50 protein-coding genes, 1 pseudogene and 1 riboswitch (1 of these 52 cut by a window edge) are annotated in these 56803 nt (G+C 62.1%); of the genes and pseudogenes, 32 read left to right on the top strand and 19 right to left on the bottom strand.

Translation table 11 applies throughout. From position 1 onward, the window contains the following. Positions 1-152 precede the first annotated feature (152 nt). Positions 153-965 (bottom strand): 3'(2'),5'-bisphosphate nucleotidase CysQ, encoded by an 813-nt coding sequence (gene cysQ / locus OKC40_RS02015; RefSeq protein ID WP_042053272.1) that lies wholly within the window; start codon positions 963-965, stop codon positions 153-155. 37 nt (positions 966-1002) lie between these two features. After that, complete coding sequence (nudE, locus tag OKC40_RS02010) at positions 1003-1611, bottom strand: ADP compounds hydrolase NudE (protein WP_270793961.1); 609 nt, start codon at positions 1609-1611, stop codon at positions 1003-1005. A 144-nt stretch (positions 1612-1755) separates the two neighbouring features. Here nudE and yrfG point away from each other — a divergent pair, with 144 nt between their 5' ends. Beyond that, entirely contained in the window at positions 1756-2436 is a 681-nt protein-coding gene (gene yrfG / locus OKC40_RS02005; protein ID WP_270793960.1) for a GMP/IMP nucleotidase, read from the top strand. 67 nt (positions 2437-2503) lie between these two features. On the opposite strand, the gene OKC40_RS02000 is transcribed toward yrfG, so the two are convergent. The 4 genes from OKC40_RS02000 to OKC40_RS01985 form a co-directional block, all read right to left on the bottom strand. Then, positions 2504-2716, bottom strand: a complete 213-nt coding sequence (locus OKC40_RS02000; protein ID WP_005348798.1) for a hypothetical protein — start codon at positions 2714-2716, stop codon at positions 2504-2506. 114 nt (positions 2717-2830) lie between these two features. Then, complete coding sequence (locus OKC40_RS01995) at positions 2831-3169, bottom strand: DUF1294 domain-containing protein (RefSeq protein WP_270793959.1); 339 nt, start codon at positions 3167-3169, stop codon at positions 2831-2833. Continuing rightward, positions 3166-3756, bottom strand: a complete 591-nt coding sequence (locus OKC40_RS01990; RefSeq protein WP_058053895.1) for a sugar O-acetyltransferase — start codon at positions 3754-3756, stop codon at positions 3166-3168. Before OKC40_RS01990 ends, OKC40_RS01995 begins: the two co-directional genes overlap by 4 nt. 86 nt (positions 3757-3842) lie before the next feature. Continuing rightward, on the bottom strand, positions 3843-5105 hold the full coding sequence (locus OKC40_RS01985; RefSeq protein ID WP_270793958.1) for an MgtC/SapB family protein: 1263 nt from the start codon (positions 5103-5105) through the stop codon (positions 3843-3845). A gap of 211 nt (positions 5106-5316) precedes the next feature. On the opposite strand from OKC40_RS01985, the gene OKC40_RS01980 reads away from it, so the two are divergent. The 11 genes from OKC40_RS01980 to OKC40_RS01930 all read left to right on the top strand — a co-directional run bounded on the left by OKC40_RS01980 (position 5317) and on the right by OKC40_RS01930 (position 15539). Continuing rightward, positions 5317-6318, top strand: coding sequence for a sulfate ABC transporter substrate-binding protein (locus tag OKC40_RS01980; RefSeq protein ID WP_270793957.1), 1002 nt, complete (start codon positions 5317-5319; stop codon positions 6316-6318). Between the two features lie 63 nt (positions 6319-6381). Next, positions 6382-6957 carry an RBBP9/YdeN family alpha/beta hydrolase gene (locus OKC40_RS01975; protein ID WP_075113856.1) on the top strand — a complete coding sequence of 192 codons (576 nt, stop codon included), beginning with the start codon at positions 6382-6384 and terminating at the stop codon, positions 6955-6957. Between the two features lie 272 nt (positions 6958-7229). Next, positions 7230-8069, top strand: coding sequence for a sulfate ABC transporter permease subunit CysT (cysT, locus tag OKC40_RS01970; protein ID WP_270793956.1), 840 nt, complete (start codon positions 7230-7232; stop codon positions 8067-8069). Then, positions 8066-8956, top strand: coding sequence for a sulfate ABC transporter permease subunit CysW (gene cysW, locus OKC40_RS01965; RefSeq protein WP_042059599.1), 891 nt, complete (start codon positions 8066-8068; stop codon positions 8954-8956). Before cysT ends, cysW begins: the two co-directional genes overlap by 4 nt. A 23-nt stretch (positions 8957-8979) precedes the next feature. Beyond that, positions 8980-10047: a sulfate/molybdate ABC transporter ATP-binding protein gene (locus OKC40_RS01960; protein WP_042024145.1), complete on the top strand. Its 1068-nt coding sequence runs from the start codon at positions 8980-8982 to the stop codon at positions 10045-10047. Positions 10048-10170: 123 nt separating this feature from the next. Next, on the top strand, positions 10171-11118 hold the full coding sequence (gene cbl / locus OKC40_RS01955; protein ID WP_182970322.1) for an HTH-type transcriptional regulator Cbl: 948 nt from the start codon (positions 10171-10173) through the stop codon (positions 11116-11118). Between the two features lie 201 nt (positions 11119-11319). After that, positions 11320-12531, top strand: coding sequence for a threonine synthase (locus tag OKC40_RS01950; protein WP_270793955.1), 1212 nt, complete (start codon positions 11320-11322; stop codon positions 12529-12531). Then, complete coding sequence (locus OKC40_RS01945; RefSeq protein ID WP_182933427.1) at positions 12528-13193, top strand: amino acid ABC transporter permease; 666 nt, start codon at positions 12528-12530, stop codon at positions 13191-13193. The genes OKC40_RS01950 and OKC40_RS01945 overlap by 4 nt, the downstream gene beginning before the upstream one ends. Before the next feature lie 92 nt (positions 13194-13285). After that, positions 13286-13948, top strand: a complete 663-nt coding sequence (locus OKC40_RS01940; RefSeq protein ID WP_270793954.1) for an amino acid ABC transporter permease — start codon at positions 13286-13288, stop codon at positions 13946-13948. Continuing rightward, complete coding sequence (locus tag OKC40_RS01935) at positions 13945-14706, top strand: amino acid ABC transporter ATP-binding protein (protein WP_270793953.1); 762 nt, start codon at positions 13945-13947, stop codon at positions 14704-14706. The genes OKC40_RS01940 and OKC40_RS01935 overlap by 4 nt, the downstream gene beginning before the upstream one ends. Next, positions 14703-15539 (top strand): transporter substrate-binding domain-containing protein, encoded by an 837-nt coding sequence (locus OKC40_RS01930; protein ID WP_270793952.1) that lies wholly within the window; start codon positions 14703-14705, stop codon positions 15537-15539. Before OKC40_RS01935 ends, OKC40_RS01930 begins: the two co-directional genes overlap by 4 nt. 152 nt (positions 15540-15691) lie before the next feature. Here OKC40_RS01930 and gbpA read toward each other — a convergent pair whose 3' ends face one another. Both gbpA and OKC40_RS01920 read right to left on the bottom strand, forming a co-directional pair. Beyond that, positions 15692-17116, bottom strand: coding sequence for an N-acetylglucosamine-binding protein GbpA (gene gbpA, locus OKC40_RS01925; protein WP_270793951.1), 1425 nt, complete (start codon positions 17114-17116; stop codon positions 15692-15694). A gap of 65 nt (positions 17117-17181) precedes the next feature. Then, a riboswitch (cyclic di-GMP riboswitch) is annotated at positions 17182-17267 on the bottom strand. A gap of 264 nt (positions 17268-17531) precedes the next feature. Beyond that, the gene (locus OKC40_RS01920; protein ID WP_139409304.1) at positions 17532-19214 is read right to left on the bottom strand and encodes a methyl-accepting chemotaxis protein; all 1683 of its coding nucleotides are present in this window, start codon (positions 19212-19214) and stop codon (positions 17532-17534) included. Positions 19215-19487: 273 nt separating this feature from the next. On the opposite strand from OKC40_RS01920, the gene OKC40_RS01915 reads away from it, so the two are divergent. The 5 genes from OKC40_RS01915 to OKC40_RS01895 all read left to right on the top strand — a co-directional run bounded on the left by OKC40_RS01915 (position 19488) and on the right by OKC40_RS01895 (position 27801). Then, complete coding sequence (locus OKC40_RS01915; RefSeq protein ID WP_270793950.1) at positions 19488-21332, top strand: M3 family metallopeptidase; 1845 nt, start codon at positions 19488-19490, stop codon at positions 21330-21332. Positions 21333-21904: 572 nt separating this feature from the next. Continuing rightward, a complete protein-coding gene (gene pgaA / locus OKC40_RS01910; protein WP_270793949.1) occupies positions 21905-24289 on the top strand; it encodes a poly-beta-1,6 N-acetyl-D-glucosamine export porin PgaA in 2385 nt (794 codons plus the stop codon). Continuing rightward, positions 24289-26247: a poly-beta-1,6-N-acetyl-D-glucosamine N-deacetylase PgaB gene (gene pgaB / locus OKC40_RS01905; RefSeq protein ID WP_270793948.1), complete on the top strand. Its 1959-nt coding sequence runs from the start codon at positions 24289-24291 to the stop codon at positions 26245-26247. The genes pgaA and pgaB overlap by 1 nt, the downstream gene beginning before the upstream one ends. Further along, positions 26244-27494 carry a poly-beta-1,6-N-acetyl-D-glucosamine synthase gene (gene pgaC, locus OKC40_RS01900; protein ID WP_270793947.1) on the top strand — a complete coding sequence of 417 codons (1251 nt, stop codon included), beginning with the start codon at positions 26244-26246 and terminating at the stop codon, positions 27492-27494. The genes pgaB and pgaC overlap by 4 nt, the downstream gene beginning before the upstream one ends. Then, complete coding sequence (locus OKC40_RS01895) at positions 27481-27801, top strand: hypothetical protein (protein ID WP_270793946.1); 321 nt, start codon at positions 27481-27483, stop codon at positions 27799-27801. The genes pgaC and OKC40_RS01895 overlap by 14 nt, the downstream gene beginning before the upstream one ends. Positions 27802-27891: 90 nt before the next feature. Here OKC40_RS01895 and OKC40_RS01890 read toward each other — a convergent pair whose 3' ends face one another. After that, the gene (locus tag OKC40_RS01890) at positions 27892-28320 is read right to left on the bottom strand and encodes a hypothetical protein (protein WP_270793945.1); all 429 of its coding nucleotides are present in this window, start codon (positions 28318-28320) and stop codon (positions 27892-27894) included. 112 nt (positions 28321-28432) lie between these two features. Here OKC40_RS01890 and OKC40_RS01885 point away from each other — a divergent pair, with 112 nt between their 5' ends. Beyond that, entirely contained in the window at positions 28433-29731 is a 1299-nt protein-coding gene (locus tag OKC40_RS01885) for a ferredoxin reductase family protein (RefSeq protein ID WP_270793944.1), read from the top strand. A gap of 15 nt (positions 29732-29746) precedes the next feature. Here the strand turns inward: OKC40_RS01885 and OKC40_RS01880 are convergent, their stop codons facing one another. Further along, positions 29747-32914 carry a S41 family peptidase gene (locus tag OKC40_RS01880; RefSeq protein WP_270793943.1) on the bottom strand — a complete coding sequence of 1056 codons (3168 nt, stop codon included), beginning with the start codon at positions 32912-32914 and terminating at the stop codon, positions 29747-29749. A gap of 279 nt (positions 32915-33193) precedes the next feature. Between OKC40_RS01880 and OKC40_RS01875 the strand changes: the two genes are divergently transcribed. The 4 genes from OKC40_RS01875 (at position 33194) to OKC40_RS01860 (ending at position 36739) form a co-directional block, all read left to right on the top strand. Then, positions 33194-33673 (top strand): L,D-transpeptidase family protein, encoded by a 480-nt coding sequence (locus OKC40_RS01875; RefSeq protein ID WP_270793942.1) that lies wholly within the window; start codon positions 33194-33196, stop codon positions 33671-33673. A gap of 164 nt (positions 33674-33837) precedes the next feature. Then, positions 33838-35364: a YjjI family glycine radical enzyme gene (locus OKC40_RS01870; protein WP_270793941.1), complete on the top strand. Its 1527-nt coding sequence runs from the start codon at positions 33838-33840 to the stop codon at positions 35362-35364. 10 nt (positions 35365-35374) lie between these two features. Next, positions 35375-36277, top strand: a complete 903-nt coding sequence (locus OKC40_RS01865) for a YjjW family glycine radical enzyme activase (RefSeq protein ID WP_270793940.1) — start codon at positions 35375-35377, stop codon at positions 36275-36277. A 138-nt stretch (positions 36278-36415) separates the two neighbouring features. Further along, positions 36416-36739 (top strand): DUF1820 family protein, encoded by a 324-nt coding sequence (locus tag OKC40_RS01860; RefSeq protein WP_042059647.1) that lies wholly within the window; start codon positions 36416-36418, stop codon positions 36737-36739. A 63-nt stretch (positions 36740-36802) separates the two neighbouring features. Here OKC40_RS01860 and OKC40_RS01855 read toward each other — a convergent pair whose 3' ends face one another. From OKC40_RS01855 to OKC40_RS01845, 3 genes are all read right to left on the bottom strand, one after another. Then, a complete protein-coding gene (locus OKC40_RS01855) occupies positions 36803-37735 on the bottom strand; it encodes a LysR family transcriptional regulator (protein WP_182938736.1) in 933 nt (310 codons plus the stop codon). A gap of 60 nt (positions 37736-37795) precedes the next feature. After that, positions 37796-38992, bottom strand: coding sequence for an amino acid aminotransferase (locus OKC40_RS01850; RefSeq protein WP_270793939.1), 1197 nt, complete (start codon positions 38990-38992; stop codon positions 37796-37798). A 140-nt stretch (positions 38993-39132) separates the two neighbouring features. Continuing rightward, on the bottom strand, positions 39133-39408 hold the full coding sequence (locus OKC40_RS01845) for a metal/formaldehyde-sensitive transcriptional repressor (RefSeq protein ID WP_042062999.1): 276 nt from the start codon (positions 39406-39408) through the stop codon (positions 39133-39135). A 71-nt stretch (positions 39409-39479) separates the two neighbouring features. Here OKC40_RS01845 and dmeF point away from each other — a divergent pair, with 71 nt between their 5' ends. Next, positions 39480-40454: a CDF family Co(II)/Ni(II) efflux transporter DmeF gene (gene dmeF / locus OKC40_RS01840; RefSeq protein ID WP_270793938.1), complete on the top strand. Its 975-nt coding sequence runs from the start codon at positions 39480-39482 to the stop codon at positions 40452-40454. 56 nt (positions 40455-40510) lie between these two features. Here the strand turns inward: dmeF and OKC40_RS01835 are convergent, their stop codons facing one another. Beyond that, a complete protein-coding gene (locus OKC40_RS01835) occupies positions 40511-40924 on the bottom strand; it encodes a hypothetical protein (RefSeq protein ID WP_075113885.1) in 414 nt (137 codons plus the stop codon). A 262-nt stretch (positions 40925-41186) separates the two neighbouring features. On the opposite strand from OKC40_RS01835, the pseudogene pulA reads away from it, so the two are divergent. Continuing rightward, a pseudogene (gene pulA, locus OKC40_RS01830) lies at positions 41187-44860 on the top strand (pullulanase-type alpha-1,6-glucosidase). Between the two features lie 211 nt (positions 44861-45071). Here pulA and OKC40_RS01825 read toward each other — a convergent pair. Then, the gene (locus OKC40_RS01825) at positions 45072-47531 is read right to left on the bottom strand and encodes a zinc/cadmium/mercury/lead-transporting ATPase (protein ID WP_270793937.1); all 2460 of its coding nucleotides are present in this window, start codon (positions 47529-47531) and stop codon (positions 45072-45074) included. Between the two features lie 186 nt (positions 47532-47717). Between OKC40_RS01825 and tpx the strand changes: the two genes are divergently transcribed. Next, positions 47718-48218, top strand: a complete 501-nt coding sequence (tpx, locus tag OKC40_RS01820; protein WP_058052310.1) for a thiol peroxidase — start codon at positions 47718-47720, stop codon at positions 48216-48218. Between the two features lie 59 nt (positions 48219-48277). Here the strand turns inward: tpx and OKC40_RS01815 are convergent, their stop codons facing one another. Then, on the bottom strand, positions 48278-49093 hold the full coding sequence (locus OKC40_RS01815) for a transporter substrate-binding domain-containing protein (protein ID WP_270793936.1): 816 nt from the start codon (positions 49091-49093) through the stop codon (positions 48278-48280). Positions 49094-49237: 144 nt separating this feature from the next. On the opposite strand from OKC40_RS01815, the gene OKC40_RS01810 reads away from it, so the two are divergent. After that, entirely contained in the window at positions 49238-50467 is a 1230-nt protein-coding gene (locus OKC40_RS01810; RefSeq protein WP_270793935.1) for a DEAD/DEAH box helicase, read from the top strand. 2 nt (positions 50468-50469) lie between these two features. On the opposite strand, the gene OKC40_RS01805 is transcribed toward OKC40_RS01810, so the two are convergent. Further along, positions 50470-51300 carry a CPBP family intramembrane glutamic endopeptidase gene (locus OKC40_RS01805; RefSeq protein ID WP_270793934.1) on the bottom strand — a complete coding sequence of 277 codons (831 nt, stop codon included), beginning with the start codon at positions 51298-51300 and terminating at the stop codon, positions 50470-50472. Between the two features lie 162 nt (positions 51301-51462). On the opposite strand from OKC40_RS01805, the gene OKC40_RS01800 reads away from it, so the two are divergent. Beyond that, positions 51463-52164, top strand: a complete 702-nt coding sequence (locus OKC40_RS01800) for a substrate-binding periplasmic protein (protein ID WP_270793933.1) — start codon at positions 51463-51465, stop codon at positions 52162-52164. A gap of 221 nt (positions 52165-52385) precedes the next feature. Beyond that, positions 52386-53135, top strand: a complete 750-nt coding sequence (locus OKC40_RS01795; RefSeq protein WP_270793932.1) for a substrate-binding periplasmic protein — start codon at positions 52386-52388, stop codon at positions 53133-53135. 41 nt (positions 53136-53176) lie between these two features. On the opposite strand, the gene OKC40_RS01790 is transcribed toward OKC40_RS01795, so the two are convergent. Together OKC40_RS01790 and OKC40_RS01785 are read right to left on the bottom strand one after the other, a co-directional pair. Beyond that, positions 53177-53473 carry a hypothetical protein gene (locus OKC40_RS01790; protein ID WP_033135544.1) on the bottom strand — a complete coding sequence of 99 codons (297 nt, stop codon included), beginning with the start codon at positions 53471-53473 and terminating at the stop codon, positions 53177-53179. 79 nt (positions 53474-53552) lie between these two features. Continuing rightward, positions 53553-53927: a YacL family protein gene (locus OKC40_RS01785; RefSeq protein ID WP_270793931.1), complete on the bottom strand. Its 375-nt coding sequence runs from the start codon at positions 53925-53927 to the stop codon at positions 53553-53555. A gap of 208 nt (positions 53928-54135) precedes the next feature. Here OKC40_RS01785 and OKC40_RS01780 point away from each other — a divergent pair, with 208 nt between their 5' ends. The 4 genes from OKC40_RS01780 to OKC40_RS01765 form a co-directional block, all read left to right on the top strand. Further along, positions 54136-54288, top strand: a complete 153-nt coding sequence (locus OKC40_RS01780; protein WP_410487623.1) for a sugar diacid recognition domain-containing protein — start codon at positions 54136-54138, stop codon at positions 54286-54288. Continuing rightward, on the top strand, positions 54275-55390 hold the full coding sequence (locus tag OKC40_RS01775; protein WP_270793930.1) for a sugar diacid recognition domain-containing protein: 1116 nt from the start codon (positions 54275-54277) through the stop codon (positions 55388-55390). The genes OKC40_RS01780 and OKC40_RS01775 overlap by 14 nt, the downstream gene beginning before the upstream one ends. A 117-nt stretch (positions 55391-55507) precedes the next feature. Beyond that, positions 55508-56770 carry a GntP family permease gene (locus OKC40_RS01770; RefSeq protein WP_042063189.1) on the top strand — a complete coding sequence of 421 codons (1263 nt, stop codon included), beginning with the start codon at positions 55508-55510 and terminating at the stop codon, positions 56768-56770. Positions 56771-56779: 9 nt separating this feature from the next. Next, positions 56780-56803, top strand: the 5' end (the start) of a protein-coding gene (locus OKC40_RS01765) for a glycerate kinase (RefSeq protein ID WP_270793929.1). 1110 nt of this gene lie beyond the right edge of the window; only the first 24 of its 1134 coding nucleotides appear in the window; the start codon lies at positions 56780-56782; the stop codon falls past the right edge of the window.

Raw genomic sequence — 56803 nt, 5'->3', positions numbered from 1 at the left:
CACTATCATTTTGCCGCTTTGCCAGCGTATCACGCTGTGCAAGCGCGCCTGGACCAGCGGATCACACCGGCCATCACCCCTGACAACGACTCTGAAAAAGCAGGCGGCCATCGGGCCGCCTGCATGTCTGGTGTGATGACATCGCTATCCGCCTAGTGGGCCAGAATGCTACCCCAGGCGAGATCCGGATCCCCCATCACGATAAAGTCCGGGTTCTCCAGCGACTCGGTTTCGTTGTAACTGAGCGGCTGCAACGCCAGGCTGAGGATGCGGCCACCGGCTGCCTCGACGATGCACTGGGCGGCGGCGGTGTCCCACTCGCCGGTGGGGCCGAGCCGCACGTAGCAATCGGCCGCACCTTCCGCCACCAGACAGGATTTGAGGGAGCTGGAACCAAGCGGGATCAGCTCGTAGTTGATGGCCGGGTTGAGGCGGCGGGTGAGGTTCTCCAGCTTCTGGCGGCGGCTGATGGCCACCACCAGTGAGTCGGGCTGGTCATGCTCGTGGTGCATGGCGCTGATGGGCAGTACCTCGCCGTTCACCTCCTTGAAGGCGCCGTAGCCGCGCACTGCCCAGTAGAGCACGTTGGACTCGGGAGCGTAGATGACTCCGAGCACCGGCACATTGTCCCGCACCAGGGCGATCAGGGTGGCGAAGTCGCCGCTGCCCGCGATAAATTCGCCAGTGCCGTCGAGGGGATCCACCAGCCAGTACTGCCGCCAGTTGGATCGCTGGCTGAAGGGGATGTCGGCCGCCTCTTCGGTCAGCACCGGCACATGGGGGGTGAGCGCCGACAGCGCCTGCTTGAGGTAGGCATCGGCAGCAAGATCGGCACTGGTGACCGGGGTCGCATCCTCCTTCAGCTGACGCTCGAACTGACCGCCGTGATAGATGTCGTGAAGGATCCTTCCGGCTTCGCGGGCAATCTCCTTGACCCCCGGCACCCAGGCCAACAACTCCTGCATCTCGTTATCCTCTGTCTGTTAACTGCCCGTCTGCGGGCTACTCTGCCTGTTCCGCCAGCCACTTCTGGGCCAAGAGCAGGGCACTGATGCTGCGCGACTCGGTGAAGTCGGGTCGCGCCAGCAATTCGTCGATACGGTTCAGCGGCCAGGGGATCACCTCCAGCGGTTCGGGTTCGTCACCCACCCGCTGCTCGGGGAAGAGATCCCGGGCCAGCAAAATATCCATCCGGCTGGAGAAGTAACCGGGCGCCAGCGACACCTGTTTGAGCAGGGTCAGGCTGCTGGCGCCAAAGCCCGCCTCCTCCATCAGCTCCCGGTTGCCCGCCTCGAAGGCATCTTCACCCGGGTCGATCAGCCCCTTGGGGAAGCCCAGCTCGTAGGAGTGGGTGCCGGCGGCATATTCGCGCACCAGCAGCAGGGTGTGGGCATCGAACAGCGGCACCACCATGACGGCGCCACGATTGCCGCCGCGCATCCGCTCGTAGACCCGCTCTTCGCCGTTGGAGAATTTGAGGTGGAGGGACTCCACTCTGAACAGCCGACTCTCGGCCACGATCTCGGCCTTGAGGATCTCCGGTTTGCTCTTGGGGTTATCCAGTTGGTCGGCTGAGATGTGCTCGGGTTTGCTCTTGTGGGGGTCGCTCATCGGACGCTGGCTGCTCGTTAAAAAATCGTGCTTCAAGAGTAAACGACTCTCACACCGAACACCACGGGTCAGGGATGGCAAAGGGGGAGGAAAAATCCGTTATACTGCCGCCCCGTTTTCCGAGATCCGCGATCAAGAGGCCCGATGCCACACTCCTGCTCCACCACCTTGCCATGGCGCCAGATAGATACCGTCTTGCTCGATATGGATGGCACCCTGATCGACCTGCATTTTGACAACCACCTCTGGCAGCAGCTGGTACCGGAGCGTTACGCCGAGCGGCTCGGGCTGCCGCTGGATGAAGCCAAAACGCAGATCGATGTCCACTATCACGCCGTCAACGGCACCCTCAACTGGTACTGCGTGGATTACTGGAGCGAGACCCTGGGGCTCGACATCCGTGCCCTCAAGCAGGAGCTGCTGGCGAAGATCCAGTGGCGTCCCCACGCCATCCCCTTTCTGGCCGAGCTGCGTGCCGCGGGCAAGCAGCTGGTGCTTTTCACCAATGCCCACCCCGCCAGTCTGTCGGTGAAGGATGCGCAGTTGGGGCTGAGCGAGCATCTGGATCTGATGGTGAGTACCCACGAGCTGGGCTGGTCGAAGGAGAGCCAGCACTGCTGGCAGGCGCTGGCACAGCGGCTGGCGTTCGATCCGGCCCGTACCCTGTTTGTGGATGATAGCGAGCGGATCCTGCGGGCGGCCGCCGACTATGGCATCGGCTACCAGCTGGCGATCCAGAATCCGGACAGCTGCAAGCCGGAGCAGAACATCACCGCTTTTCCGGCGATCCGCGACTATGCCGAGTTGCTGCCGCTGGTAATTTGAATCAGTTCAAACAAGAGAGGGCTGCATCATGCAGCCCTCTCTGTATCTGAAACCTGGCGGTGAAAAATCACAGCTCCCGAAACGGGCGCCGTTTCTCTTCCTCTATGACGATCGCCTCCAGATTGGCGACCCGCTCCTGTAGCTCCCGGATGACCAGATCCTGCTTGCCGAGGCGATCGGTGATGCGGGCATCCCCCATCTGGTAGCGAGCCCGCTTGCCGAGGTATCCGAACAATACGCTGATAAATACGATCAGGACTATGCCTGTCCACATGGTCATGTCACGACTCCTTGTCGTCTATAAACGGCGAAAACGCTGATGGGATCCGTTCTGTTTTCTCATAGCCGCCAATTGGTCGCAATGGGGCCCGTTTCGCCTTTGTGATGCAGTTGGCTATTGCTGCCAGAGGGGGCGGCCAAGCCAGAGCGCCCACAGGGTCAGGTGCAGCAGCACGATAAACCAGAAGACCAGCCGGTAGCTGCGCTTCTGGGTCTTGTGGCGCAGCCACTGGCGGGCCACCAGCGCCCCCGGCCAACCACCGCACAGCTCCAGCAGATGCAGGCGGGATTCGGGAATGCGCCACTCGCCGCGCACCGCCTGCCGCTTGTCCCAGGCGTAGGCGGCCACCGTCAGCAGGCTCATGGTGAGCAGCACGGCCAGCGGCCACCACTGCTGGCTGCCGAGGCCGAGCCAGAGGGCGGCGCCCAGTGGCAGCAGTGCCAGCGACATCATTGTGCCAGCTCCCAGCAGCGCTCCTCATCCTGCTTGAGTTTGCGGATCACTTTGGCCGGATTACCCACCGCCACCGAGTCGGCCGGGATGTCGCGGGTGACCACGGCGCCCGCGCCAATGATGGAGCGCGGCCCAATGGTGACGCCGGGGCAGATGATGGCGCCGCCGCCAATCCAGCAGTCGTCACCGATCCGCACCGGCTTGTTGTAGGCAGTCCAGTTGCGCCGCTCCAGATAGTTCATGGTGTGGGTGGCGGTGTAGATCTGCACGTTGGGGGCCAGCAGCACATGGCTGCCGATGTGCACTTCGCCCACATCGAGAATGGTGACGTTGAAGTTGAAGAAGGTCTTCTCGCCGATATGGATGTTGCGGCCAAACTCGCAGGTAAACGGCGTGCTGATCCAGCAGGAGTCGGGGCAGTGGCCGAACAGCTCGCGGCAGATCTGCTGGCGCAGAGGGCCATCGCCTGCAGGTGAACCGTTGAGCTTGGCCAGCAGCGCCTGACCGCGGATCCGGTCGTTGGCTATCTCCTCGCTCTGGCTATCCAGTGCCCCGCCTGCCAGTACCTTGTCCCAGTCGCTCGCCATCGCTACCTCCTCATGCTGCAAGAGCAGGCAGTATACGTGACAAGCGGGAGGGGCGTCAGTCTGTCACTTATGGCAGGTGATCCCGGTCAACCTGCGGGCCAGATAAGGGGCAGGATCAGCAGGGCCGAAACGAAGTAGGGGAGCAGCACCCGCAGCCCCAGACTGCGGCCGCCGATGCCGAGGGCCAGCAACCCCTTCACCAGCGAGTTGACCAGCCCGGCGAGCAGGATGCCGCGGGCGGCCACCTCCAGCGCCAGCTCCTTGTGGGAGAGCTGGGAGAGCGACAGCGTGATGGCGTCCACGTCGGTGATCCCCGACACCAGCGCCAGCAGATAGACCCCGGAGTTGCCCACCTTGTCTTGCAGCAGGGTGGCCATAAAGCCGATCAGCGCCAGCAGCAGGCCGAACTTGATGGCGGTGGCCAGATCGAGCGGGTTGCTGGTTTCCGGTTTTACCGGGCCGTCGGTCAGCTCCTCGCGCTGACGCCAGAACCAGAAGGCAAAGCCGTAGACTGTGGTGGCCAGCAGCAACAGGGGGACGACGAGGCGCATAGCCAGTTCGCTGTGAATGAGCAGCACCAGCACCAGCAGCCGCAACCACATGGTGGCCCCCGCCAGCAGGATGCCGGTGGCCAGCAGCCGCTCCAGCCCGCCCTGCTCCTTGTTAAGGCGGGCAAACTGCAGGGTGAGGGCGGTGGAGGAGGCCAGTCCCGCCAGTATGCTGGTGAGCACCAGCCCGGAGCGGGTGCCGAGCAGCCGCACCGCGAAGTGGCCACAAAACGAGATGCCGGCGATCACTACCACCATCAGCCAGATCTTGAAGGGGTTGAAGGCATCGAGGGGCCCCATCTCCTCGTTGGGCAGCACCGGCAGTAGCACCAGCGAGATAAGCAGAAAACGCAGGGTGGCGTGGAACTCTGTTTCACTGAGAAACAGCATCCCCTGCTGGATCTGCCCCTTCAAGCCCATCAACAGGGCGGCCAGTACGGCGCAGGCGACCGCCTCGCTCGGGCTGAGCAGCACCGACATCAGGCCGAGCAGGTAGGTGAGCAGCATGGCCACCGAGCTGGTGAGGCCGAACTCCCCCTGCCAGCGCTGGGCCAGCCAGACCGAGAGGCCGCAGCCGGTTACCACCGCCAGCAGGCCGAGCAGCGGTAGCCAGGGGCCCAGGGTCGGCAACAGCAAACCGCACACCCCGCCGAGCAGGCCGATAAGGCCGTAGGTCCGCATCCCGGCGATGCGCTGGTTGTCCCCCAGCTGGCGTACCTGCCAGCCCCGCTCCAGCCCGATGATAAGACCGATGGCCAGCGAGACCAGGGCTCCGTTGACGGGTTCGGCATTGATCCACATGGCGGCTTCCTTTTCGCGTTGTTGCTGCCTGATCCCATGATGGCACAGGGCGTAAGGAGGCAGAGGGGCATGGCTCACAGAGTCTGCGTCCGGCTCCCGGTGCAAGTGGCTGATATGAGAAAAAGAGATAAGCAAAGAGTTATTTCTTCCTTCTGGGCATAACAACTCCACGGCATGCTGTTCTCAACCCAACAAGATATGGAGAATCACCATGAAACTGCGAATGACCGCCCTGACCCTGCTCTCCCTGCTGGCATTTGGCCAGGCCAATGCCGCCGAGATCCGTTTGCTCAACGTCTCTTACGATCCGACCCGCGAGCTGTTTCAGGAGTACAACGCCGCCTTTGCCAAGGAGTGGAAGGCGAAGACCGGCGACGACGTGGTGGTGAGCCAGTCTCACGGTGGCTCCGGCAAACAGGCCCGCGCCGTGGTGGATGGGCTGGAAGCTGACGTGGTGTCGCTGGCGCTCGCCTACGACGTCAATGCCGTCGCCAAGGCGGGATTGACCGCCACCGACTGGCAGAGTCGTCTTGGCAACAACGCGGCACCTTATACCTCTACCATCGTCTTCCTGGTGCGCAAGGGCAACCCCAAGCAGATCAAGGATTGGGACGATCTGGTGCGCAAGGATGTCGCCATCGTCACCCCCAACCCCAAGACCTCCGGCGGGGCTCGCTGGAACTATCTGGCCGCCTGGGGTTACGCCCTGAAGAAGAGCGGCGGTGAAGAGGGGGCCAAGCAGTTTGTCGGCGATCTCTACAAGAACGTGAAGGTGCTGGACTCCGGCGCTCGTGGCGCCACCACCAGCTTTACCGAGCGCGGTCTTGGTGACGTGCTGCTGGCGTGGGAGAACGAAGCCCTGTTGGTGCTTGGTCAGGCGGGTGCCAGCGACAAGTTCGAGCTGGTGGTGCCTTCGGTCTCCATTCTGGCGGAGCCGCCGGTTGCGGTGGTGGACAAGGTGGCCAGGAAGCACGGTACCGAGGCGGTCTCCAAGGCATATCTCGATTATCTCTACTCTGACGAGGGGCAGCATATTGTCGCCAAACATCACTATCGCCCCAGCAACCCGGCGATCCTGAAGGAGACGGCGGCCCAGTTCCCGAAACTTGCCCTCTTTACCGTCAAGGATCTGGAAGGGGATTGGGAGAAGGCCCAGAAGAAGCACTTCGCCCAGGGCGGTCTGTTTGACCAGATTTATCAACCGGGTGGCTGAGGCTGACAAGCACTTACCCCATCTTTAGCACTGGCCCCTGTGCCAGCCGATAGGAGCACCAAGATGAACAAGATCCTCCTGGTTCCCGGTCTGCACAACAGCGGGCCGGATCACTGGCAGAGCCGCTGGCACGATCACTTTCCCCACTGGCAGCGGATGACAGGGCTGCCGTGGGACAAGCCGGACCTCAGGGTCTGGAGTGCCAAGCTGGCGAGCAAGCTGAAGAGTCGCCGCAGCCGGGTCCATCTGGTGGCCCACTCCTTCGGCGCGCTGACCGCCATCGCGGCGGCCCGCTTGCAGCCGGAGAAGGTCGCCTCGATCTTTCTGGTGGCCCCCGCCGATCCCGCCCGTTTTGGCATTGCGGATGAGGTATTGGCCGGGCCGCTGCAGGTGTCGGCCCAGTTGGTGGCCAGCCGCAACGATCCCTGGATGAGCTTTGAACGTGCCGAATACTGGAGTCGTCAGTGGCAGGTGCCGCTGTTCGATGCCGGTGAGGCGGGCCATATCAATGCCCAGTCCGGTCATGGGGACTGGCTGCAGGGGCTGCATTTGCTGGGTGCTCTCTATCGCCGTGGCGAGCTGGTGGTGACGCCGGTCAAGGTGGCTTCGCCCCGGCCGGTCGAGCTCGGTTTTCGCTAGTTATCTGTGACGTGGTTGGAGGGTTGGCGAACACACTGTTCGTTGGCGGCTCCACGCCCCCCGTTCTTTGAATGCTCCGCTCCGTATTGCTCCATTTCTTAGGTCTTTTATTTATATAAAAGACCTTTTTTTATTTGGATCGCTCTAAAAGCCTTGTCCTACCGTTGTTAGACAAAAAAGTGATTAGCAAAGTCGCAAACGATGTTTGTTGCTGATTGGAAGAGTGCGCAGAATCACCATATCGAAAATTCTTCATAACAGATGGATGTGTTATGCGATTTGGTTCTTATTCTGTCCTGCCCGGTTTTGGCACCACCCTGGGGTTCAGCCTGCTCTATCTGGGCCTGCTGGTGCTGTTGCCGCTCTCGGCACTGGTGCTGTTTGCGGTCAACAACCTGACCGCTGCCGAGTTCTGGCAGGTGATCGGTTCACCCCGGGTGCTCGCCTCCTTTCGCCTGAGCTTCGGCGCGGCCTTTATCGCGGCGCTGCTCAACAGCCTGTTCGGCTTGATCCTGGCCTGGGTACTGGTGCGCTATACCTTCCCCGGTCGTCGGTTGGTAGATGCGCTGATCGACCTGCCATTTGCCATGCCGACCGCCGTCTCCGGCATCGCCCTGTGTGCCATCTTCGCCCCCAACGGCTGGATCGGCCAGCTGCTGGCGCCGTTCGGCATCCAGCTTGCTTACAACCCCATCGGCGTGGTGATTGCACTCACCTTTATCGGCTTGCCATTCGTGGTGCGCACCCTGCAGCCGGTGCTGCGGGAAGCGGAGAGCGAGCAGGAAGAGGCAGCAGCCAGCCTCGGTGCCGATCGCTGGCAGACCTTCCTGCGGGTGCTGTGGCCGACCCTGGTGCCAGCCCTGCTCACCGGTTTTGCGCTGGCGTTTGCCCGCGGGGTGGGGGAGTACGGCTCCGTCATCTTTATCGCCGGCAACTTGCCGATGGTCTCCGAAATCGCACCGCTGATGATCATGAGCCATCTGGAGGAGTACGACTACGCCGGTGCTTCCGCCATCGCCGTGGTGATGCTGCTGATTTCGTTCATTTTACTACTGCTAATCAACAAGTTGCAGGCCTGGAGCTGGTCTCGCATCGGAGGGAGCCGGATATGAGTTCATCTGCTATCGCCATTGAGGTGGCCCCGGTGGAGGCGACCCCCGTTCGCAAGGCACCGGTCGTGATCCGTGAACCCCAGTGGGTCAAGTGGCTGCTGATCACGGTCGGTTTGGGCTGGTTTGCCGCCCTGCTGCTGCTGCCGCTGGCAACCGTCTTTATTCAGGCACTGACGCCTGGGATTGCCTTCTTCTGGCATGCCATCAGCGAGCCGGATGCCCTGAGCGCCCTTGGCCTCACCGCGCTGGTGACCCTGTTTGCCGTGCCTCTCAACCTGCTGTTCGGGATCGCGGCGGCATGGGCCATTGCCCGCTTTCGCTTCCCCGGTCGTCAGCTGCTCATCACCATCATCGATCTGCCGTTCTCGGTGTCGCCGGTGATCGCCGGTCTGATGCTGGTGCTGCTGTTTGGCAGCCGCGGCTGGTTTGGTGACTGGCTGAGCGAGCACGATATCAAGATCATCTTCGCCACCCCGGGCATCATCCTGGCCACCACCTTCATCACTGTACCCTTCGTGGTGCGCGAGCTGCTGCCCCAGATGGAGGCGCGCGGCCCGGAAGAGGAGGAGGCGGCCATCATGCTGGGGGCGAGTGGCTTGCAGATGTTCTGGCGCGTCACCCTGCCCGGCATCCGCTGGAGCCTGATGTATGGCCTGCTGCTCTGTACCGCCCGCGCGGTGGGGGAGTTTGGCGCCGTGTCGGTGGTCTCCGGCCATATTCGCGGCCAGACCAATACCCTGCCGCTGCATATCGAGATCCTCTACAACGAGTACCAGACCGGCGCCGCCTTCGCGGTGGCCAGCCTGCTGGCCCTGTTCGGGATCTTCACCCTGCTGGGTGAAACCCTGTTGGCCCGGTTGCGTGGTCAGCCCACCAAATCTCACTGAATCACCGTATTAAAGAGGCAGCCATGAGCATTCAGGTTCAACAACTCAACAAGCATTTCAATCAGTACGCGGCGCTGGCAGACATCAACCTCGACTTTCACGACGGTGAGCTGGTGGCGCTGCTCGGCCCCTCCGGTTGCGGCAAGACCACGCTGCTGCGGATTATCGCCGGGCTGGAGCAGGCCGACAGTGGCAGCGTCATCATCCGCGGCGAGGACGCCTCGGATCTCCATGTGCGCGAGCGTAACGTCGGCTTCGTGTTCCAGCACTACGCCCTGTTTCGCCATATGACGGTGTTCGAGAACGTAGCCTTTGGCCTACGGGTCAAACCGCGCAGCGAGCGCCCGGCCGAGGCGGCCATTCGCGCTCGGGTCAAGGAGCTGCTGGATCTGGTGCAACTCAGCCACGTGGCCGAGCGCTATCCGACCCAGCTCTCCGGTGGTCAGCGTCAGCGGGTCGCATTGGCCCGCGCGCTGGCAGTGCAGCCCAAGGTACTGCTGCTGGACGAGCCCTTCGGCGCCCTCGATGCCCAGGTGCGCAAGGAGCTGCGCCGCTGGTTGCGCGAATTGCACGACGAGCTGCATGTCACCAGCCTGTTCGTGACTCACGATCAGGAGGAGGCGCTGGAGGTAGCGGATCGGGTGGTGCTGATGAATGCCGGCCGGGTCGAGCAGATCGGCACCCCGGCCGAGGTCTACGACCAGCCCGCCAGCTCTTTCGTCCACAGTTTCCTTGGCAGTGTGAACCAGTTCCGTGGTCGGGTGGCCGAGCAGGGGTTCGGCATCGGCGAGCAGTTGCTAGGTGGGCCGTCGGCTTCCCATCTGGCCCACGGCAGTGCCGCCATCGCCTATGTCCGCCCTCATGAGCTGGAGATCCTGCCCGCCGATGCGCCGGGCGGGATCCGTGCCACCATTACCCGTCTGCTGCCCATGGGGCCACGCATTCGGGTGGAGCTGCGCGGCGATGGCGAGACCAAAGGGGCGCACTACGAGGCGGAGCTGACCAAGGAGGCGGCCAAACTGTTTGCGCCGGGTCAGGGGGTGAGGCTGGTGGCCAGACAGGCGCAGTTCTATCCCGACTACCAGATTTGATGCTGCGTTGCGGGCGGTGTGGCCGCCCGGTTCAGACTGTTAGCCGGGCATGATCCCGGCCATATAACAAAAAATGAGGGTGTTGACCAAGCAGTGTCGCCACCCTTCGCAGGAGGCGACAAGGTGAATTTTCAGCAGTTACGTATTATCCGCGAGGCGGCGCGGCGGGATTACAACCTGACCGAGGTGGCCAACGCGCTCTTTACTTCCCAATCCGGGGTGAGCCGCCATATCCGCGAGCTGGAAGAGGAGCTGGGCATAGAGCTGTTCATCCGTTATGGCAAGCGGCTGCTCGGCATGACCGAGCCCGGCAAGGAGCTGCTGGTGATTGCCGAGCGCATCCTTAATGACGCCAACAATATCCGCAAACTGGCCAGCACCTTTGCCAACCGCGACTCGGGCCGTTTGCTGGTGGCGACTACCCATACCCAGGCGCGCTATGCCCTGCCGCGGGTGGTGAAGGCGTTTCGCGAGCAGTTCCCGCTGGTACAGCTGGAGCTGCGTCAGGGCAGCCCGGAGGAGATAGTGCGGCTGGTGCAGACTGGCGAGGTGGATATCGGCATCAGCAGCGAGCAGCTCGACAAGAGCGAAGGGGTGGTGGCATTTCCCTACTACCGCTGGCACCACAATATCGTGGTGCCCGAGCTGCATCCCCTCGCCAGCGAGAGCGAGCTCACCCTGGCGGCGCTGGCCAACTGGCCCATCATCACCTATCAGGCGGGGCTGACCGGCCGGGTGCGGGTGGACGAGGCCTTTGCCGAGGCGGGCATCGAGCCGCAGATCCTGCTGACGGCGCAGGACTCCGACGTCATCAAGACCTATGTCGAGCTGGAGATGGGGGTCGGCATTCTGGCCGACATGGCGTTCGATCCCCTGCGCGATCAGGGACTGGTGCAGCTCGATGGCAGCCATCTGTTTGCGCCGCATACCGCCTGGATCGGTCTCAAGCAGGGGCAGTTCCATCACAACTTTGCCTGGCAGTTTATCCAGCTCTGCAACCCCGAGCTGGCGCTGGCGGATATTCAGGCTCGCGCCATGGGCAGTGAGCCTGCCCTCGACTTCCAGATTTGAATGGGAAGAGAAAACAAGACAAGAAGGGGAGCTAATGGCTCCCCTTTCTTTATTGCTGGCAGATGATATCGCTAGCGAAAACAGACGGCTTCATATGAATTTTTTCACTTAGGTTTGCCAGTTAATTTTGTTTGTTATCCGGTACTTGGGTTGCAGGATGGAATAAGTGACTGACCAAAGTCGACCCATTCAGGATAAAGCATGCCGTATAGCTACCTATCACATCTGCGCTGCAGCAAGAGTGGCGAGATCCATGATGCCGACCAGCCCTGGCAACTGAGCCGGGCAGGTGCGCCACTGCTGGCAAGTTACGATCTCGATGCGCTGAAGAGATCCTGGCACCCGGCGGCATTGCTGGGTCGCCCTGCCAGCTTGTGGCGTTATCACGAGTTGTTGCCGGTGCGCGACCCCGCTCACGTCGTGACACTGGGGGAGGGGTTCACCCCGCTGCTGCCACTCCCCACGCTGGGCAAGCAGATCGGTATTCCGGATCTCTGGATGAAAGACGAGAGCGTTATTCCCACCGGCTCCTTCAAGGCCCGTGGTGCTGCGGTGGGCATCTCCCGCGCGCGTGAACTCGGCGTCACTCACTTCGCCATGCCGACCAACGGCAACGCTGGCGCCGCATGGGCGCTCTACGGTGCCCGCGCCGGACTGCGCAGCACCATAGTGATGCCGCAGGCGGCCCCCGCCATCACCCGGCTGGAGACCTCCCTCGCCGGTTCCCGTCTCTATCTGGTGGATGGCCTGATCAGCGATGCCGGTCGCCAGGTGGCGCAGGCGGTAGCGGATCAATCCCTGTTTGACGCCTCAACCCTGAAGGAGCCTTACCGGGTTGAGGGCAAGAAGACCATGGGGCTGGAGATTGCCGAACAGCTGGGCTGGACGTTACCGGATGTGATCCTCTATCCCACCGGCGGCGGGGTCGGCCTTATCGGTATCTACAAGGCGCTGCGCGAGCTGCAGGAGCTGGGCTGGGTCAAGGGGGCGTTGCCCCGGCTGGTAGCAGTTCAGGCGAGCGGCTGCGCGCCCATTGTGCAGGCGTGGCAACAGAGAGCCACCGAATCGAGCTTCTGGCCCGACTCCCAAACCCTGGCATTCGGCATCAATGTGCCCAAGGCTCTGGGGGATTTTCTGGTGCTGGACGCCCTCTATCGCACCGAGGGTTGCGCCATCGCGGTGGATGACAAGGCCATCCAGAGCGAGATCCGCCAGCTTGCCTCTCGCGAAGGGAGCTTTGTCTGCCCTGAGGGGGCCGCTGCGTTTGCTGCTGCTCGTCAACTGCGCGAGGCTGGCTGGATCCGTGGGGGAGAGCGGGTAGTGGTGCTCAATACCGGTGCCGGTATCAAGTACCCGGATGCGATCACTGTGCTGCCCCAGCGTCTGCAGCGTGACGGGAGGATCCCGGCATGAATCTGGATCTGCCCTTTATCGTCACGACGCTGCCCGCCTTCGGCAAGGCAGTCTGGGTCACCTTGCAACTGGGAACCCTGGTGATCCTCACCTCGCTGGCGGTCGCCCTGCTCAATGTGGTGCTGTTGAGCCTGCACAAGCGGCCTCTCAGCGCGCTGATCCGTGGGTATGTGGAGCTGGCCCGCAACACGCCGCTGCTGATCCAGCTGTTCTTTCTCTATTTCGGGCTGCCTGCGCTGGGCTTGTCGCTCTCCGGGTTTACCACCGCGGTGATCGCCATGACCTTCCTCGGCGGTGGCTATCTGACCGAGGCGCTGCGTGCAGGCATTGAGGCGGTGCCCGCCAGTCAGCTGGAGGCTGGCCGGGCTATTGGGCTTTCCCGCTGGCAACTGCTGCGCCACGTGCAGCTGCCCCAGGCCTGGCTTGCCACTCTGCCCGCGCTGTTTGCCAACTTCATCTTCCTGCTCAAGGAGACGACGGTGGCTTCGGCAGTGGCGGTGCCAGAGCTGCTCTACACCACCAAGAATTACATCGCCCTCTACTACAAGACCTACGAGATGCTGGCGGTACTGACATTGATGTGCGTGCTGATTTTTCTGCCGCTCTCCCTCGCTCTGCGAGTCGTTGAAAGGAGGCTGCAACATGGTCAGTTCGGTCACTGAGCAGCTAATGCAGGCGAGGATCCCGATGTGGGCACTTATCTTCCAGCTGTCACCGTCTCTCGCCACCGAGACGCAGGAAAGGAGGGCTCAATATGGTCAGTTCGATCACTGAGCAGCTGACGCAGGCACTGCCACTGCTGGCGGTGGGCGCAGGCCAGACCCTCGCCATCTCGCTGCTGGCCATCCTGTTTGCCACCCTCGGCGGTGTTGTTTACGGCGTGCTGGCGCAACAGGGCGGTCGGTTGGTGCGGGGGCTGCTGCGGCTTTATCTCGAGCTGTTTCGGGTGGTGCCGGTGCTGGTGTGGCTCTATCTCTTTTTCTTCGGGTTGCCGATCTTTTTCGGCCTCGATATTCCGGCCTTCTGGTGCGCCGTGCTGGTGCTCGCCCTGTGGGGGGCCAGCGAGGTGGGGGAGGTGGTGCGTGGTGGTCTGGGGTCCCTCGCCCGTGGTCAGCAGGAGGCCGGGCTGGCGCTCGGGCTCTCGACCTGGCAGCTCTATCGCCATGTGTTGCTGCCGCAGGCGTTGCAGCGGCTGACGCCGCCGACCATCAACATCTACACCCGCATCATCAAGACCAGTTCGCTGGCGGTGTTGATCGGGGTGGTAGAGGTGATCAAGGTGGGCCAGCAGATCATCGAGCGTACCTATGGCTCGCTGCTTATTTACGGTCTGCTGTTTCTGTTCTTTTTTCTGGTCTGTTATCCGCTCTCGCTAGCCTCGCGCCGGCTGGAGCAACAATGGGGTAATGCGGTATGACACCTCTGCTTGAACTCGGTTCTGTCAGTAAACAGTTCGGCCCGAATCGGGTGCTGGATCGGATCAGCCTCAGCGTGCGCGCCGGGGAGGTGATCGTCATTCTGGGGCCGAGCGGCTGCGGCAAGAGCACCTTGTTGCGCACCCTCAACGGGCTCGAGCCGATTCAGGGGGGCGAGATCCGCTTCGATGGCGTGTTGCTGGATGGCGCCACCGACTGGCAGCGGGTGCGCCAGCGGATCGGCATGGTGTTCCAGAGCTATCACCTCTTCCCCAACTTGACGGTGCTGGAGAACGTGCTGCTTGGCCCCCTGCAGGTGCAAAAGCGGGAGCGGTCAGAGGCGCTGCTGCAAGCCGAGCAGCTGCTGACCCGCATCGGTCTGTGGGAGCGGCGCCATGACTATCCGCGCCAGCTCTCCGGTGGTCAGCAGCAGCGGATCGCCATCGTGCGGGCGCTGTGCATGAACCCGCAGGTGATGCTGTTTGACGAGGTAACCGCGGCCCTCGACCCGGAAATGGTGCAGGAGGTGCTGGAGGTGATCCGCGATCTCGCCGGCAGCGGCATGACCCTGCTCATCGTCACCCACGAGCTGGCCTTCGCCCGAGCGGTGGCGGATCGCATCGTCTTCATGGATGGCGGCCACATTCTGGAGCAGGCCGCGCCCCACCAATTTTTCGACAACCCCGGGAGCCAGCGTGCGCGCCAGTTCCTCGCCAAGTTTTCATATACAAATGTCATCAAACGAAAGGAGTCAGCATGAAAAAAATCACCTCGGTTCTGTTCAGTGCCTTGTTGGGGCTGGGTATCGCCAGCGGCGCTGCCCATGCGGCGGATGGTTCTCTCGACAAGATCAAGGCGCGGGACAAGCTCATCGTCGGCGTCTTCACCGACAAGCCGCCGTTTGGCTACGTGGACGAGAAGGGCAACTACGTCGGTTTTGACACGGATCTGGGCCGCCGCTTCGCCAAGGATCTATTGGGGGATGAGAGCAAGATCGAGTTCGTGGCGGTGGAGCCCGCCAGCCGCATCCCCTTCCTGCAGAGCGACAAGGTGGATCTGATCCTCGCCAATATGACGGTGACCCCGGAGCGGCGCGAGGTGGTGGATTTCACCAACCCGAACCTGCGAGTGGCGATACAGGTGCTGGTGCCGGAAGGGAGTCCGGCCAAGAAGCTCGACGATCTGGCCAGCAAGACCCTGATCGTGACCACCGGCACCACGGCCGACATCTGGCTGACCCGCAACCACCCGGAGTGGAAGGTGCTCAAGTTCGAGAAGAACACCGAATCCTTGCAGGCGCTGGCCCAGGGCCGTGGCGACGCCTACGCCCAGGACAACCTGGTGCTGTTCAGCTGGGCCAAGGAGAATCCGGGCTATCGGGTATTGCCCGAAAAACTGGGTTCGGAAGATCCCATCGCCCCGGCGGTGAAGAAGGGCAATATCGAGCTGCGTGACTGGGTCAACGACCGTCTCGCCAAGCTGGGGGAGGAGAAGTACCTGCTGAAACTCTATGACCAGTATGTGCGTGACAAGCTGAGCCCTGATACCGATCCGAATGATGTGATTGTCGAAGGAGGAAAATGGCAGGGTTAATGGACAAACCCTGTTTTGAAGAGTGTGTTGAGTGTGTGAAGTAAGTGAAGAGTGAGGTCTTGGTTCCGTTGGTATGCAAACCGCAAGGTTTGGCTTTTCAAGGCGTCCCCCGTTCGGGGTGACGCCTTTTTTTATGGTTGCGCTTGCGCGGATCAGTTCAGCTCAATCCAGGCATCTTGCCAGTGGGAGCCGACACCCGGCTCATAGTGGGTGGCGGTGGTGGCCCACTGCACGCAGTAGCCGCTGTAGGGGAAGGGCTTGCACTGATAGACCTTGCCGTTTTTCGGCTGCAACACCCTGGTACCGGCGGTGTAAGACTTGATGTCGTTCGGGAAGCGGAACTGGTAGTCGCCGCCACTGCTCGCCTCCTTGAACATCAGATCCAGGGTCTGCTGGAGGGTCTCGCCACCCGCTTTCGGGGTGGCCTTGATCACCAGCTGGTGGTGACCTGCCGTGAGCCCTTCCAGCGCCATGGTAAAGGTGTGGCTGCTGTCTTTGATATCTGCACGGCTTTCACCCCTGGCGACGCCGCCGTGATCATAGAGGGTGTTGGAAACGGCCAGATCGCCCTGTGCGGTGACGGTAAAGTCCAGGGTTGCCTTGCCGTTGTCCAGCACATAGTCACTGGCCAGACCGCTGACGCTGATGTTGTCCACCACCGGCGGTTGCAGCTGTTGCAGGTCAATCTCGACCCGCTCCAGTTTGCTGTCGCGTTTCAGATAGACGGGGTTCATGCCGTAGACAGGATTGAACTGGCCATCGGCCCCTTGCTGACCGGCGCGGATCTGGCTCTGTTCGGCGTTGATCTTGCTGGCGAGGGCGTGGGCCCAGTTGTTCTTCTGGCCCTGCTCGGCAGTGGCGATGGTCAGCACGGTCTGCAGTTCGGGACGTTCGCCGTTGGCATCGAATACCCGGGTCATTGCCTTGTCACCCACCGCGAGGTCGATGGAGGGGTAGATGGTGCCTGCCTGGCTCCACTCCAGTGGCGGCTGGCTGCCATCTTTGAACTTGGCATCGATGATGTTGTAGAAGCTGTTGCTGGTGTCGCCCACTTCCCACACGCCGAGGATCAGTTGATAGCCGGTGCGCTCCGGCAGGGTACAGTTGTGGGTCACCTGCTTGGGCGGCTGCACCATGTTGCCGTCGATGACGCAGAAGGGGGTCAGGTCGAACGAGGTGCGAGTGAGCGGCTGGTTGGGGTTCCAGTCCTGCTTGGTGAGGTAGTAGCGCCAGTTGCGGGTGACGTGGTTGGCGGTGAAGGTCCAGCTGATGGCGAAGGGGCCGGGCTGTACTTCGCGTTTGGTCCAGCGATCGCTGGTCTGGATGTTCAGCTCGCTCCAGCGCGGGCTGCCCGCCGAGGCGATTTGACCATCCTGTGGGCCGGTTTGCGGGAAGCCGGAGGGGCCCTCCACGCTTTGCGGTTCCCATTGCACGCCACCACACTGGCTGTTGCCGCCGGTGTTGCACAGGTAGTTGCGGCTCTCGGGCTGCTTGATGTAGCCATGCGCCAGGGCGCTGCCGCTGGCCAGCAGGGCCAGCACCGCGGCGATGTGATTGAGTTGGATTTTTGCTGCCATACATTCCTCTGTTCGACAGATGTGGGCAGTCAGTTGGCCGGGGAGTTCCCCGATGCACACTGGTGTGTGGCAACCCCGCTATCCTGGACAACACGTCTGTAGACCGGAGGCTTTGCGTCCCGACCTTTCGGTCAGTTTGCCAAATGACTGGATGGGTATTGATGGGCCACATGTTCGGCCATCAGCATTGTGCACCTCATTGATTAATTATTTGAAGTTAAATGTTTAAATACGCCATCAAACGGAGTGCTGCCAATCCTAACCGGTTGTTTTTAAATCGTTCTCTTGTTGGTGAACTGTGCCGAACCCCGTTGAATATGGCGATAAGATGCATGCTGATTGCGTGTTGCGGGCGAAAAAAAACCTGCCAGTCGGGCTGGCAGGTCGGGTGACAAAGCGACACGGGTTGACGCCGTCAGTGACGTGCGCGCTGCTCGCCGGAGGCGTGAGGTACGGGAGCCATCATCGGGGCTGCGGTTGACGCCTTGCCCAGTTTGAATACCGCAAGCCGCTCATCCAGGCTGCGGGAGAGACCGGCCAGCAGCTCGCTCTCCTGCGCCAGTTGCGAGGCGGATTGTGACATCTCCAGCGCCGAGTCGTTGATGCCGCTGACGTTGCGGTTCATATCCTCGGCGACCATGCTCTGCTGTTCGGCAGCGGTGGCGATCTGGGTTGCCATGTCGCTCACATGCTGGATGCGGTTGACGATCAGGGTGAGATCCTGCCCCGCCTGCTGCGACTGGTTGACGCTGCTCTCCGCCAGTTTGCGGCTGGTATCCATGGCGTTGGCAGCGGTGACGGCCCGTTGCTGCAGTTGGGCGATGGTGCTCTGGATCTCTTCGGTAGACTGGCGAGTGCGGCTGGCCAGCTGGCGCACCTCGTCGGCCACCACGGCAAAACCGCGGCCCTGCTCACCGGCCCGGGCTGCCTCGATGGCGGCGTTGAGGGCCAGCAGGTTGGTCTGCTCGGAGATGGCGCTGATGACGGCGGTGACCTCGCTGATCTGCATCACCCCCTCCTTGAGCTGATTGACCTGCACGGTGGCCTGTTCCACCTCGGTGGCCAGCGCCTTGATGCCGTGCACGCTGGCGTGCACGTCACGGTTACCGAGCCCGGCTTCACCGGTGGCCTCTTGAGTATCCCGCGCAGTATTTTCGGCGTGACCGGCCACATCGGAGATGGTAGCGCTCATCTCGTTCATGGCGGTGGCGAGCTGGGCCAGCTGATCCCGCTGGCTGGTGACCGCCTGATTGGTCTGCTCGGCAGAGGCGGCGATGCGCAGGGCTGCATCAGCAACGTTGCGGGCCCCCAGACTGGCTTCCAGCAGGGCATGGCGGATGGCATCGAGACTCTGGTTGGTGCAGCGGGCGACCACCCCCAGCTCATCCTTGCCCTGTACCGGAATGCTCACCATCAGGTCGCCTTTGGCGACCCGCTGCATGGCGTCGTTGATCTGGCCGAGAGGGGCGACGATAGAGTGGGTGATGCGCCAGCCCAGCAGCCCCATCAGCAGGATGGCGATGGCGGTGGCGGTGCCCATCTTCATGTATTGAGCCCAGATGGTCTGCTGAATATCTTGCAGCAACATGCCGGAGCCGAGGATCCAGCCCCAGGGCTGATAACCGGAGACCATGGAGAGCTTGTCAGCGGTTTCGCCCGACGGGCCGGTCCAGACATATTGCAGGGTGCCCTGTTTGCCCCCCTTGGCGATATCCACCATCTGGAACCAGAACTGCCCAGCGGTGGCCGCGCCACCTTCTCCCATTTTCTGGCCGACCAGTTCCGGGCGGATAGGATGCACCAGCATCTTGCGGTTCTCGTCGATGACAAACAGGTAGTTGTTGCCATCAAAGCGCATGTGGGTCAGCAGCTTGCGCGCCTCCTGCTGGGCCTGCTCCGCTGGCAAGGTGCTGGCCAGAAACTGGATCTGGCTCATGGCCTGGCCCAGCACCGCATTGAGCCGCGCCTCCCGCTCACTCATCAGATTGAGTTTGAGCGCGTTGGCCGAGATGAACAGCAGCGAGACAAAACCGACAAACGCCAACGTGAGCAGCAAGATCAATTTGCGGCTCACGGTGATATCACCGAGCTTGAACATGATTAAACCCTCGTTATCCCGTTTTATGGTGGCTCTGTACCGCTGCAGCCAGGTTGTCAAAGTTAACAACTCATTTACTTTCAGCCGTTTGCTGACCTTTCTTAAATGAGTGTTTGAACAACAGTATAGCCAGCAGACAGAGCGCCCCACTTTTTGGTAGCGTGTTCATGCGCATCCCTGCGCAATTTTTGCCGAAGAGTGTGAATGATTTGGCATTTCATCAAAAAAAGGAGTGGGGCCCGCTGCGGGTGAACCCATAACAAGAGGGAATTTATGAGTTCCATTGCCAGGAATTACTTCAACCAGCTCAACGCCGACTACCTGCAGGTACACAGGCGCAAGGAGGATCTGTTCTGGTCCACCTATATGGGCACCAGCGATGATCAGGCCGGTTTCACTGCGGCTGAGCAGGCCTACAAGGCGTTCTGTGCCAATCCGGCCCGTCTGCCCGCGTTGCGGGAGATGCTGGCGCAGGCCGATGAGGATGATCTCAAGCGCGGTCTGCAAGGCTGGATCGCCTTCTTCGAATGCAATGTCATCGAGGATCCGGCCGCCGCTGCCCTGATGGACGAGCTGGTGGCCGCCGAGGCGGAGCTGTTCGCCCGCCGCAAGGGGCTGAAACTGACCCTGTTGGATGAGCAGGGCCAGCAGGTGGCCGGTAGCCTGCCCGCCGCCAGCACCGCCCTTGCCGCCAGCCCGAACGAGGCGGTGCGCCAGAGCGCGCTCGCCATGTTCCACACCCTGGAGCAGTGGGTGGTCGGCAACGGTTTTCTCGAGGTGGTGGCAATCCGCAACCGCTTTGCCCGCGCCATGGGCTATCGCGACTACTTCGACTACAAGGTGCGCAAGAACGAGCAGATGAGCCCGGAGCAGCTGTTCGCCATCCTCGACGACTTCATCGCCCGCACCGACGTCCGGCTGCAACAGAGCCTCGCCGAGCTGAAAGCAGCCAAGGGGGAGGCGGCCCTGCTGCCCCACAACCTGCGTTACAGCGTGAGCGGCGACGTGACTCGCCAGCTCGATCCTTATGTGCCCTTCTCGCGGGCGCTGCAGGATTGGGTCGAGAGCTTCCGCCGTCTCGGCATCCAGTATCGCGGGGCGACCCTGACGCTGGACTTGCTGACCCGGGAGGGGAAATACGAGAACGGCTTCTGCCACGGCCCGGTGCCGAGCTTCTTCCAGCAGGGGGAGTGGGTGCCGGCGGTGGTCAACTTCACCAGCCTGGCCGACCCGGCGCAGGTGGGCAGCGGCTGGAACGGCCTCAACACCCTGTTCCACGAGGGAGGCCATGCCGCGCATTTTGCCAATGTCACCGGCAACGCCCCCTGCTTCTCACAGGAGTTTCCGCCCACCTCCATGGCCTATGCCGAGACCCAGTCGATGTTCTGCGACAGCCTGCTGGACGATGCCGACTGGCTCAAACGCTACGCCAGAAATGCGGCGGGAGAGGCAGTCCCCGATGCCCTCATCAAGGAGATGATCGCCGCGCGCCAGCCGTTTCGTGCCTTCAACGAGCGCCAGATTGCACTGGTGGCCTACTTCGAGCGGGATCTCTACGCCATGGATGAGGCCGAGCGCACTCCCGAGGCAGTGCTGGCGCTGGCCCGCCAGTGGGAGCGCCAGATCGTCGGGGTAGAGAGCCCGCGCCCGTTGCTGGCCATCCCGCACCTTCTTAATCAGGAGTCTGCCTGCGCCTATCACGGCTACCTGCTGGCGCTGATGGCGGTAGAGCAGACTCGCGCTTACTTCCTCAAGCGTGATGGCTACCTCACCGACAACCCGCGCATCGGGCCGGATCTGGCCGCCCACTACTGGGGGCCGGGCAATGGCATGAGCCACGATGCGACCCTGCGCAGCCTGACTGGTGAGGGATTCAGCGCGGTGCCGCTGGCCGAGGCATGCAACCTGAGCGCCGCCGACGCATGGCAGCTGGCACAAGCCTGCATGGCCGCCGCGCAGCAGCGCCCTGCGGCTGGTGAGGGAACCCCGCTCGACGCCCATATCCGGGTGGTACACGGCGCCGAGCTTATCGCCGACAACCGCGAGTCGGAAACCCGCATGCTGGCCGATTTCGAAGCGTGGATCGTTAACCATTACCGACGAGCGTCAGCTGCGTAATTCACGGTGCTCCCGGCGATCAGGCCGGGAGCACTGTTTATCGTGGCTATTTGTTGTCGCAACAGCGTCTGGTGTTGCCATTTTGCGGGTAGGTTGCGACGTGCCCTGTCGCTTTGTAGATTGGGCCCGCAATCTTTTCATCAGATATGTATTCGTATGAACATGACTACGAATAGTGGGTGGCACTGTCATGGAGCCCGCAATCCACACGGTTTTGCCTAATTTATCAATAGTGTTTTTTGTCGCTATCTTTGTGCATAAATATCAAGCAGACCAATCCATTTGATAACCATTCCTATTTTGCCGGATTGACTAAATTGTCCACAACGGCAGAATCGCCCGTCTTGCCACTCCCGATGTGAATCGGGTTCGGAAAGCCTCAGATCTCCGCCCGGAGATGGCTGGGCCGCACATAGGAAAGGTGCTGGCCCACTGCCCGCCTTTCACCCTCGAAATCAGCACACAAGTCAGGAAGCCCTCTTGCTCATCAGGCAGGAGCGGACGGGTGTGTATATCCGTATGGCCGTGCAGGGACGATACGACCAGCGTTTGTTATGGGTGGTATGTTGCGAATGAATCGCATCTTTTTGATGTTGGCGCTGTTGCCCCTGCTGGTGTGTGCCAGTGAGGTGGACAGGGCGCGCGAAGCTTGGGTGATCAAGGCCCGGGCGGGAGAGCTGGATGCGGCGGCGCACGGGCTGAGCGGCCTCTATCGCCAGAGTGCTGACGGCAAGGTGCTCGATGACCTGATTGCCGTGCAGTTGTGGCGGGGTGATCGCAAGGGGGCACTGGCCGCCTGTGAGCCGTGCGAGTTCAGCCCCATCAGCAACAGTACGCTGGAAGGGGTGGCTCGCGCCGCCCGCGACGAGAAGCGCTACTCCGAGGCAATCAGCTATTACCGCATCCTGCAGGGGCGTGATCCCGCCAACCGCAATGGCTGGCTCGGGCTGTTTCTCACCGCCAGCGATCAGGGCAACCGCGAGCTGGCCCGCAGCGCAGCGGCTGATTATGAAGCCCGTTTCGGCCGTGATCAGGCGATCCTCGAAGCCCGCATCTATGCCGCCCGTCAGGGTGAAGATCCTATGGGTGAGCTGCTGGCCCGCCAGCAGTGGCTGGAGTTGGAGCCGGACAACCCCGAGCAGGTGCTGGCGCTCTATCGGGTAGCGGTGAGCCTGGGGGCGGGGCCTGCTGCGGCGGAGCTGATGGGCCGTTACCCCAAGCTGTTCAAACCGGTCGACCGGCTCTGGCTCGACTACTACCAGGCGGTCAATTTGTTGCGGATATCGGCCCAGACCGAGGATCCGGTGCTGGCCCGTCGCTCCCTGACTCGCACGTTGGCGCTGCAAGACAGGATCCTGGCCCGCGCGCCTCACGATCATGTGCTCTACATCAGTGCCCGTCGCGATGTAGTGGTGACCCTGGTGGCCCTCGGTGATTTTGTCCGGGCCGAGCAGGAGTCCGCCGCGCTGCAGGCCGAGGGGCCGCTACCCGACTATGTGCTGGAGGCGCGCGCCGATGCGCTGGCCGGACTGGGACGGGTGGATGAGGCCTCCGTGATTTACCAGCAACTGGCGACGCCGGCCCGCGCCAAAGACAAGCGGCTGCTGGAGAAGCGCTTCTACGCCTATAGCGATGGCGAACGCTATGGCGCGGCGCAGGGGCTGCTGGCCGGTTGGCAGGAGCCGCCGACGCGCTGGGATTTCACCGGCAATATGCGGATGGCCAACGATGACTACGAGAAGGTGTTGCAGCTGAAAACCCTGCTGCAGGCCTGGCGTGGTGAGGCAGGTGCCGCAGAGGCGCAGTTGGAAGGGTGGCTGCAAACCGCCCCAGCCAACCCCTGGCTCTGGCTGCAACTGGGGGATATCCGCCGCTGGCGTGGTCATCCCGACGGGGCCGAGCAGGCTTATCAGCAGGCAGTGCGCTGGCTACCAGCCGGCCGCACCGTGCTGGCCGAGCCCGGTCGCCTCAATGCCCGGCTCGACAAGGGCGACTGGCAGGGCACGCCGCAGGCCGTGCGCACCCTGGGCAACCTGACCCGGGATCGTCAGGAGCTGCAGCAGCGGCTGACCCTGGAGCAGGCCCCGCAATTTGTCACCGAGGTTACCCACGGCCGCAACGAAGGGGGCTCGGTGCAGGCCAGTCGTGACTGGAGCTACGACAGCCGCCTCTACAGCGCTCGCACTGATGGCGGCGATCGACTGTTTGTCCGCCGTCAGGGCAGCTTTGGCGAGTTCGACCAGCAGCCCGAGCGCGCCGCCTATACCGGGCTGGGGGCCGAGATCGCCTTCTACCCGCTGCAACTGACGCTGGAGGGGGGCACGGGTAGCGAGCTCAACCACAAAGGCTATCTGTGGAGTCGCCTCGACTGGCGGCTGGACGATCGCTGGACGCTGGGCACTGCCATCAACCTCAACAGTGCCGACACCCCGCTGCGGGCACTGGCGCGCGGCAACTACGCCGATCAATACCAACTCGATCTGGGCTGGCGTCAGGATGAGACCCGCGAGGGGGCGCTGCGGCTGGATCGGATGGATATCAGCGATGGCAACCGACGGCTGACCGCCTCCGGCTGGCTGCGTCAGGATCTCTGGCGTCGTGATCGCTGGTGGTTCGATACTACCTTGCGCGGCGCCACCTCCCGCAACGAGGCGGTGGAGGTCGACTACTTCAATCCCCTGCAGGATCGCAATCTGGATCTGGAGCTGGCGGGGCGCTACCGGCTGCCGCTGGATGGGCGTCGCTCCCTGCTGCAGAGCCTGATCATCAGTGGCAATCACTACTGGCAACAGGGCTATGGCAGCGATGAGGGGTGGCAGCTCAGCTATCGCCACGACTGGATACTCTCTCCCGCGCTCAGTCTGGGCTATGGCCTTGGCCGCCGTCAGGCCATCTATGACGGCAATCCCGAGTTCGGAAATTTCATCTTCGCCAATCTGCAATGGAGTTTCATGTGATGAGACGCTGGCTTGCTCCTTTTGTTGTGCTGCTTGCACTGCTGCCTTCGCTGACGCAGGCGGCCCGGCAACCCGACGACTATGTGGTGCTCTGCTACCACGATATCGTCGATCTGAAATTGACCCCCAACCTCAAGCTCTACCCCCAGACCATCCGGCGCGACACCCTGATCCGCCACTTCAACTGGATCAAGCAGCAGGGCTATCACCCGGTCAGCTTCCAGCAGATCCTGGATGCCAAAGCGGGCAAGGCACCGCTGCCGGAGAAGGCGATCCTGCTCAGCTTCGACGACGGTTACGAGAGCTTCTACCGGCTGGTCTATCCGCTGCTCAAGCTTTACAACTACCCGGCAGTCTTTGCGCTGGTGGGCAGCTGGCTGGATGTGGCGGATGACAAGATGGTCCCGTATGGCAATGACAAGCTGCCACGCAGCTACTTCGTCGGCTGGCCGCAGATCCGCGAGATGCAGCAGTCCGGGCTGGTGGAGCTGGCTTCCCACACCTTCACCTCCCACTACGGGTTGTTCGCCAACCCGCAGGGCAACGTGCAGCCAGCGGTCACCACCGCAGGCTGGAGCCAGCATGGCTACGAGAGCATGGCCGCCTACCGGGCCCGGATAAAAGCCGACTTTGACGCATCGGCCAGCCAGCTCAGGGAGCAGACCGGTCGGGCACCACGGATCCTGGTCTGGCCCTACGGCGCCTTCAACCAGACGGCGCTGGAGCTGGCCAGTGCGGCCGGGATGCCCTACACCTTCACGCTGGCCGAAGGGCTCAACAAGCTGAGTGACTCGGGCAGCACGGTGCGCCGCTATCTGCTGGAGGAGGACACCAGCCTCGAAACTCTGGACGAGATCATGGGAGGCAATACCTGGGAGCGGCAGGTGGAGCGGTTGGTGCACGTGGATCTGGACTATGTCTACGACAAGGATCCGCTGCAGATGAACAAGAACATCGACATGCTGCTGGATCGGATCAAGGGTTACGGCATCACCACCGTCTATCTGCAGGCCTATGCCGATGACAATGGCGACGGGGTGGCGGAGGCGCTCTATTTCCCCAACCGTCATATGCCGGTCAAGGCAGATCTCTTCAATCGGGTCGCCTGGCAGCTCAAGACCCGGGCCGGGGTCAAGGTGTTCGCCTGGATGCCGGTGATGGCCTACGACATGGGGCCGAACCACGCCTATGTCACCGACAGCCGTACCGGCACCCCCGCCAAGGGGCAGTATCTGCGCCTCTCACCCTGGGATCCTGCCAGCCGTCAGCTGTTGCTGGATATCTATGAGGATCTCGGCTTCTACACCAAGTTCGATGGTCTGCTGTTCCATGACGATGCCTTCCTCAGTGACTACGAGGGGCCGATGCCGCTGGCGCGCACTCCTGACGCGCTGCAGGCGCAAGGGGAGCAGAAGACCGATCTGTTGATCGACTTCACCATGGCGCTGCGCGATGCCGCCGCCCGTTATCGGCAGGGGGGCGCCGACGGGCTCAAGACCGCCCGCAACATCTATGCTGCGCTGGTGACCGAGCCGCAATCCCAGCAGTGGTTTGCCCAGAGTATGGCGGCGTTTGCCAAGGCCTATGACTACACCGCCGTGATGGCCATGCCCTATATGGAGCAGGCAGAAAACCCCGATGAGTGGCTGGCCAAGCTGGCGGAAGATTCACTGGCACAGGTACCGGCCAATCGGCTGGTGTTCGAGCTGCAAAGCCGCAACTGGCGCACCGACCAGCCCATCCCCGATGCCGAGCTGGCGCGCTGGATGGAGATCATCCAGCGCAAGGGGGTGACCAACTTTGGTTACTACCCGGATGATTTTCACAACAATCAGCCGGATCCGTCGGTGCTCAAGCCGGTCTTCTCGGTGCAGACCCAGCCTCAGCCGACCCAGCTGCCAGCCCCGCCAGTCGCTGCCAGTGCTGCCTCGGCCACCCGCGTGGAGGCAACACGGTGAAGGAGCTTCTCGAAGGCATCGCCATCTTTACCCTGGCCTATCCCAGCCTGATGGCGATGGTGTGGGTCTGTGGCGGCCTCTATTACTACTTTCAGTGGGAGCGGCGGGATATCGCGCTGGCCAAGCAGGGGCTGGAGCTCCCCTATTACCCCAAAGTGACGTTAATGGTGCCCTGCTACAACGAGGGAGCCAACGTCGAGGAGACCATCGGCCACCTGCTGCGCCAGCGTTATCCCGATTTCGAGGTGCTGGCCATCAACGATGGCAGCAAGGATGACACCGGCGTGCGGCTGGATCGGCTGGCGCAGCAGGATCCGCGCCTGACCGTGCTCCATCAGCACAACCAGGGCAAGGCGATGGCGCTCAACAACGGGCTGGCCGTGGCCAGTGGGGAGATCCTGGTCGGTATCGACGGGGATGCGGTGCTGGACTATGACGCGGTGCGCTGGATGGTGAAGCACTTCATCGAGAGCCCGAGGGTCGGGGCGGTCACCGGCAATCCGCGGGTGCGCACCCGTTCCACCATCATCGGCAAGATCCAGACTGGCGAGTTCAGCTCCATCATCGGCCTCATCAAGCGGGCCCAGCGGATCTACGGCACCGTCTTCACCGTCTCCGGGGTGGTGGTGGCCTTTCGCAAGCAGGCGGTCGAGGCTGTCGGCGGCTGGAGCAATGACATGGTGACCGAGGACATCGACATCAGCTGGAAGTTGCAGCTGGCCGGTTGGCTCATCCACTACCAACCGCAGGCGCTCTGCTGGGTGTTGATGCCGGAGACGGTGCGTGGCCTCTACAAGCAGCGGCTGCGCTGGGCGCAGGGGGGCGCCGAGGTGTTTTTGCGCTACGGGTTGCAGGCGATGCGCTGGCGCAACCGCCGCTTCTGGTTGCTGCTGCTGGAGTATCTCTCCAGCGTGGCCTGGTGCTACAGCATGTTGCTGCTGGCGCTGATCTGGCTGATGGAGCCGAACCTGAGCGGGCTGGCGGTGGGACACCTGTTCCAGTGGACCGGGGTGATGATGACCGCCATCTGCCTGCTGCAGTTCGGGGTCAGCATCTTTATCGACCACCACTACGACAAGAGCATGGCCCGCAGCTTTATCTGGTGCGTCTGGTATCCGCTCATCTACTGGCTGCTCAATCTGGTGACCGTGGTGGTGGCAGTGCCCAAGGCGATCCTGCGTCGCCGTGGCCAGTTGGCCGTGTGGGAGAGTCCTGACCGAGGAGAATCGTTCCGTGACAAAACATAAGCTGGCGAACGAGATGATCATCAGCAACGGCACCCGGCGCAGTTGGAAGTACCGGCTGCGGGATCTGTTGCTTCTGCTGGTGACCTGGAGTGGCTGGTTGTTTCTGGCGCTGCAACCCTGGCTCAACTATCTGGAGACGGAAGAGAATCAGAGCTTTATCGGCTCGCTGGATGCCGTCGAGGTGGGGCAACTGTTTCTGGCCCTGCTGTTCGGCATCTTCCTGCTGATCCACTCCTGGGCGAAATACAACAAGCTGCTGTATCGCTTGATGCGAAAGCGAGCCACAGCGACCAAGTCATCATCATAAGGGGCCGGTTGGCCCCTTTCTGTTTTATAACCTGTCACCTACAGCGAGGCGGACAGTACCCGGTAACGTGTCTTTTTTGGTCATGATTGGTCATTCATCAATGACTTTATTTCCGCATTTTTCACAGATGGCGTGGCGTTCAAAGCGATCCATGTTGGCCAGAAAGGGGCCTGCCGCCCAGCCGGTAATGAAGTCCTTGATAAACGCTTTGCGCTTTTGCTCCGGTGTCGGCTGTTTGCCAAAGGATTTGTCGACCAGCACCACGACATGGTTGGTCTCGCGCTGACAGTGGGGGCAGAAGCGTTTTTCGGTGGATGCAAGCAAGGGGGGCTCCTTGTCCGGAAGAGTGGGCTGCAGGTTTTCCGCCGCAGATATGTAATGTCCCCATTTGATTCCTTTTTCTGGCAGGTCGTCAATCACAGCGGAGGTGGATTGTGCGCCATCCCCTATGAAAAGAGGCGAGCCTGCAAGCGAGATCACGAGGGGCCAGTCGGCCCCTCTTTTGTTGCCGTTTGTCACACATTGCCACACAACCTTCCCCCTCTGGCAAAGTCTTGTGACCGGACGGGTGTGTAATGGCGCCATGAGCAGGGAGATGAGGCCCTGCAGCGATGGAACCAGGGAGCATGTTATGTCTGATAAACGGGTTTGGTGGCTGTTGCCACTGCTGGCGGTCGGGGTCTGGTGGCTCGGTTATGCGGGGGATGCCAACGGGGTGTGGCCCTGGCGCCATGAGATGTTGTTGCTGACCGGCCTGCTGGGGATGACCTATATGGCGATTTCGCTGTTGCTGGCGTTGCGCCTGCCGCAGCTGGAGCTCTGGTGTGGCGGTCTGGATCGGATGTTGCGATTGCACCGTCAGATGGCCATCGGCGGTGCATTGGCGCTGATCGCTCACTGGCTGGTGGTGGAGGCTCCCAAGTGGGCGGTCTCGGCAGGCTGGCTGAGTCGTCCCGCGCGGCGTGGGGCCAGCGCTGCCGGAGTTGAGGTTGGAGCAGGCAATGGCATCTCGCTCCATGCCCTTGGCAATACCCTGGGTGAATGGAGTTTCTATCTGCTGATCGCGCTGGTGGTGCTGAGTTTGCTGGCGCTGGTGAGTTATGGCCGTTTTCGACTGATCCACCGGTTGGCCCCGCTCATCTATCTGGCGGGCTGGTGTCACGGGCTCTGCCTGTTGCCTCAGGTGGGGGCCATGACCCCGGTGGGGGTATCAATCTGGCTGGTTGGCGGGATAGGTGCCATTGGCGCCCTCTACTCCCTGTTGGGGCAGGTAGGGGCGCGGGATCGCCATCCGGGCCGGGTCATTGCGGTGCGGGCGCTGGCGGATCACACCTGTGAGCTGACCATGCAACTGGAGCGGCCGCTCGCTCATTACCGCCCGGGTCAGTTTGCCTTTTTCGAATTTGACGCCAAAGAGGGGCCGCACCCCTTTACCCTGGTGCGGGTGTCAGCGGATCGGCGCCAGCTGGTGATCGCGGTGCGGGCGCTCGGGGATCATACCCGTCAGCTGGTGGCAGAGGCGCGCGCCGGGGATGGGGTGGTGGTGACCGGGCCCTATGGCGCCTTTGTCGCGCCGCAGAGAGGAGGCCGAGCCCTCTGGCTGGGGGCCGGAATCGGCATCACGCCGTTTGTGGCCTGGCTGGAGGGGTTGGCTGCCCGTGGGGAGCGGGGCGAGGGGATCATCCTGATCCAGTGTGCGCCGGATCTGGCAGGCGCCGTCTACCACCGGCGGTTGGCCGAGCTCTGTCATCGCACCGGCGTGCGCTATCAGCTGCATCTGGACAAGGGGGCCGGGCGGCTGGATCTGACCCGTATCGCGCAGGATGCGCCCGAGCAGGTGTGGTTTTGCGGGCCGGAGGGGATGGCAGATGCCCTGACCCGGCTGTTGCCGGACGGGCATCTGCATCGCGAGCTGTTTCGCTTTCGTTGAGCTCGATGGGCGCCGTTATTTGGCGCTGGCTGGCAACTGCTTGAGGGCGGCTTGTACCGCCGCCTCCAGTTGCGGGTCGCGCCCGGCCACCATGTCGGCGGGGGTGAGCGGCACCTGAACGTCCGGGATCAGCTCCTGATTTTCGTAGAAGGTGCCGTCCGGTTTACGCAGCCCCAGGGTCGGAATGCCGTAGGCGAGCCCAGGGATCAGCCGGGATTCGTGGTTGTAGACCATGGTGCCGGTGCCGGGCACCGGATCTCCGACGATGGGGCCGACCTTGAGGGCGCGGTAGTACTCGGGGAAGGCGGAGCCTTCCGAGTAGCTGGCGGCGTTGACCAGCACCACCGAAGGCTTGGTCCACTGGCGGGTGGCTGCGTCGGTTTCACCCTTGCCCTGACGGGGCCAGCTGCTGGCCATCCCCTTGGTGCTGCCGCTGCCGGTCAAAAACTCCACCAGGGTATTGGCGAGATAGCCGCCGCTGTTGAAGCGGACATCGACGATAAGCGCATCGCGATTGCGCTGTCTGCCGAGGGCATCCGCCACCACTGCATCGTAGACCTCGCTATTCATTGCCGGCAGATAGACGTAGCCGACCCGTCCTCCGCTCAGACTGGCCACCAGCTCCCGGCGTTTCTCAATCCAGCTAGCCTGTTGCAACTGGTACTCCTGCTGTTTGTCGATGGCGGTGAGCACCACCTCGTCAGTTTGCTTGTTGCCCGCCTGCTGGAAGGTGAGGGCGAGCCGGGCACCGACCTGATGGTTGAGGGCCCGATCCAGCTCGGCCTGATTGGCAATCGGGCTGCCGTTGATGGCGAGCAGGCGGGCGCCCGGGGCGATATTGCTCTCCTGATCCAGCGGGCCGCCAGAGAGCAGGGCGGTGAGCATCACCCCTTGCTCGCCATCCTGCCAGTAGCCGCCGAGGCTGGCGGTCTCGTCCGCCATCCGTGGGAAGGGGGCGGGGCCATTGCCCCAGGTGTGGGAGACATTGAGCTCGCCAGCCAGCTCCGCCAGCAGGTTGCCAAAGTCCCGCGGGTTGCCGATGCCCGGCAGCAGGCGGCGGTAAGCGGCGACATAGCTGTCCCAGTTCACCCCGTTCATATCGTCCAGATAGAACTCATCCCGGGTGAGCCGGGCGATCTGATCGAAGGCGGCGGTCATGCGTTCCTGCCAGCGGCCGGTGGGCTGCAAGGCGAAGGGGGCGCTGGTGGCGTCGCCGGAGTCGAGGTGGATGCGGGTGATCTCTCCCTCCCGCACCAGGGTAGCCAGGGTGCCCTGCTGGTTGAGGCTTGCCAGCGCGGGGCCGGGCTGTTCACCAAACAGTTCGCTGGTTTTGCCCTTGCGCAGATCCTGGCTGTAGCCCTTGATCTCGCTCTCGCTGTTGACCCCCATCTCCTCCACCAGATAGATCACTTGGTCGCCGATGATGCGGCTGGCGAGCAGGGTGCCGGTGGGTTGCAGCAGCAGTGCTTCGCGATGGTTGAGACGATCGTTCTCAAAGCCGTATCCCCCTTTCGGCGGTTCCAGCTCGGCAATGGCATCGGCTCTGGCGGCGCGGCTGCTGTAAATGCCGAGCAGGTTGGTGACGAGGGGCTCGCCATCGGGCCCCAGTGCGCCAAACCGGGTCGATTGCCAGTAGAGGATGGCGCCATCCTGACTCCAGCCCGGTTGCCCATCCTGATAGCCGTTGAGGCTGACATTGACCGGTTTGGCCTTGGGATTGGCCGTGTCGATCACCGCGATCTCCTGCTCTGCTGCATCGGGGCGGAAGGTGAGCGCCAGATGGCGGGAGTCGGGGGCAAAGGCGAGATGCACCTCGTGGCGCGAGGGGTTGAAGCTGGCAGGCACCAGCTCCCGCTGCTTGTTGCTCGCCAGATCCAGCAGGTGGATGGCCTGGCCATCTACCACGAAGGCGAGCTGCTTGCCGTCGGGGGAGAGCACCGGACGGCTGATCCCCTTGCCGGGAATGGCCAGCAGCAGGCTCTCGGTCAGAGTGCCGGGATCGCTGAACAGCAGATCCGGATCTCCCTTGCGCAGGCGATAGAGGGCGGCGTGCCCCTGCTGCTCCGACAGATAGATGAGGGCGCGGCCCTGCTCGGCGAAGAGGGGGCTGGACTGCTCGCTCGGATCGCGGGTCAGCTGGCGCACCCGCTCCCGCTCGGGGTCGACGGCAAACAGGTTGCCCTCGCTTACCAGGATCAGCTCGTCCGCCTCTTCGCTGACCAGCGCCTCGTCTGCCAGGGTCAGGGCCTCACTCGCCTCATCCGGCGCGCTCGCCACTTGCGGGGTGAGGGACAGCTTGCGTGGCTCGCTGCTACCGGCATCGAGGCGATAGAGTTCACCCAGCCATGACCAGACCAGATCACCATTGCGAGAGGCGCTGAGCCCCCGCACCGGATGGCCCTGATAGTGGGTCAGCTGTTGCTCCTTGCCGCTGGCGAGATCCCGGCGCCAGACGTTGAAATCGCCGCTGCGCTCGCTCAGGTAAAAGAGGGTATCCCCCTTGTCGCTCCAGACCGGATCGGTGGCCGCCACCCGATCTTCGGTCAGCTGCTTGTGCTGCTTGCCATCAAACAGCCAGAGACGGGGCACCGCAAACGAGTGCTGATGCTTGCGAAAGGGTTGATCCGCCGCGGGCATCTGATAGGCGAGCCGCTCCCCGTGCGGGCGAGCCAGGGTCGCAGGCAGCGGCAGATCGGCCTGCAAGGTGCCGCCGGTGATCGGGGTCCAGTAGAGCTCGCCCCATTGGTAGCCTTCCGCGACAAAATGGTCGGCATCGGGCGCGCCCAAGCGCTGGCTGCTCAGCAACAGCCGTTTGCCATCGGCGCTGAAGGCTTGCGGCAGATCGGTGCGCGAATCGCGAGTGAGGCGCACCATCTCGCCGCCGCTGGCGGGTACCACGAACACATCTTCGTTGCCGTAGAGATTGGCGGCAAAGGCGAGCTGTTTGCCATCCGGCGACCAGATTGGCCGCTGGCTCAGGTAGTCGCTGCCGGTGAGCGCTGTGGCGGGGCCACCCTCGGCACTGGCGACAAAAATGCGCCCCTGCCAGGTGAAGGCAAGCTGCTTGCCATCGGGGGAGAGGGCGGGCTCGCGCAGCCAGAGTGCATCGGCGGCGACACTGGCAGGCAGCCAGAGCAGAAGTGGCGAGAACAGCAGGGTGGCGAGGCGGCACGAAGAGCGCATGGCATGATCCTGTCGGGGAGTGGAGTGTTATCTTCGCCGATCATTGCCCCGGGTGCCAGCGCGATAATTTCTGGTATCTTGTTGTTTTAACTGTTAATTACCAATGCCAAATGACGGCGTTCAAGGAGGATGGCCTTACTGCGGCAAGATATGTTTTGCCGGGCATATTGAGTATTGATGGCGATCCAATATCATGGCGCTCGCTCGCCGCTCGGCGGGCATCGTTCAGATGATCTGGTAACAAGAAAAGCCCGCACCAGAGGCTTGTCGAGGGATGGAATGAGAGCCGTATTACTGTGTTTGTTGGGGCTTTGGCCCGCATTGAGTTTTGCCTTTACCGAAAAAGCCGATTTGGTGGTGGTCAAGAAGTCGACCTATAGCCTGACCCTGATGAAGGATGGCAAGGAACTGAAGCGCTACTGGATTGCTCTGGGCCCGGCGCCCAAGGGGCACAAGCAGCAGGAAGGGGATCAGCGTACGCCGGAAGGGCGCTACACCCTCGACTACAAGAAGACCAATTCCGGCTACTACAAAGCCATCCATATCAACTATCCGAACCTGGATGACATCAAGCGCGCCAATGAGCTGGGTGTTCGTCCGGGTGGCATGATCATGATCCACGGCCAGCGCAACAGCATTGGCAACCGCAGGGTTCAGCCCTCCAACTGGACCAATGGCTGCATCGCCATGCTCAACCACGAGCTGGACGAGGTGTGGAGCGCCATCGAACCGGGCACGCCCATCATCATCGAGCCCTGATCCGCACAACGGGGGCCTTGTCGGCAGACAAGGCCCCCGTTCTGTTTGGGGTGTGATCGTTTCTTGCGGATGTCTTTTTGAGACATTCGTATTGTTGTGAATGTCACTTCAAAAAAAGCCTGCAAACGGTGAGGATATGGGCTCTGTCCGTGAAGGAGTGTCCCATGTCTTTGACCGAAACCTGTCAGCGTATCGTGCGCGATCCCCATCTCTCCGCAGCCCAGAAGAGCCATGCACTGGCGCTGGCCGCCGAGAATGCGTTGCCCTACCCCGACCTGCCTGCTGCAGTCGCCGAGGCGATGGAGCAGGGATTTATCTGCGACATGTTCGAAGGGCATGCCCCCTACAAGCCGCGCTATGTGCTGCCGGACTATGAAAAATTTCTGAGTCAGGGCTCTGCCTGGCTGGAGCTGGCGGCGCCGCAGGATTTCGACGAGGCGCTCAACGCCCTGCGCATCCTCTATCACCATGTCCCCTCCGTCACCGGCATGCCGGTCTGGCTGGGTCGGCTCGACCATCTGCTGCTGCCGTTCGTCGGCGAACTGGATGACGAGGCCCTCTATCGCAAGCTGAAGGGGTTCTGGGTCTATCTGGACAGGGTGCTGCCGGACGCTTTCATGCACGTCAACATCGGGCCGGATGACAACCGCATCTGCCGCCTGATCCTGCGCATCGACAACGAGCTCAAGCAGGTGGCACCGAACCTCACCTTCTTCCACGATCCGGAGCAGACCCCGGACAGCCTGCTGTTGCAGGCGGTGAAGAACATCGCCGAGTGCAGCAAGCCGCACATCGCTAATTACCCGATCCACCGCGACACCTTCGACCAGCGTGGTTTTGGCATCGTCAGCTGCTACAACGCCCTGCCGCAGGCCGGTGGTGCCAATACCCTGGTGCGCATCTCCCTCAAGCGGGTCGCCGAGCAGTGTCAGGGGATCGATGACTTCCTCGGCTGCCTGCTGCCCCACTACTGCCGTTTGGCCTCCCAGTTGATCGAAGCGCGCGCCGCTTTCCTCCATGATGAGTCAGGTTTCTTCGACAGCTTCCTGGTGAAAGAGGGGCTGCTGGATGAGGATCGTTTCGTCCCCATGTTCGGTATCTACGGCATGGCGGAAGCGGTCAATATCCTGATGGATAAAGAGAATCTGCCGGATCGTTACGGCCACGGCGAGGAGGCGAACCAGCTTGGCTATCGCATCTCGGCCCAGCTCTCCGCCTTTGTGACCAGTACCCCGCAGACCCACGCCTGGGGTGGTCATGCGCTGCTGCACTCACAGGGTGGCCTCAGCATCGATGTGGCGGTGACCCCCGGGGTGCGCATCCCCTACGGTCATGAGCCGGATCCGGCCAGCCATGTGTTGGCGCTGGCGCCGCACCACACTTATTACCACTCTGGGATCAGCGAGATCCTGACGCTGGATTCCACCATCCGCCAGAACCCGCAGGCGCTGTTGCAGCTCTGCAAAGGGGCGCTCGCCATCGGTATGCGCGAGTTCACCGCCAACGTGGCCGACAGCGATCTGGTGCGGGTGACCGGCTACATGATCCGCAAGAGCGACGTGGCCCGCTTTGCAGAAGAAGGCTCGCGGTTGCAGACCACCTGTCTCGGTGCCGAGGCGAGTGAAGTGACCGCCATCCGGCAGCGGGCACCGCGAGTGGTCGCCCACGAATCGACCATCGGCGAGTATTGAGTTCGCCCTGATGGCTGATGTTTTGCCAACACGCAGCGCCCTGGTAAGCAGGGTGCTGCCGTTCTCCTGTGTCGACGGGCCGGGCAACCGGCTGGTGCTGTTTCTGCAGGGCTGTAACTTCCGCTGCCCCGGCTGCCATAACCCCCACACCATAGGGCTGTGCGACGATTGTGGCGATTGCCTCGCAGTCTGCCCGAGTGGCGCCCTCTCTTTGGATGAGAGTCGTCCTGGCAAACGCAGCGTGCGCTGGCAGGCGTCGCTCTGCACCGACTGTGATGCCTGTCTGGATGTCTGCCCGCGCAGTGCCAATCCCAAGACCGCCACCATGACGGTGGCCGACGTGCTCGTCCTGCTGCGCCGCTACGGCCCACTGCTGAGCGGGATTACCGTTTCCGGCGGCGAGGCGACCACCCAGCTTCCCTTCGTGGTTGCGCTGTTTGCCGCCATCAAGGCCACGCCGGATCTGGCCCATCTCGGCTGTCTGCTCGACAGTAACGGCTCGCTGGCTGAAACCGGCTGGCAGCGGCTGCTACCGGTGCTCGACGGCGCCATGCTCGATCTCAAGGGGTGGCGCGACTCGGTGCATCACTCGCTGACCGGCTATGGTCGCGAGCGGGTGCTGGGGTCGCTGAAACTGCTGGCAAGCCACGGCAAGCTGACCGAACTGCGGCTGCTCCACGTGCCGGGCAAGAGCGATTTTCTGGATGCGAATGGTGAGCTGGACGCAGATCTCGCTGCTTTCTTGCTGCAACTTGGGCCTGTGCCCATTCGCCTCAACGGCTTTCGCCACCACGGAGTACGTGGGGAGGCGGCGCAATGGCCAGAGGCTAGCCAAACCGAGCTGGAACAGCTGGCCAGCCGCTTGCGCGCAGCAGGATTGGGGCCGGTCTCACTGCCAGCCCTGATGCGCTGAGTGGCTGCGTCATCCGGTGACCGTTATGGCGTGAGGAGCGGTATGGAAAGGCCGTAACTGTGATTTCTGTCTATTGGAGGGGGCGAGAACGGCGGCTAGAATAATGGCCATCTTCTTCCCCCTCAATGACAGATAATCATGAGTGAAAGCAAGGCGTTATATCGGGTTCAGTTTATTTGCCACAGCGAGCGCTACGAAGTGTATGTGCGCGAAGTCAATCAGGGCTCGCTGTTCGGTTTTATCGAGATTGCCGACTTTGTCTGGGACAACCACACGGCGCTTATCGTCGATCCCGGCCACGAGAAGCTAAAGAGCGAATTTGCCGATGTGCGCCACACCCTGATCCCCATGCATCAGGTGCTGCGCATCGATCAGGTCAGAAAGCAGGGGGCGGCTCGCATCACGGAGCTGGGCAGCAACGTCGCCTCCTTCCCCAGCCCCATCTATACCAAACGCCCCTGATCCCTCAATGCCGTTGATGTTTCGCCGCGGCGAAACATCAACTTCTTCTCTCTGTCGCCCGGCTCAGGGCTCAATCAATTCGCGACCCAGTTGCAGGATCCGCTGGCGGAACCAGTGACGGGCCGAACCGTCTCCGGCCGGGCCATACCAGACCAGACTGTGGCTCACCTTACCGTAATCGAACGGTGCCGGACGCAGTACCAGATCCGGCTGATTGGCCATGCAGGCTGCCCAGCCACCGATGGCGGTGAGGATCAGGTCGGTCTGGGGCAGCAGGGCCGCCGCGCTGGCAAAATCGGGCAGGGTGGCGCCAATCTGGCGACGTACCTGCTGCTGGGCCAGGCTCTGCTCGAAGAAGGGGTTGGCCAGCTCCTGATCCCGGATGGCGATATGGCGCCAGCTCAGGTAGGCATCGAGATCCCAGGGCTTGGCCAGCGCCGGGTGATCTTTGCGCAGCAGGCAGACCAGTTTTTCTTCCCGCAGGGTCTCCCACACCAGCCCCGGCTGGCGCGGCAATGGCTGGCTCTGGTCATGTGGCAGGATCACGAAGTCGAGTTTGCCCGCTGCCAGCGCCTCCAGCCCCTGCTCATCCTTGTTCCAGATCTCCGGCACCATGCCCGGCACCTCTTTCATCAGCTGACCCAGAATGGGGCCCACCGGCCAGGTCATCACACTCTCGCGCAACCCCAGTCGCAAGCTGCCCTGCCACTGCTGCGGGTTGAAGGCGTTCTGGCGGGTGAGGCCGTTCAGCTCCCCCAGCAGCCGGTGCAGGGTCGGGGCCAGCCGCTCTGCCATGGGGGTGAGCAGCAGCTGGTTGCCCTGGCGATAGAGCAGTTGATCCCCCAGCAGATCCCGCAGTTGGTTGAGGGTCTTGCTGACGGTGGAGGGGGTGGTGCAGAGCCGCTCGGCGGTGCGGGTGACGCTCTGGTTGTCGAGCAGCAGGTGCAGGGTGACCAGATGGCGACCTCCCAGCCGAGAGAGAGCGATCAGATCCATAAAGACTCCACAAGCGAATGAAACAGACAAAAAGCCCCGCCGAAGCGGGGCTGGTGCGGATTAGCCCTGGAGCACCGCGGCCATGGCATCGGCCACGTAGTCGACGTTGCGGCTGTTGAGGCCCGCCACGCACATGCGACCGGAGCGCACCAGATAGACGGCGAACTCCTCGCGCAGACGATCAACCTGCTCCGGGGTGAAGCCGGTGTAGCTGAACATGCCGCGCTGGTTGATGAAGTAGCTGAAATCACGGCCCGGCACCTTGGCGCTCAGCACCTCGAACAGCTTCTCGCGCATCGCCTTGATGCGGGTGCGCATCCCGGTCACCTCGTCAACCCACAGGGCGTGCAGATCCGGCTGGCTCATCACCGCCGCGGTGATCTGGCCACCGTGGGTGGGCGGGCTGGAGTAGTTGCGACGCACGGTGGCCTTCATCTGGCCCAGTACCCGGCTTGCCTCTTCGGCATCTTTGCAGATGACCGACAGGCCGCCGCAGCGCTCGCCGTAGAAGGAGAGGTTCTTGGAAAACGAGTTGCTGACGAAGAAGCTGACCCCCGCAGCCACCATGGCGCGAATGGCATAGGCATCCTCTTCCAGCCCGTCGCCGAAGCCCTGATAGGCGATGTCCATGAAAGGAATGAGATTCTTCTCGACCACCAGCGCGATCACCCGATCCCACTGGGCGCGGGAGAGATCCACCCCGGTCGGGTTGTGGCAGCAGGGGTGCAGCAGCACGATGCTTTTTGCTGGCAGGACGCTCAGGCAGTCGATCATTGCATCGAACTGTACGCCGCCGGTGGCCGCATCGTAGTAGGGGTAGTCGTGCACCTTGATGCCGGCCCCCTCGAACATCGCCTTGTGGTTGTCCCAGGTCGGGTTGCTGACCCATACCTCGGAGGTCGGGAAGTAGCGCTTGAGCAGATCGGCGCCGATCTTCAGGGCGCCGGAGCCGCCGATGGTCTGGATGGTGGCGATGCGACCCGCCTTGACCGCTTCATGGTCGGCACCAAACAGCAGGTGCTGCACCGCGGTGCGGTAGTTGGCGGCCCCCTCCATCGGCTGGTAGGGACGCGGGGCCGGGGCGGCAGCGCGCTGGGCTTCGGCCTGCTGTACCGAGGGCAGCAGCGGAATGCGGCCCTGCTCGTCGTAATAGAGGCCGATCCCCAGGTTCACCTTCTGCTCGCGGGTGTCTTTGTGGAAGGTCTCGACTAGCGTCAGGATGGGGTCGCCAGCATAGGCATCGACGTGTTCAAACATGGGGGATCCTTGAAATTGACTGTCCAGTAAAACCGGCGGTCAGCCGGGCTGGACATCATGGCGTAAAGCTGGCGGTGGCTCAAGCCCGACGCTAGTCAAGCCTGAAGGGATGGTGCCACTGGCAGGCAGTGCCACCTTGATCACTTCAAATAGGATCGCAGGACGCTGACCACCTGATCCAGATCCTCCAGCCGCTCGGCCGGGGTGGCATCGGGGGCGCCGAGATGCTCGCGCATGTGCCCCTCCAGCACCTCCAGCATCAGGCCGTTGACGGCGCCGCGGATGGCGGCGATCTGCTGCAAGATGGCGGCGCAGTCGCTCTCCTGCTCCAGCGCGCTCTCCAGCGCACCGGTCTGTCCCTTGATGCGGCGCACCCGTGTCAGCAGCTTCTTTTTGTCGTGAATGGTGTGGGACATGACGGATCCTCTCGATCAATAAAACTATACTGGGGTATAGTATATTGCATCATCGCTCTCAGGAGAAATCCATGTCATCCCTCGCTCAATCCCACTGCCATCAACCCGTCATTCACGAGGGCAATCCGCTGGCCGAACAGAAGACCCGCTGGGCCGTATTGCTGACCGTCATCATGATGGTGGCGGAGATCGGCGGCGGCTGGTTCTACAACTCCATGGCACTGCTGGCGGATGGCTGGCACATGAGCTCCCACGCGCTGGCGCTCGGTCTCTCGGTGCTGGCCTATCGCGCTGCCCGCCACTTTGCTCGCGACCACAGATTCAGCTTCGGCACCTGGAAGATCGAGGTGCTGGGTGGCTTCACCAGTGCCCTGTTGCTGGTGGGAGTGGCCGGGTTGATGCTGTTCGAGTCGGTGTTCAGGCTGCTCGATCCCAGCCCGATCCACTATCAACAGGCGATCGCCATCGCGCTGGTGGGGCTGCTGGTGAACCTCGCCTGTGCCTGGCTGCTCAAGGATGATCACGGCCATCACCATCACCATCACCATCACGGCCATGGGCATGACCACCATCATGATCATCACGACCACGATCATCATCATGACCATGACGATCAGCACGGTCATCAGGATCTCAACCTGCGTGCCGCCTATATCCACGTACTGGCGGATGCAGCCACTTCGGTGCTGGCGATTCTGGCACTGGTGGGAGGGATGCTGTGGGGGGCTGAATGGCTCGACCCGCTGATGGGCATAGTCGGCGCCGGACTGGTAGCGGTATGGGCCTGGGGGCTGCTGCGCGACTCCGGTCGGGTGTTGCTGGATGCCGAGATGGATACCCCGCTGGTGGCGGAGATCCGCGAGGTCATCGCCGAGCTGCCGGGCACCGATATCCGCGATCTGCACGTTTGGCGGGTAGGGCAGCAGCAGTATGCCTGTGTGCTCTCTCTGCTGATGGTCAATCCGCTACCGGCGCAGCAGATCCGCAAGCGGCTGGCGATCCATGAAGAGCTGGTGCATGTGACCATCGAGATCGCCAGCGCATAGGATAAATAGCGGGGGCCGTTGGCCCCCTTGGTTTCAGTGCCGTTGGCTTCCTAATATCAGTGCGGTTGCCCGGTGATCTCCTCCTGGGGCTTGTGTTGCCACACTGCGCCGAGCAGCAGCTTGAGCAGCAGTCCGGGCGGGTTGTCCAGCAGTTTGCCCGACTCCAGCAGCAGCTGGCCATCGGCGCGAAACCCGAGGCTGGCATCGATAGTGCCATCCTCCGAGACCACCTGGATCAGGCCATGAAGGGCTGAGCGCTCACCGGGCTGACAGCGCAGCCGCAGTTCGCGGGGTTCCCCCAGCAGGGTGAATGCGCGGCTCAGCGGGGGCGAGTCTTCATAATCGGGCCAGTTGAAGAAGTGATACTGCTCGGCCAGGGCGCCCGCCTGCTGGCAGAACTGGTCGAATAGCTGCCCGATCGCCTGATACTCCTGATCGAGTCGTTGTGCCTGCTCTTCAATCCGTTTCATTGTTTACTCCTTGTCTATCCACTTGATCAGACATTGCTTTTCTGACCCCGTGACTGCCGTTTTCCAGATATGAGGCCAAATGGCCGCGAGGTCTGTGAGCCGGATCGAAGTTTCAATCTGAAAACGTTATCTTGTTGAAACTGGATGGTTTTTTTGCCCTTCCGCTCACATTTGAATCGATTGCCGCTGATTAATATGGCACCGCCTGGCAATGACCGGGTGCTCGACTATCGAGACTAACTACAGCGGGAATTATAAAAATATGGATATGAAAAAGACCAAAGTGGCGCTGGTAACAGCCTCACTGCTCGCGCTTTTGTCTGGCTGTAATGACAACAGCTCTGATCCCTCCGGTGTGAAACCCGTCCCCCCTACACCGCCTACGCCTGAAGTCACTGATGGGCCTGTTGCCCGTCTGCCCAAGATGGATCCCCCGAAGGAGTTGCTGGTTGCCGGCGACAATCAGGTGGTCATTGCACTGGTGGATACCCAGTCGGCAGCCAAAGGGGCCAAAACGCCCTTTGACAGCCACAGCCTGCATCTGTGGAACAAAGATGCCTGCAACGCTACCGCTGACAGCGGCCTGAATACCGGGTGGGATGACAAGAGCAAGACGCCCGCCACCGCCGACAGCTTTGGTCCTGCCTGGGTGGTGCCGCTCAACAAGGTGGAAGGGTGCATCAACTTCATTGCCCGTAACGGCGATCTGGCGAACCTGACTGGTAGCGACATGAAGGTGATCTTCAGTGAGCACCCGGATCGCACCGTGGCCATCGTTGCGGGCAAGAAAGATCTGTTCGGCAGCCGCGCCGAGGCCTTTACCGCCGCCTTCGGGGTGGCGGGTGCCAGCGCCCATCTGATCGATGGCAATACCCTGATCTGGCAAGGGGCAAGGACAAGCCCCACGTGCGCCTCTATTACACCGACTCGGGCACCATCAAGGCCAATGCCGATGGGGTGTTCGATTTCCCCTATGTCACTCTGACCGCGACCAGTCTGACTGCCGAGCAGCAGGCCAAATATCCGCACCTCAAGGATGCAGCCGCCTTTGCCCTGCCTGCCGGGAAAGATCTCAAGCCCCTGCTCAAGGGCGAACTGGTGGCTATCGGCACCGATGCTGACGGTATCCTGCAGGGGGCAACTCTGGTACAGAGCGCCGGAGCCCTCGATGCGCTCTATGCCCCCGAGGCGACCAAGCTGAGTTATGGCGCCGTGGTGGAGGGCAACCGGGTGACCTTCCGCCTCTGGGCGCCGACCGCCAAGTCGGTCAAGCTGGCCTTCTACAACGCCAGCCACCAGAAGAGTGGTGAAGTGGCGATGACCTTCGACAGCGCCAGCGGCAGCTGGAGCTACGAAGGGGGCAGCGAGCTGGTTGGCCAGTTCTACCGCTACGACATGGAGGTCTACCACCCGCTGAGCCGCAAGGTTGAGCACTACGAGGTGACCGACCCCTACTCCTTGAGTCTGGCGATGAACTCCGAGTTCAGTCAGGTGGTGGATCTCGACGATCCTGCGCTGAAACCGGAAGGGTGGGATAGCCTCAAGGCGCCCCATAGCCAGCAGAATCCTGCCGACATCACCATCTATGAGGCTCATGTTCGTGACCTGACCGGTAACGACGCCTCCACCGATGAAGAGAAGCGCGGCAAGTTTGTCGGCCTCACCCAGCCCGACTCTGTGCCGGTCAACCATCTGAAAGCGCTGGCAAAAAGCGGCGTCAGCCACCTGCACCTGCTGCCGGTGTTCGATATCGCCACCGTCAACGAGGATCCGGCCAAGGTGGCCAATATCGGCGATGACTTCAGCAAGCTCTGTCAGGTCAATCCGGATGTGAAAACATCCCAATTTGGCACCTACTGCGGTGGCGGCCAGACTGTCGGCCAGGTGCTGGATGCTCTCAAGTCAGGCGACGGCAAGGATAATCCGCAGGTGCAGGAGCTCTCCGGCTATCTGCGCGGTGTCGACTCCTTCAACTGGGGTTATGACCCCTACCACTACACCACGCCGGAAGGCTCTTACGCCACCAACGCCGAGGGGACCAAACGTATTCTGGAGTTCCGCGAGATGGTCAAGGCCATCAAGCAGAACATCGGCATGAACGTGGTGATGGATGTGGTCTACAACCACACCAACGAGGCGGGACTGGGACCCAAGTCGGTGCTCGACAAGATCGTGCCCTGGTACTATCAGCGCCTCAATCCGGAGACCGGCTCGGTCGAAAACTCCACCTGCTGCTCCAACACGGCGCCGGAACACGCCATGTTCGCCAAGCTGATGGATGACTCCCTGGTGACCTGGGCGCGTGACTACAAGATCGACGCCTTCCGCTTCGACCTGATGGGCCACCACCCGAAAGATCAGATGGTGCAGGCGCTGGCCGCGGTGAAGAAGGTCAATCCCGAGATGTACTTCTACGGCGAGGGGTGGAACTTCGGCGAGGTGCAGGATGACAAGCGCTTCGTGCAGGCGACCCAGAAGCATCTGGGCGGTACCGGCATCGGCTCCTTCTCCGACCGCTTGCGTGATGCGGTGCGTGGCGGCAGTCCGTTTGATAGTAAAGATGCCATTCGTGAAACCCAGGGCTTTGGCAACGGCGCCTTCGCCGAGCCTAACGAAATGAGCAAGGTGGAGCTGGCAACGGCCTTGCACCAGTCCGATCTGGTGCGCCTCGGCATGGCGGGTAACCTCAAGGAGTTCGTGCTGACCGACAAGGATGGCATGCCGAAGAAAGGCGCCGAGATCGACTACAACGGTCAACCTGCCGGTTATGCCCAGGATCCGGTGGAAGTGCAGAACTATGTCGACAAGCACGACAACCAGACCCTGTTCGACAACCTGATCTACAAGGCACCTGCCGGAGCCGATCTGGTGCGGATGCAGGGGGTATCGCTCGCCACCGCCATGCTGGGGCAGGGTATCCCCTTCACCCACGCCGGTGTCGAGCTGCTGCGTTCCAAGTCCATGGAGCGGGACAGCTATGACTCGGGCGACTGGTACAACAAGGTCGACTACACCCTGGCCGACAACAACTTTGACAAGGGGTTGCCGCGCAAGGACAAGGATGGCGACAACTATCCGCTGATCGAGAAGGTGCTGACGCTCAACGGCAAGCCAAATGGCACCGACATGGAGACCATGGTGAGCTTCTATCAGGAGCTGGCGGAGCTGCGCAAATCATCGCGTCTGCTGCGTCTTGGAAGCGGGGCCGAGGTGATCAAGCGGGTCGATTTCCGCAATACCGGGCCGGATCAGGTGCCGGGCCTGATCGTGATGACGGTGGATGATGGCGTCAATGCCGGAGCGGATCTGGATCCGGCTATCGACGGTCTGGTGGTGATGATCAACGCCACCAATCAGAGCCAGAGTATCGGCGATTTCCGTGATGGCAACGATCAGCCCATCGACCTGAGCGGTTTGCAACTGAGCTCCGCTCACCACGCTGGCAACAGCATCGCCCGTGATGTCGCTGTCAGTGGCGGCACCCTGACGCTGGGTGCCTGGTCGGCCGCGGTGTTCGTCAAGCCGCAGTCCGGTGTGCAGGGGACGGGTCTGCCGCTTGGCAAGAAAACCGACCTGAGCACCCTGCCACCGTTTGGCAACACGGGCATCTTTGTGCGTGGCTTCCTGGGTCAGTGGGATGCGGTCAACCAGATGAGCTTTGATGGCAACTACATGTACGGGCTGACCGTGCCGGTAACCGATGGACAATTGGGTCAGACTACCCTGAAGATCGCCGATGCCAGCTGGAACATCGCCAACTACGGCAAGTGTGCGCCGAGCGATGTGCTGACCGTTTCAGCTCCTCTTACCCTTTGCAAAGAAGGGAGTGACGTCGGTATGACCCTGAGCAAGGCGGGTAACTACAAGTTTGTCTTTACCGCCATGGACAAGGAGAAGCCGACCCTGAGCGTCAGCGTGGCTGAGGCAACACCATAGGCAAACCCATTGAGCCCGGGGGATGGCTCGGCGTCCCCGGGTTGAATTCCACCTTGCCAAGGGTGGGATAACTCCGAGAGAGTAAGCAAAGCGCGACTGCCGACCGGCAGGCGCGCTTTTTCTTTTACGGGGAGTGTGGTGAGAGTAAAAAGAAAAGCCGTCCCGGTTGGGGACGGCTTCTGGGGGATAGGTATTGGCTACCTTGTCCGGATCAGCGTTTGCGCAGCAGTCGCAGGGCGTTGGCGGTGACCAGCGCGGTGGCGCCGGTATCGGCCAGCACCGCAATCCACAGGCCGGTGATGCCGAGCAGGCTGGTGACCAGGAAGATAGCCTTCAGTCCCAGCGCCAGCGCGATATTCTGGTGAATATTGGCCAGTGCCGCCCGCGACAACCGGATCATCGCGGCGATGCCGCCGAGCTGGTTGTGGGTCAGCGCCGCATCAGCGGTCTCCAGCGCTACGTCGGTGCCGCCGCCCATGGCGATGCCGATACTGGCCCGCTTCATGGCGGGGGCATCGTTGATGCCATCGCCGATCATGGCAACCTTCCGGGTGCTGGCGAGCTTGGCGATCTCTTCCACCTTGTTCTCCGGCAGCAGACCGGCGCGCCAGCCCATGCCCAGCTCGGTGGCGATCGCCTCGGCGGCGTTGGGGTTATCCCCGGTCAGCATGATGCTGTTGAGCCCGAGCCGGTTGAGCTCTTGCAGCGCAGCTGCCGCCTCCGGCCGGATCTGATCCCGCAGCGCCAGCAGGGCGACCGGCAGCGCCTGGTCGCCGCTGCTCTGGCAGAGCACCACGACGGTCTTGCCCTGCCGCTCCAGCGAACCAATCCGGGTCTGCTGTTCCATATTCAGGGTCGCCACCCGGCTCGGTGCCAGCAGTTGCCACAGCTCACCGTTGATGCGTCCCTCAACGCCCATGCCCGGCAGTGCACGCAGGTCGCGGGCCTCCGTCAGAGTCAGTCCCTGTTCGGTCGCGTTGGCGACCACGGCGCGGGCCAGCGGGTGGTGAGAGCCCTGCTCGATGGCAGCCGCCAGCGCCAGCAACTCGGTCTCCGGCTGGCCATTAAGGCTCACCAGTTCGGTTAGCTGCGGTTTGCCCAGGGTCAGAGTGCCGGTCTTGTCAAACGCCACGGTGTCGATATGGGCCAGTCGCTCCAGCGCGGCACCGCCCTTGATCAGCGCCCCCTGACGGGTAGCTGCGGCCAGCGCCGAGGTGACCGCTGCCGGGGTGGAGATGACCAGCGCGCAAGGGCAACCGATCAGCAGCAGCGCCAGTCCGCGATAGATCCACTCGTCCCAGCTCTGGCCGAAGGCGAGCGGCGGGACAATGACGACCAGCAGGGCGATCAGCATCATGGCCGGGGTGTACCAGCGGCTGAAGCGGTCGATAAAGCGCTCGATAGGGGCGCGCTGACTCTCGGCCTCTTCGATGAGGTGCAGAATGCGGTCGATGGCGTTGTTGCCGGGCTCGGATACCACCTCGAGGCGTAGCACCCGATCGGCGGCCAGGCTGCCGGCTGGCACCTTGTCACCCTGACGGCGTTCCACCGGAATGGATTCGCCAGTCAGGGCGCTCTCGTCAAACGCACCGAGCTCATCGAGCAGGCGGGCGTCGGCGGGGAGGCGGGCACCCGGGGCGATTTCGATGATATCGCCGGGACGCAGCTGATCGGCAGCTATCTCTTCCCGCACCTCACCCTCGGCAGTGGTACGGATGCGCAGCGCCTTGTCAGGCACCAGCGCCATCAGGGCGGTTACCCCGGCACGGGCGCGCCCGGCGGCGTAGGCCTCCAGATGTTCCCCCAGCATAAAGAGCAGCAGCACCATGGCCGCTTCGGCGGTTTCACCGAGGAACAGGGCGCCCAGCGCTGCCACCGTCATCAGGGTCTCGATGGCGAAGGGGGAGCCGCTTTTGGTCAGCGCCCACGCCTTGCGGGAGATAGGCCACAGACCCCACAGGGTCGCCAGGGTAAACAGCGGCTTACCGATTTCGCTCGGTAGCAGAGCTGCGACCAGCATCAGACCCGCCAGTGACAGGGGCTGCCAGTATTTGGCCAAAAAGTTGCCGAGCTCCTTGCCAAACAGATTGCCCAACAGGGTCGGTTGTGAAGCTTGCTCGCGGCCAGCGGCCTGCTTGCCAGCGCTTTCCCCCTTGAGCTGGAAACCGGCGGCCAGTACGGCGGCGGTGACGGGATCGGGGGAGAGGCCGGGGGCCAGATCCACTACCAGCTTCTCGGTGGCAAACAACACGCGCGCCTGCTGCACGCCGCTCACCCGGCTGACGGCGGTCTCGATCTTGCGAGCGCAGCTGGGGCAATCCATCCCCAGCACCTGCCAGCTGTGGCGGCTGTTGCCTTGCTCTGGCGCAACTAGCGGGTCTGCAGGTGGCATATCGTGCTCGTGATCATGTTCATGATCGTGAGCCGGCGATAAGGGTGCACTGCAGCACGCTTGATCGTGGCAACCTCCTCGGGGAGGCTCATCATCCCCGGGTGATTCATTGCCATCACGGGATGCGTGCTCATGAGGCGTCGTGGCTGAACAGCCACTGACGGGCGTGGTGTTGTCGCAGCAGTGGCTATCGTGGTGATGTTCACTCTGGCCGGATACCGCCTTGCTGACGGCCTTGATGGGGGCGGCGTGCTGATGATTGCAGCAGGATTTGCTCATAATGAGTCCCTCTAGATGGATCCCGCCCCTGCGAGATCCCTGATTACTGAGGGGGAGTCTAAACCTTGGTGTTAAGTCCAAGGTCAACCCCTTTTATTCCCCTGATGTTGTCGGGTGTTTGTGAGGACGTGACAGGCTTATACTGGAGCACAGATTTTTACTACACCAATAAAAAGGACATAACACATGAGCAACACAGTCACTCTGCAAGGCAATCCGGTTTCCGTCGCGGGTCACTTCCCGGTCGCCGGTGAGCAAGCCAAGCCCTTCTCCCTGGTGGCCAAGGATCTCTCCGATGTGACCCTGGCAAGCTTTGCCGGTCAGCGCAAAATCCTGAACATCTTCCCGAGCGTCGATACCCCGACCTGCGCGACCTCTGTGCGCAAGTTCAACGAGCAGGCCAGCGCGCTGGATAACACCGTTGTACTGTGCATCTCCGCCGATCTGCCGTTCGCCCAGTCCCGCTTCTGCGGCGCTGAAGGTCTGGACAAGGTGGTGACCCTCTCCACCCTGCGTGGTGCGGCCTTCATGGAAGATTACGGCGTTGCCTTCTCCTCCGGCCCGCTGGTCGGGCTGACCGCTCGCGCCATCGTGGTGCTGGATGGTGACAACAAGGTGCTGCACAGCGAGCTGGTCGCCGAAGTGGCCGACGAGCCGAACTACGCCGCCGCGCTGGCCGTGCTGTAAGGCTGCAAGCCATAAAAAATCCCGCTTCGGCGGGATTTTTTATGGGCGATATTCGCGATTCAGGGGGATTTGACGGCCTGTGGTAGTGGCTCTGAATGCGGTTGCCACTGCACATAGGGGAGATGCAGCTTGCTGTAGATCTCGCTCAGCTTGCCCGAGGCGGCAAGCTTGTCGATCGCCTCGCCAAGGAAGCGGTCCATCTCGTCGCCAGCGGTTCCCTTGGTAATGATGAAGACATCCTCGAAGTCGCCGAAATGCTCCCGATGGATATTGGTCAGTTGCAGCTGGCGCAGCATCAGGTCAGCCTCCTCCTGCGCCCAGATAAAGGCGTCGATGCGACCACGGGAGAGCTTGCGCAGGGATTGCTCGATGCTCATGGATCGCTGGAGCGGGATAGGCAGAAACCCCGGGGTTGCTTCAATCAGCAGATCCCGCTTGGTGGGCACGATGCCGTAGGCCATGTCGGTGGTGACGGGGTAAGCCGTATTGCTGTAGATGATATGGGTGACTTTGCCAAAGCTGCGGGTGCTGAAGCGATAGGGGAGCATCTCGGCATCCTGCAGATTGCGGATGGCGGGCAGCCCCAGGTCAGCCTTGCCGGCAATTACCCCCGCCATGGCGCGGGCGATGGGGTAGATGGTGATCTTGATGGTCACATCGGGGTAGAGATCATCGATGGCGTGCACCAGATCGACGAAGGGGCCTGTCTTGTCGGCATTGATCAGCCCCGGCAGCTCGCCAAGGTGGGCATTGAGAACGCGCACCGGTTTCGGTTGCTCTGTGCCCTTGTCGCTTGCCGTCGTCTGCGACAGGCCGAGCGTCGCGCTGCCGAGCAGGGCAGCCACGAGCAGCAGGAGGGGGAGGTGTCTGGTCATGGCGGGTCTCTCTTGGCAAGGTGTCAGGTGAAGTGTAGTCAGCCTGCCGCCCGCACCGTGCGGTCGGTCCATGGTGGATAGGGTTTTACTTCTTTCCCCCCGCTCACTAGACTTCGCCTCCCACTTCTTTGTTGACGTAGCGCCATGACCTTTAGCGAACTAGCCCTCCATCCCGCCCTGTTGGCCTCTTTGCCCGCCACCTTGCAGACGCCGACCCGCATCCAGCAGTTGGCTATTCCGGCGGCACTGGCGGGGCAGGATCTGCTGGCGCTGGCCCAGACCGGCAGCGGCAAGACGCTGGCGTTTGGTTTGCCGCTGTTGCAGCGGCTGGATCCCGCTTCCAGCCTGGTGCAGGGTCTGGTGCTGGTGCCGACCCGCGAGCTGGCGATCCAGGTCACTGCCGCGCTAAAAGAGGGCGCCGAGGCGTTGGGGCTGCGCATCGTTACTCTCTGCGGCGGTGTGCCTCAGGAGCGGCAACAGGCCGAGCTGGCGCAGGGGCCACAGCTGCTGGTGGCGACGCCGGGGCGGCTGCGGGATCTGCTGACCCAGCAACTGCTGGGGCTGGATGGTCTGCAACAGCTGGTGCTGGATGAGGCGGATCGTCTGCTGGAGATGGGGTTTGCTCCCGACATCAAGGCGCTGCTCGGTTTTATTTCGGCGGATCGCCAGACCCTGCTCTTCTCTGCCACCCTGCCTGCCGAGCTGGAGGCACTGGCCAACGGCTTGCTGCGCGAGCCCACCCGCATCGAGGCCAACCCCCTCAACAGCGTGGTGAACGAGATCGAAGAGCGGCTCTATCTGGTCAACAAGAGCAGCAAGGTGCCGGCGCTCATCAGCTTGCTCAAGGAGCAGGCGTGGCCGCAGGTGCTGGTCTTTATCAGTGCGCGGGATGATGCCGACGGGGTCGCCAGAAAGCTGGCCAAAGCGGGCATTGCGGTGGCCGCCCTCCATGGCGAGAAGGAGCAGGCGGTGCGCGAGCAGGCGCTCAATGATTTCAAGGAGGGTCGGGTGAGGGTGCTGGTCGCCACTGACCTGATGGCGCGCGGCATTCATGTGGAGGCGCTGCCGGTGGTGATCAATCTGGATTTGCCCGCCAGCGCCCCTGTCTACGTACACCGAATTGGCCGGACCGCCCGGGCTGGCCGTGAAGGGCTGGCCATCTCGCTGGTCTGTCATGGCGAGAGTGACATGCTGCAAGCCATCCGCACCCTGACCGGCCGCGAGCTGCCGCTGGGCGATCTGGCCGGATTCCCGGTCACCGACCAGCCCGCCAGCGGGGAGGGCAAGCGCCCGGCTCGCGACAAGCAGGCCAATCGTCGCACGCAGGCCAAGCGCAGCGTCAAGGCGTTCAAAGGCAAGGCGCCACGCGGCTGAGATCAGGCCCGTGCCAGCGGGTAGGTAAACAGCGCCAGATGGGCGAAGTTGAAGGCGAAGTGCAGTAGGATCGCCACCGTGAGCCGCCCGCTCAGCTGGAATGCCAAGCCGTAGCAGACGCCCGCCAGTGTGGCGAAGAGAGCCAATAGGGCGCCACCCGCCAGATGACCCGCCCCGAACAGGCTGGCGGCCACCACTATGCCAATCCAGGGGCGGTAGCGTTCGGCCAGCCCTTGCTGAATCGCCCCTCGAAACAGCGCCTCCTCCGCTACACAGGTGAACAGCAGGTTGTTCAACGCGAACAACCACCACCAGTGAGGCAGCCCCACCTCCGGTTTCAGTGCCCCCAACTGCCAGGCGATGACCAGCAGGGCGGCCAACGGCAGCAACAACAGGGCCAGCGGGCGCCAGCGGATGCTGCCTCCCTTGCCGAGCAGCGTCGGGCAGGCCAGCAGCAAGCCAAACAAGAGCAGCGGCTTGTCGAGGTTCAGATACATATTGAACGGCACGCTGGCGGGCCCTGCCAGAGCCTGATCCAGTACCTTGAGATTGCTGAATCCGGGGATCAGATGCAGGGTCAGCGCTACCGCCCATATCAGCAAGGCGCCCCATGCGATGGTACGGCCATGGCCGGGCAGTGAGGGCAGGCGCCAGGCTAGCAGCAGTGCGGCCAGTGTCACCAGCAGGGCGGTCGGAGTGATGCGAGCGAGCCAGAGCGCCAGCAGCAGGGCTACCCCCAGCAGCAGGAAACCGGGCCGCCGTTGCCGTGCCAGACAGAGCAGGGTGGCCAGCGCCAGCGCTCCCCAGATCAGTGTGTCGGGTAGGGGTAACATCGGAACTCCTTTGTAACAAAAGGGCCGCACCTTAGCAGCTGCATCGGCGCAAAGGCAACCAGTGCGGGTTATCCGGGCCAGCCTCCTATACTCAACAAGAGAGTAAAAAGAGGGATGGTGATGAAGCACTATGGCTGGTTGTTCTGTTGTTGGTGTGGATGGTTGTCATGCGCCCCCTTGTCGCTGGTGACCGGGGAGTTCTCACCCTATTCGGGGGCTGCACTGCCTGATGGCGGCCTGAGTACCCGGCTGGTCACCACCCTGCTGCGTGAGGCGGGTTATGACGAGCTGAAGGTGGAGTTTTTGCCCTGGAACCGGGGTTACGAGCTGACGCGCAACGGCCTGGCGTCCGCCACCTTCCCCTATGCCTGGACGCGCGAGCGGGCCAAGCTCTTCTATTACAGTGCTCCGCTCCATATCGATCACCTTTCCTGGTTCACCTATCAGGGCAGCGATGCAGTGCTTGACGGCAAATGGCAGGGATTGCGGGTCTGCATTCCCGCAGGCTGGAGTACCAGTCACGCGGATGAGGTCATTGCCCGTTTTTCCTTGCAACTCACCCGCCCAAAGAGTCTGGCGCAGTGCTTGAAAATGCTGGAACTCAAGCGGGTTGATCTGATGCCAATGAACGATGCGGTGACGGCAGAAGCCAGCATGCAGGTGTTCGGTGATCCCAACTATCTGCAACCGCTCCCCTATTTTCGCCAGCGCGATACCTTCTATCTGCTGGTTTCGCGCAAGTTGCAAGGGGGGCATGAGCTGATTGAACGCTTCAACGAGGTGCTGGCTGAAGCTCGCGCCAGTGGTCATTACGATAAGCTGGTTCCCGGAGCCTTACCACGGTGGCCCCGTTGCGATAAATGATTAGTGGGGGGAGCATAAAACCATCAAGCCGGAGCCGTGACTCCGGCTTGATGGATCTTGGAGGGTCATCACAACGCAGATATCGGGATGCCGTGAATCAACGGTTGAGTGGTATGGGGGGCCTGATTTGCCCAGATAATGATAACGGCATCAATTACCGGTGTTGCGGCTAATATCAGGATCGTCTCCCTGTTCGCATTCATTGAATTTCAGAGGTCGGGATGAAGCACTGTTGGTGGCTGCTCGGTTGTTGGTGTGGATGGCTATCCAGTGCCCCGTTGACGCTGGTGACCGGGGACTATTCCCCCTATTCCGGCGCCGATTTACCGGAGGGCGGGCAGAGCACCCGACTGGTGACCCGGGTGCTGCACACTGCCGGCTATCACGCTCTGGTTGTGGACTATCTGCCCTGGGCCCGGGGCTATCAACAGGCCCTCAATGGCCTGGCCACGGCGACCTACCCGTATGCTCGCACCCGCGAGCGCGAGCTTGATTTCTATTACAGCGATCCCATCCATCTCGATCACCTCCCATGGTTCACCTACCGCGGCAGTCAGGCCGTGCTGGCTGGCCGATGGCAGGGGTTGAAAGTGTGTATGCCTCTGGGCTGGAGATCCAGCAACTTTGATAGCGTGGTAAAGCAGTTCGGGTTGATCGTGCAGAGCCCCAAGACCCTGACGCAGTGTCTGCAGTTGTTGGCGCGTCAACGGGTCGATCTGATCACCATGAATGATGCCGTGATGGCGGACGCCAGCCAGCAGGCATTTGGCGACCCCTGTCATTTGCAACCTTTGCCCTATTTTCGCGAGGCCGAGGCGCTCTATCTGATTGTCTCGCGCAAATTACCCGATGGGGCCGATGTGGTACGGCGCTTCAACAGCGCGCTGGCAACATTACATGCCAACGGAAGTTATGATGAGCTGGTAGGGGGGCGTAACGGCGGGCGGTGCCATCTATGGCAGAAAAAATAAGCCGGAGCAAAGCGCCGGCTTATTTGCATTCAGAGGGGGGATTAGCGGCCTGATTCGGCGATCACGCGGGCGATGATATCGGCGCGCTTGCTGGCTTCTAGCTCACCCAGGGCGATCAGGCCAGCCTTGAAGATGACGTTCTTTGGCAGGCTGACGTCGTCCAGGGTGGTGATGGCTTCAACGTGCATGCCGTTGAGGCGGCTGGCATCGCGCGGGCTCAGGTTGACCTGGGTGTTCATCACCTGCTTGCCTTTCTTCTTGGCAGGCGCAGCGGCTTTCTTGGTGGATTCCTGTTCTTCGTCTTCCGGCAGTTCGTCATCAAAATCGTAAATAGACATAGTCAATCCTGTTGAGTTAGGCAAAAGGGCATGTTTGCCCGACATATTCATTTCGTATTTTAACCCGATATCGGGTCAATCAGCCCATATCCTCGTTACGGATAAAGGCGCGCCAGGAGCCGAGCACCTGGGCAAAATCTTCCAGCCCGCACATGGCCAGCTGTTCATCATCGTAGTAGGCGAGATCGTCGAGATCCTCATCCAGCTCGATATTGAGGGCGTTGGCTTTCACCTCCGCCTCTTCGTGGGTCAGCAGCAGGGAGTAGTCACCGCCATTGAGCCGGTATTCGGCTCGGGTGCGGTTGGATAGCTGGTCAATGATGGAGAAGAGCTCGTCGAGCTTCTCTTCATCCTTGCCAACCTCGTCGATCAACCACTGACCGATGGCTTCATGGCCCATGGAGAACCGGGCGCGATAGCCACCAAACGGGTCGCGGCGAAATTCATAATCCATAGCACAGTCCAGATCGGAGGGATGGGCCATCACAGGCAGGCGGGTGCAAGCACGCAATTCCTGCTCCATGGCGAGGCACACATCGGGTAAAGTGGCCTATTCTAGCGATCCCCCTCTCGCTTGTCTTGATGATGTGGCATCTTTGCGCCCATCTGCTGCCGGTTAACGCGGGCAGCACCGCCTGATCTGCCTCTTGTCCGGAGATGTTATGCAACTAAATGAGCGTCTTGCCCGTCAGATCGTCGCGCGGGCGATGAAGATCCTGTCGTTCTCGGTCAACGTGATGGATGAGCCACAGAGACTGGTCATCGCCTCTGGTTATTCCCGGTTGGTTCAGCGGAGTACCTATGCAGCTAAATGACATGCTCGCACGCCAGATTGTGAGCCGGGCGATGAAGATCCTCTCCTTTTCGGTCAACGTGATGGACGAACGCGGCCTCATTATTGCGTCCGGCAATCCGGAGCGGATCCATCAGCGCCACGAGGGGGCCGTGCTGGCGCTGACCGAAAACCGGGTGGTGGAGATCAGCGAAGCGACCGCCTTGCAGCTCAAGGGGGTGCGGCCCGGCATTAACCTGCCTATCGCCTATCAGGGGGAACTGATCGGGGTGATCGGCATCTCCGGCGACCCGGATGAAGTGCGTGCTTACGCCGAGCTGGTGCGGATGACCGCCGAGCTGATCCTGGAGCAGGCGGCGCTCACCGAACAGCTGCAGTGGGACAAGCGCCACAAGGAGGAGCTGGTGTTGCAGCTTATCCGTGGCGAGGGGCGAGTCGATCAGCTGCAGCAGGCGGCCCGTTTTCTCGGGCTGGATCTGGCCCAGCCCCGGGTGGTGGCGGTGCTGGCGCTGGAGGAGGCCGATCCGGCTCGGTTGCGGGAGCTGGTCCATCAGCTGGAAAATCCGGAGCGGGACAATCTGGTGGCCATCAACGGGCTCGACGAGATAGTGGTGCTTAAACCGGCGCAGCTGAGCGAGGGGGTCTGGCAGTCGGCGCAGGAGCGCAGCCGGATCAAGCAGTTGCTGGCGCGCATTCCCCACTTCAAGGTGCATATTGCGGTGGGCGATTACTTCGCTGGGATCGACGGGCTGGCGCGCTCTTACCAGACGGCGCGGGATACCCTGCGCCGTGGCATGCGGCAGGCGCCGCGCAAACAGGTCTACTTCTTTGAGGACTACCGTTTGCCGGTGCTGCTGGGGAGTCTGATGGACTCCTGGCAAGCGGATCAGCTGCGAGCCCCCTTGCTGAAACTGGCCGAAGAGGATAGCAAGGGGGCGCTGCAGAAGACCCTGCGCCACTATTTCTTGCAGGACTGTGATCTGCATCGCTGTGCCGAAGCCTTGTTCATTCACCCTAATACCCTGCGCTATCGGCTGGGTCGGATCGAGCAGATAACCGGGTTGAATTTCAACAAGTTAGACGACAAATTCCAGCTTTACCTGGGGCTTAATCTGAGCATGTAATTGTTTAAATTTACAATTAATGTGCTTTTCAGTGCCTGTTATTTGTCGTTTCGTCTAAAGATTTATCGCTTTGCATCCCCATAATGGCGAGCACTCTATCTATTCAAGGTGTCCGTCATGATCCCGGTTACAGCCCTTGGCGCCATCGCGGCGCTCTCCATCGCCATCATCCTCATTTTGAAGAAGGTGCCGCCTGCTTACGGCATGATCGTGGGTGCCCTGGCCGGTGGCCTGATTGGCGGTGCCGATCTGACCCAGACCGTTGCCCTGATGATCGGCGGTGCCCAGGGGATCACCACAGCTGTGATGCGGATCCTGGCGGCCGGTGTGCTGGCTGGCGTGCTGATCGAGTCGGGCGCGGCCACCACCATCGCCGAAACCATCGTCAAGAAACTGGGTGAAACCCGCGCCCTGCTGGCGCTGGCGCTGGCGACCCTGATCCTGACTGCGGTTGGCGTCTTCGTGGACGTGGCCGTCATCACGGTTGCGCCTATCGCGCTGGCTATCGCCCGCCGTGCCGACCTATCCAAGGCGGCCATCCTGCTGGCGATGATCGGTGGCGGCAAGGCGGGTAACGTCATGTCCCCCAATCCCAACGCCATCGCGGCAGCGGATGCCTTCCATCTGCCCCTCACCTCGGTGATGGCAGCGGGCATCATCCCGGGTCTGTTCGGTCTGGTGATGGCCTACTGGCTGGCCAAGCGTCTGAACAACAAGGGCAGCAAGGTCGCCGCCGACGAGGTGGTGAGCTTCGAGGGCACCAAACTGCCGGGCTTTGCCGCCGCCATCAGCGCACCGCTGGTCGCCATCCTGCTGCTGGCTCTGCGTCCGGTCGCCGGTATCGTGGTGGATCCGCTGATTGCACTGCCGCTCGGTGGTCTGGTCGGTGCCCTGATGATGGGCAAGTTCAGCAAGGTGAACCAGTTTGCGGTCTCCGGCCTCGCCCGCATGGCGCCGGTCGCCATCATGCTGCTGGGTACCGGCACCCTGGCGGGCATCATCGCCAACTCCGGCCTGAAAGATGTGCTGATCAGCGGCCTGACCGCCTCCGGTCTGCCCTCCTACCTGCTGGCGCCCATCTCCGGTGCCCTGATGTCGCTGGCGACCGCCTCGACTACTGCCGGTACCGTGGTGGCCTCCAACGTCTTCAGCTCCACCCTGATTGAACTGGGGATCAGCGGTCTGGCCGGTGCGGCGATGATCCATGCCGGTGCCACCGTGTTTGACCACATGCCCCACGGCTCCTTCTTCCACGCCACCGGTGGCAGCGTCCACATGGGGGTGGGTGAGCGCCTGAAACTTATCCCTTACGAAACTGCAGTCGGTCTGACCATTGCCACTGTCTCCACCCTGATGTTTGGCGTGTTTGGCCTCGCCTAAGGAATTGATATGAAAATTGTTATTGCCCCCGAT

The sequence above is a fragment of the Aeromonas sp. QDB11 genome, assembly GCF_027705265.1.
Taxonomy (GTDB): domain Bacteria; phylum Pseudomonadota; class Gammaproteobacteria; order Enterobacterales; family Aeromonadaceae; genus Aeromonas; species Aeromonas allosaccharophila.
Note: the sequence above shows the minus strand (reverse complement) of the source record. Positions and strands in the feature narration are given on the sequence as shown.

Excerpts from the sequence above, each read along its gene's own strand:
- cysQ (WP_042053272.1), bottom strand. The coding sequence starts at position 965 with ATGCAGGAGTTGTTGGCCTGGGTGCCGGGGGTCAAGGAGATTGCCCGC.
- nudE (WP_270793961.1), bottom strand. The coding sequence starts at position 1,611 with ATGAGCGACCCCCACAAGAGCAAACCCGAGCACATCTCAGCCGACCAA.
- yrfG (WP_270793960.1), top strand. The coding sequence starts at position 1,756 with ATGCCACACTCCTGCTCCACCACCTTGCCATGGCGCCAGATAGATACC.
- OKC40_RS02000 (WP_005348798.1), bottom strand. The coding sequence starts at position 2,716 with ATGACCATGTGGACAGGCATAGTCCTGATCGTATTTATCAGCGTATTG.
- OKC40_RS01995 (WP_270793959.1), bottom strand. The coding sequence starts at position 3,169 with ATGATGTCGCTGGCACTGCTGCCACTGGGCGCCGCCCTCTGGCTCGGC.
- OKC40_RS01990 (WP_058053895.1), bottom strand. The coding sequence starts at position 3,756 with ATGGCGAGCGACTGGGACAAGGTACTGGCAGGCGGGGCACTGGATAGC.
- OKC40_RS01985 (WP_270793958.1), bottom strand. The coding sequence starts at position 5,105 with ATGTGGATCAATGCCGAACCCGTCAACGGAGCCCTGGTCTCGCTGGCC.
- OKC40_RS01980 (WP_270793957.1), top strand. The coding sequence starts at position 5,317 with ATGAAACTGCGAATGACCGCCCTGACCCTGCTCTCCCTGCTGGCATTT.
- OKC40_RS01975 (WP_075113856.1), top strand. The coding sequence starts at position 6,382 with ATGAACAAGATCCTCCTGGTTCCCGGTCTGCACAACAGCGGGCCGGAT.
- cysT (WP_270793956.1), top strand. The coding sequence starts at position 7,230 with ATGCGATTTGGTTCTTATTCTGTCCTGCCCGGTTTTGGCACCACCCTG.
- cysW (WP_042059599.1), top strand. The coding sequence starts at position 8,066 with ATGAGTTCATCTGCTATCGCCATTGAGGTGGCCCCGGTGGAGGCGACC.
- OKC40_RS01960 (WP_042024145.1), top strand. The coding sequence starts at position 8,980 with ATGAGCATTCAGGTTCAACAACTCAACAAGCATTTCAATCAGTACGCG.
- OKC40_RS01950 (WP_270793955.1), top strand. The coding sequence starts at position 11,320 with ATGCCGTATAGCTACCTATCACATCTGCGCTGCAGCAAGAGTGGCGAG.
- OKC40_RS01945 (WP_182933427.1), top strand. The coding sequence starts at position 12,528 with ATGAATCTGGATCTGCCCTTTATCGTCACGACGCTGCCCGCCTTCGGC.
- OKC40_RS01940 (WP_270793954.1), top strand. The coding sequence starts at position 13,286 with ATGGTCAGTTCGATCACTGAGCAGCTGACGCAGGCACTGCCACTGCTG.
- OKC40_RS01935 (WP_270793953.1), top strand. The coding sequence starts at position 13,945 with ATGACACCTCTGCTTGAACTCGGTTCTGTCAGTAAACAGTTCGGCCCG.
- OKC40_RS01930 (WP_270793952.1), top strand. The coding sequence starts at position 14,703 with ATGAAAAAAATCACCTCGGTTCTGTTCAGTGCCTTGTTGGGGCTGGGT.
- gbpA (WP_270793951.1), bottom strand. The coding sequence starts at position 17,116 with ATGGCAGCAAAAATCCAACTCAATCACATCGCCGCGGTGCTGGCCCTG.
- OKC40_RS01920 (WP_139409304.1), bottom strand. The coding sequence starts at position 19,214 with ATGTTCAAGCTCGGTGATATCACCGTGAGCCGCAAATTGATCTTGCTG.
- OKC40_RS01915 (WP_270793950.1), top strand. The coding sequence starts at position 19,488 with ATGAGTTCCATTGCCAGGAATTACTTCAACCAGCTCAACGCCGACTAC.
- pgaA (WP_270793949.1), top strand. The coding sequence starts at position 21,905 with ATGAATCGCATCTTTTTGATGTTGGCGCTGTTGCCCCTGCTGGTGTGT.
- pgaB (WP_270793948.1), top strand. The coding sequence starts at position 24,289 with ATGAGACGCTGGCTTGCTCCTTTTGTTGTGCTGCTTGCACTGCTGCCT.
- OKC40_RS01885 (WP_270793944.1), top strand. The coding sequence starts at position 28,433 with ATGTCTGATAAACGGGTTTGGTGGCTGTTGCCACTGCTGGCGGTCGGG.
- OKC40_RS01880 (WP_270793943.1), bottom strand. The coding sequence starts at position 32,914 with ATGCGCTCTTCGTGCCGCCTCGCCACCCTGCTGTTCTCGCCACTTCTG.
- OKC40_RS01875 (WP_270793942.1), top strand. The coding sequence starts at position 33,194 with ATGAGAGCCGTATTACTGTGTTTGTTGGGGCTTTGGCCCGCATTGAGT.
- OKC40_RS01870 (WP_270793941.1), top strand. The coding sequence starts at position 33,838 with ATGTCTTTGACCGAAACCTGTCAGCGTATCGTGCGCGATCCCCATCTC.
- OKC40_RS01865 (WP_270793940.1), top strand. The coding sequence starts at position 35,375 with ATGGCTGATGTTTTGCCAACACGCAGCGCCCTGGTAAGCAGGGTGCTG.
- OKC40_RS01860 (WP_042059647.1), top strand. The coding sequence starts at position 36,416 with ATGAGTGAAAGCAAGGCGTTATATCGGGTTCAGTTTATTTGCCACAGC.
- OKC40_RS01855 (WP_182938736.1), bottom strand. The coding sequence starts at position 37,735 with ATGGATCTGATCGCTCTCTCTCGGCTGGGAGGTCGCCATCTGGTCACC.
- OKC40_RS01850 (WP_270793939.1), bottom strand. The coding sequence starts at position 38,992 with ATGTTTGAACACGTCGATGCCTATGCTGGCGACCCCATCCTGACGCTA.
- OKC40_RS01845 (WP_042062999.1), bottom strand. The coding sequence starts at position 39,408 with ATGTCCCACACCATTCACGACAAAAAGAAGCTGCTGACACGGGTGCGC.
- dmeF (WP_270793938.1), top strand. The coding sequence starts at position 39,480 with ATGTCATCCCTCGCTCAATCCCACTGCCATCAACCCGTCATTCACGAG.
- OKC40_RS01835 (WP_075113885.1), bottom strand. The coding sequence starts at position 40,924 with ATGAAACGGATTGAAGAGCAGGCACAACGACTCGATCAGGAGTATCAG.
- OKC40_RS01825 (WP_270793937.1), bottom strand. The coding sequence starts at position 47,531 with ATGAGCAAATCCTGCTGCAATCATCAGCACGCCGCCCCCATCAAGGCC.
- tpx (WP_058052310.1), top strand. The coding sequence starts at position 47,718 with ATGAGCAACACAGTCACTCTGCAAGGCAATCCGGTTTCCGTCGCGGGT.
- OKC40_RS01815 (WP_270793936.1), bottom strand. The coding sequence starts at position 49,093 with ATGACCAGACACCTCCCCCTCCTGCTGCTCGTGGCTGCCCTGCTCGGC.
- OKC40_RS01810 (WP_270793935.1), top strand. The coding sequence starts at position 49,238 with ATGACCTTTAGCGAACTAGCCCTCCATCCCGCCCTGTTGGCCTCTTTG.
- OKC40_RS01805 (WP_270793934.1), bottom strand. The coding sequence starts at position 51,300 with ATGTTACCCCTACCCGACACACTGATCTGGGGAGCGCTGGCGCTGGCC.
- OKC40_RS01795 (WP_270793932.1), top strand. The coding sequence starts at position 52,386 with ATGAAGCACTGTTGGTGGCTGCTCGGTTGTTGGTGTGGATGGCTATCC.
- OKC40_RS01790 (WP_033135544.1), bottom strand. The coding sequence starts at position 53,473 with ATGTCTATTTACGATTTTGATGACGAACTGCCGGAAGACGAAGAACAG.
- OKC40_RS01785 (WP_270793931.1), bottom strand. The coding sequence starts at position 53,927 with ATGGATTATGAATTTCGCCGCGACCCGTTTGGTGGCTATCGCGCCCGG.
- OKC40_RS01780 (WP_410487623.1), top strand. The coding sequence starts at position 54,136 with ATGCAACTAAATGAGCGTCTTGCCCGTCAGATCGTCGCGCGGGCGATG.
- OKC40_RS01775 (WP_270793930.1), top strand. The coding sequence starts at position 54,275 with ATGCAGCTAAATGACATGCTCGCACGCCAGATTGTGAGCCGGGCGATG.
- OKC40_RS01770 (WP_042063189.1), top strand. The coding sequence starts at position 55,508 with ATGATCCCGGTTACAGCCCTTGGCGCCATCGCGGCGCTCTCCATCGCC.